Origin of the sequence: Streptomyces sp. NPDC048415 (genome assembly GCF_040651675.1) — a bacterium.
GTDB lineage: Bacteria > Actinomycetota > Actinomycetes > Streptomycetales > Streptomycetaceae > Streptomyces.
The window spans coordinates 1-43,093 of the sequence record NZ_JBEZKJ010000071.1 but is presented as its reverse complement, the minus strand read 5'-3'; the positions used below and the strand labels follow the sequence as shown (position 1 = coordinate 43,093).

At 70.9% G+C, this 43,093-nt stretch carries 42 protein-coding genes and 1 pseudogene; 22 read left to right on the top strand and 21 right to left on the bottom strand.

The features are described from left to right. Positions 1-1,189: phosphodiester glycosidase family protein (locus tag AB0D27_RS33335; RefSeq protein WP_362516148.1), on the top strand; the 1,189-nt coding region annotated here is incomplete at its 5' end. A 2-nt stretch (positions 1,190-1,191) separates the two neighbouring features. Here the strand turns inward: AB0D27_RS33335 and AB0D27_RS33330 are convergent. The 6 genes from AB0D27_RS33330 to AB0D27_RS33305 form a co-directional block, all read right to left on the bottom strand. Then, positions 1,192-1,386, bottom strand: a complete 195-nt coding sequence (locus AB0D27_RS33330; protein ID WP_362516147.1) for a hypothetical protein — start codon at positions 1,384-1,386, stop codon at positions 1,192-1,194. 103 nt (positions 1,387-1,489) lie between these two features. Beyond that, a complete protein-coding gene (locus AB0D27_RS33325) occupies positions 1,490-2,362 on the bottom strand; it encodes a phosphatidylinositol-specific phospholipase C/glycerophosphodiester phosphodiesterase family protein (protein WP_362516145.1) in 873 nt (290 codons plus the stop codon). A 218-nt stretch (positions 2,363-2,580) separates the two neighbouring features. Next, the gene (locus tag AB0D27_RS33320) at positions 2,581-3,669 is read right to left on the bottom strand and encodes an acyl-CoA dehydrogenase family protein (protein WP_362516144.1); all 1,089 of its coding nucleotides are present in this window, start codon (positions 3,667-3,669) and stop codon (positions 2,581-2,583) included. Next, positions 3,666-4,847 (bottom strand): acyl-CoA dehydrogenase family protein, encoded by a 1,182-nt coding sequence (locus AB0D27_RS33315; protein WP_362516152.1) that lies wholly within the window; start codon positions 4,845-4,847, stop codon positions 3,666-3,668. The genes AB0D27_RS33320 and AB0D27_RS33315 overlap by 4 nt, the downstream gene beginning before the upstream one ends. A 23-nt stretch (positions 4,848-4,870) precedes the next feature. Continuing rightward, a complete protein-coding gene (locus AB0D27_RS33310; RefSeq protein ID WP_362516142.1) occupies positions 4,871-5,848 on the bottom strand; it encodes an NADPH:quinone oxidoreductase family protein in 978 nt (325 codons plus the stop codon). 83 nt (positions 5,849-5,931) lie between these two features. Further along, entirely contained in the window at positions 5,932-6,528 is a 597-nt protein-coding gene (locus AB0D27_RS33305; RefSeq protein WP_362516140.1) for an XRE family transcriptional regulator, read from the bottom strand. 76 nt (positions 6,529-6,604) lie between these two features. Between AB0D27_RS33305 and AB0D27_RS33300 the strand changes: the two genes are divergently transcribed. The 5 genes from AB0D27_RS33300 (at position 6,605) to AB0D27_RS33280 (ending at position 11,356) form a co-directional block, all read left to right on the top strand. Further along, on the top strand, positions 6,605-7,567 hold the full coding sequence (locus tag AB0D27_RS33300) for an NAD(P)/FAD-dependent oxidoreductase (RefSeq protein ID WP_362516139.1): 963 nt from the start codon (positions 6,605-6,607) through the stop codon (positions 7,565-7,567). Positions 7,568-7,630: 63 nt separating this feature from the next. Next, positions 7,631-9,169, top strand: a complete 1,539-nt coding sequence (locus tag AB0D27_RS33295) for an ATP-dependent DNA ligase (RefSeq protein WP_362516137.1) — start codon at positions 7,631-7,633, stop codon at positions 9,167-9,169. Beyond that, complete coding sequence (locus AB0D27_RS33290) at positions 9,166-9,630, top strand: NUDIX domain-containing protein (protein ID WP_362516135.1); 465 nt, start codon at positions 9,166-9,168, stop codon at positions 9,628-9,630. The genes AB0D27_RS33295 and AB0D27_RS33290 overlap by 4 nt, the downstream gene beginning before the upstream one ends. A 75-nt stretch (positions 9,631-9,705) precedes the next feature. Continuing rightward, positions 9,706-11,091, top strand: coding sequence for an NADP-dependent succinic semialdehyde dehydrogenase (locus AB0D27_RS33285; protein WP_362516134.1), 1,386 nt, complete (start codon positions 9,706-9,708; stop codon positions 11,089-11,091). A 25-nt stretch (positions 11,092-11,116) separates the two neighbouring features. After that, positions 11,117-11,356: a DUF6213 family protein gene (locus AB0D27_RS33280; RefSeq protein ID WP_362516132.1), complete on the top strand. Its 240-nt coding sequence runs from the start codon at positions 11,117-11,119 to the stop codon at positions 11,354-11,356. A gap of 7 nt (positions 11,357-11,363) precedes the next feature. On the opposite strand, the gene AB0D27_RS33275 is transcribed toward AB0D27_RS33280, so the two are convergent. Next, positions 11,364-12,038 (bottom strand): transcriptional regulator, encoded by a 675-nt coding sequence (locus AB0D27_RS33275; RefSeq protein ID WP_362516130.1) that lies wholly within the window; start codon positions 12,036-12,038, stop codon positions 11,364-11,366. A gap of 173 nt (positions 12,039-12,211) precedes the next feature. Between AB0D27_RS33275 and AB0D27_RS33270 the strand changes: the two genes are divergently transcribed. From AB0D27_RS33270 to AB0D27_RS33260, 3 genes are read left to right on the top strand one after another with little or no spacing between them, the layout of a single operon-like run. Continuing rightward, on the top strand, positions 12,212-13,276 hold the full coding sequence (locus AB0D27_RS33270; protein WP_362516128.1) for a type III polyketide synthase: 1,065 nt from the start codon (positions 12,212-12,214) through the stop codon (positions 13,274-13,276). Between the two features lie 5 nt (positions 13,277-13,281). Beyond that, complete coding sequence (locus tag AB0D27_RS33265; protein WP_362516126.1) at positions 13,282-14,496, top strand: cytochrome P450; 1,215 nt, start codon at positions 13,282-13,284, stop codon at positions 14,494-14,496. Positions 14,497-14,503: 7 nt separating this feature from the next. Beyond that, positions 14,504-15,025 (top strand): cupin domain-containing protein, encoded by a 522-nt coding sequence (locus AB0D27_RS33260; protein ID WP_362516124.1) that lies wholly within the window; start codon positions 14,504-14,506, stop codon positions 15,023-15,025. Here the strand turns inward: AB0D27_RS33260 and AB0D27_RS33255 are convergent, their stop codons facing one another. Next, the gene (locus AB0D27_RS33255) at positions 15,026-16,252 is read right to left on the bottom strand and encodes an acyl-CoA dehydrogenase family protein (RefSeq protein ID WP_362516123.1); all 1,227 of its coding nucleotides are present in this window, start codon (positions 16,250-16,252) and stop codon (positions 15,026-15,028) included. Positions 16,253-16,421: 169 nt separating this feature from the next. On the opposite strand from AB0D27_RS33255, the gene AB0D27_RS33250 reads away from it, so the two are divergent. Beyond that, positions 16,422-17,066 carry a TetR family transcriptional regulator gene (locus AB0D27_RS33250; protein WP_362516121.1) on the top strand — a complete coding sequence of 215 codons (645 nt, stop codon included), beginning with the start codon at positions 16,422-16,424 and terminating at the stop codon, positions 17,064-17,066. Between the two features lie 253 nt (positions 17,067-17,319). On the opposite strand, the gene def is transcribed toward AB0D27_RS33250, so the two are convergent. Further along, positions 17,320-17,859 carry a peptide deformylase gene (gene def, locus AB0D27_RS33245; protein WP_362516119.1) on the bottom strand — a complete coding sequence of 180 codons (540 nt, stop codon included), beginning with the start codon at positions 17,857-17,859 and terminating at the stop codon, positions 17,320-17,322. A 154-nt stretch (positions 17,860-18,013) separates the two neighbouring features. On the opposite strand from def, the gene AB0D27_RS33240 reads away from it, so the two are divergent. The 7 genes from AB0D27_RS33240 (at position 18,014) to AB0D27_RS33210 (ending at position 26,390) form a co-directional block, all read left to right on the top strand. After that, positions 18,014-19,252: a MurT ligase domain-containing protein gene (locus tag AB0D27_RS33240; RefSeq protein WP_362516117.1), complete on the top strand. Its 1,239-nt coding sequence runs from the start codon at positions 18,014-18,016 to the stop codon at positions 19,250-19,252. 19 nt (positions 19,253-19,271) lie between these two features. Continuing rightward, positions 19,272-20,000, top strand: coding sequence for a glutamine amidotransferase (locus AB0D27_RS33235; RefSeq protein ID WP_362516115.1), 729 nt, complete (start codon positions 19,272-19,274; stop codon positions 19,998-20,000). 271 nt (positions 20,001-20,271) lie between these two features. Next, positions 20,272-21,297 carry a 6-phosphofructokinase gene (locus AB0D27_RS33230; RefSeq protein WP_362516113.1) on the top strand — a complete coding sequence of 342 codons (1,026 nt, stop codon included), beginning with the start codon at positions 20,272-20,274 and terminating at the stop codon, positions 21,295-21,297. A 104-nt stretch (positions 21,298-21,401) separates the two neighbouring features. Beyond that, positions 21,402-22,355, top strand: a complete 954-nt coding sequence (locus AB0D27_RS33225; RefSeq protein WP_362516111.1) for a cytochrome c oxidase assembly protein — start codon at positions 21,402-21,404, stop codon at positions 22,353-22,355. A gap of 204 nt (positions 22,356-22,559) precedes the next feature. Next, on the top strand, positions 22,560-24,026 hold the full coding sequence (locus AB0D27_RS33220; RefSeq protein ID WP_362516109.1) for a DUF6777 domain-containing protein: 1,467 nt from the start codon (positions 22,560-22,562) through the stop codon (positions 24,024-24,026). 39 nt (positions 24,027-24,065) lie between these two features. Beyond that, positions 24,066-26,141, top strand: a complete 2,076-nt coding sequence (locus tag AB0D27_RS33215) for a protein kinase (RefSeq protein ID WP_362516107.1) — start codon at positions 24,066-24,068, stop codon at positions 26,139-26,141. A 93-nt stretch (positions 26,142-26,234) separates the two neighbouring features. Then, positions 26,235-26,390 (top strand): hypothetical protein, encoded by a 156-nt coding sequence (locus AB0D27_RS33210; RefSeq protein WP_362516106.1) that lies wholly within the window; start codon positions 26,235-26,237, stop codon positions 26,388-26,390. A 3-nt stretch (positions 26,391-26,393) separates the two neighbouring features. On the opposite strand, the gene AB0D27_RS33205 is transcribed toward AB0D27_RS33210, so the two are convergent. Genes AB0D27_RS33205 through AB0D27_RS33190 form a run of 4 tightly spaced genes read right to left on the bottom strand, consistent with a single transcriptional unit; the run spans position 26,394 to position 30,473 of the window. Next, on the bottom strand, positions 26,394-27,599 hold the full coding sequence (locus tag AB0D27_RS33205) for a histidine kinase (protein ID WP_362516105.1): 1,206 nt from the start codon (positions 27,597-27,599) through the stop codon (positions 26,394-26,396). Beyond that, the gene (locus AB0D27_RS33200) at positions 27,596-29,338 is read right to left on the bottom strand and encodes a cation acetate symporter (protein WP_362516103.1); all 1,743 of its coding nucleotides are present in this window, start codon (positions 29,336-29,338) and stop codon (positions 27,596-27,598) included. Before AB0D27_RS33200 ends, AB0D27_RS33205 begins: the two co-directional genes overlap by 4 nt. A gap of 3 nt (positions 29,339-29,341) precedes the next feature. Next, positions 29,342-29,707, bottom strand: coding sequence for a hypothetical protein (locus AB0D27_RS33195; protein WP_362516101.1), 366 nt, complete (start codon positions 29,705-29,707; stop codon positions 29,342-29,344). Between the two features lie 10 nt (positions 29,708-29,717). Beyond that, a complete protein-coding gene (locus AB0D27_RS33190; RefSeq protein ID WP_362516099.1) occupies positions 29,718-30,473 on the bottom strand; it encodes a response regulator transcription factor in 756 nt (251 codons plus the stop codon). 77 nt (positions 30,474-30,550) lie between these two features. On the opposite strand from AB0D27_RS33190, the gene AB0D27_RS33185 reads away from it, so the two are divergent. The 5 genes from AB0D27_RS33185 to AB0D27_RS33165 all read left to right on the top strand — a co-directional run bounded on the left by AB0D27_RS33185 (position 30,551) and on the right by AB0D27_RS33165 (position 35,345). Beyond that, entirely contained in the window at positions 30,551-31,054 is a 504-nt protein-coding gene (locus AB0D27_RS33185; protein WP_362516097.1) for an Lrp/AsnC family transcriptional regulator, read from the top strand. Positions 31,055-31,179: 125 nt separating this feature from the next. Further along, positions 31,180-32,001 carry a dimethylargininase gene (gene ddaH / locus AB0D27_RS33180; protein ID WP_362516095.1) on the top strand — a complete coding sequence of 274 codons (822 nt, stop codon included), beginning with the start codon at positions 31,180-31,182 and terminating at the stop codon, positions 31,999-32,001. Further along, complete coding sequence (gene rocD / locus AB0D27_RS33175; RefSeq protein WP_362516094.1) at positions 31,998-33,224, top strand: ornithine--oxo-acid transaminase; 1,227 nt, start codon at positions 31,998-32,000, stop codon at positions 33,222-33,224. Before ddaH ends, rocD begins: the two co-directional genes overlap by 4 nt. 328 nt (positions 33,225-33,552) lie before the next feature. Next, positions 33,553-34,278 carry a lysophospholipid acyltransferase family protein gene (locus AB0D27_RS33170; protein ID WP_362516092.1) on the top strand — a complete coding sequence of 242 codons (726 nt, stop codon included), beginning with the start codon at positions 33,553-33,555 and terminating at the stop codon, positions 34,276-34,278. A 41-nt stretch (positions 34,279-34,319) separates the two neighbouring features. Continuing rightward, positions 34,320-35,345: an NAD-dependent epimerase/dehydratase family protein gene (locus AB0D27_RS33165; protein WP_362516090.1), complete on the top strand. Its 1,026-nt coding sequence runs from the start codon at positions 34,320-34,322 to the stop codon at positions 35,343-35,345. 46 nt (positions 35,346-35,391) lie between these two features. Here AB0D27_RS33165 and AB0D27_RS33160 read toward each other — a convergent pair whose 3' ends face one another. From AB0D27_RS33160 to AB0D27_RS33125, 8 genes and pseudogenes are all read right to left on the bottom strand, one after another. Further along, on the bottom strand, positions 35,392-36,987 hold the full coding sequence (locus AB0D27_RS33160) for an alpha/beta hydrolase (RefSeq protein ID WP_362516089.1): 1,596 nt from the start codon (positions 36,985-36,987) through the stop codon (positions 35,392-35,394). 137 nt (positions 36,988-37,124) lie between these two features. Beyond that, entirely contained in the window at positions 37,125-37,883 is a 759-nt protein-coding gene (locus AB0D27_RS33155; RefSeq protein WP_362516087.1) for an urease accessory protein UreD, read from the bottom strand. Next, entirely contained in the window at positions 37,880-38,563 is a 684-nt protein-coding gene (gene ureG, locus AB0D27_RS33150; protein WP_362516150.1) for an urease accessory protein UreG, read from the bottom strand. The genes AB0D27_RS33155 and ureG overlap by 4 nt, the downstream gene beginning before the upstream one ends. Positions 38,564-38,707: 144 nt before the next feature. Continuing rightward, positions 38,708-39,382, bottom strand: a complete 675-nt coding sequence (locus AB0D27_RS33145) for an urease accessory UreF family protein (protein WP_362516085.1) — start codon at positions 39,380-39,382, stop codon at positions 38,708-38,710. Continuing rightward, the gene (locus AB0D27_RS33140) at positions 39,382-41,103 is read right to left on the bottom strand and encodes an urease subunit alpha (protein ID WP_362516083.1); all 1,722 of its coding nucleotides are present in this window, start codon (positions 41,101-41,103) and stop codon (positions 39,382-39,384) included. Before AB0D27_RS33140 ends, AB0D27_RS33145 begins: the two co-directional genes overlap by 1 nt. Beyond that, positions 41,096-41,407: an urease subunit beta gene (locus AB0D27_RS33135; protein ID WP_362516082.1), complete on the bottom strand. Its 312-nt coding sequence runs from the start codon at positions 41,405-41,407 to the stop codon at positions 41,096-41,098. Before AB0D27_RS33135 ends, AB0D27_RS33140 begins: the two co-directional genes overlap by 8 nt. 16 nt (positions 41,408-41,423) lie before the next feature. After that, positions 41,424-41,726 carry an urease subunit gamma gene (locus tag AB0D27_RS33130; protein ID WP_121416835.1) on the bottom strand — a complete coding sequence of 101 codons (303 nt, stop codon included), beginning with the start codon at positions 41,724-41,726 and terminating at the stop codon, positions 41,424-41,426. Positions 41,727-42,473: 747 nt separating this feature from the next. Then, positions 42,474-43,093: pseudogene (locus AB0D27_RS33125) on the bottom strand (hypothetical protein); the annotation flags it as partial.

The window sequence follows — 43,093 nt, the reverse complement described above, 5'->3', positions numbered from 1 at the left end:
TTGGGTCACTGGGGGGGCGGGGGCGGGCGCGCCCCGGGTGGGGGGGGCGCCGGCCAGCGGCGCGGAGCGCAAAACCCGGATCGCGCCCGGCGTCCAATACACCGAGTTGGACATCACGGCGGCCAAGGGGGTGGCGCACGCCCACGTACTGAGCGTCGATCTGCGCAACCCCCAGGTGAGCGTCGATCTCCTCCACCCGGGAGCCGTGGCGTCCCGGGCGCCCGTCTCCCGGCTCGCCGACTCCCGGAGTGCCGTCGCCGGCGTGAACGGCGACTTCTTCAACATCACGGAAACCCAGCACCCGGGCGTCGAGGCGACGGGGGCGACCGTGGGCCCGGCGATCGCGAGCGGCCACGAGCTCAAGGCGGCGGTGCCGGACGGCCAGCGTTTCGGTCCGGCCCTGCCGCCCGGCACGACCACCGAGGACGTGTTCGGGGTGGGTGTCGACCAAAGGGCACGGCTGGACAGCCTGGCCCTCGATGGTTCGGTAAGCGGGGCCGAGGGGCAGTGGCCGCTCGGCGGGCTCAATCAGTACGCGCTGCCGGAGGGGTCCATCGGCGCGTTCACCTCGGACTGGGGCAGCGTGTCCCGGGTGCGCGCCACGTGTGGCACGGATGCCGACCGGGCCGCGCCGTGCAGTACCGACACCCATGAGGTGACGGTCGCCGGCGGACGGGTCGTGTCGGCCGCCGACAGACCCGGCAGCGGTCCCGTCCCTCCGGGCAGCACGGTGCTGGTGGGGCGCGAGACCGGCGCCCAGCGGCTGCGGAAGCTGTCCGTCGGCGAGCAGGTCACGATCCGGCACCGTCTGGTGGCCAAGGCCACCGGGATCCCGTACGGCTTCGCGATCGGCGGTTACCCGGTGCTCATCGACGGCGAGCCGCTTCCCGGTCTCGACGACAGGGCCTCGGCCGTACGGACGGCTGTGGGCTTCTCGGACAAAGGGCACCGCCTGCTGCTCCTGGCTCTGGACGGCGCCCCCGAGTTCCGCAGTGGACTGACCATCGCCGAAGTCGCACGAGCCATGCGGCAGTTGGGATCGCAGGACGCCTTCGACCTCGACGGCGGCGGGTCGACCACGATGGTGGCCCGGGAGCCGGGCGCGAGCACCGTCAGCGTCCTCAACCATCCGAGCGGCGGCGCCGAACGCCCCGTCCCGAATGGCATCGGCGTGTTCTCACGCCCGTGATGTCACGGCCTCAGGCTGCTCACGATGTCCGCCGTCGCGGTGAGCCCGCTGTGGATGGTCGGGGCCATGCTCGTGCTGGCCAGATAGAAGCCGAGCAGGACGCAGACCAGGGCGTGGGAGATCTTCAGCGCGCCGTTGCGCAGGAAGACCACCGCCAGGATCAGGAGCAGCAGCACCACAGAGATGGAAATGGCCATCGTCAACCTCCTCCGCCACGTCCGCTTCGCGGCGTTCGGCCGCAAGTGTGGCGTAGCGGAGGGTTCATCCGGGCGGCTGACGTGTCCTCCGAACGAGTGGTTCCTACGGCCGGTCGTGGGCGTCGTGGGCGTCCAGGAACGTCTCGAGGCCGGCCAGGTCGTCCGTGTTGACGTAGTCGACGTCGGCGGCGAGCAGCTCGCTCCACAGCGCGTCACGGGCCGGGCCCGCCAGATCGGGCGTCGCCCAGAACCGGACCTGCTGGCGCCGCGCGTGGGCTGCGGCGATGATCCCGCGCAGCTTCTGCCGTTCGGCGTCGGGGAACGGGCCCTCCCCCGGCCAGCTGAAGTTGAGCGTCCAGTTGTCGCTGATCAGCGGGATGAAGGAGGCAGGTGCCGTGCTGCCGAGGTCGGTGAGCCGGCCGTCGTAGAAGGCACGCCGTACGCTCTGCGCCTCCATGGGTGTACGGGCGGCGCGGTCGCCGGAGATCACGGCGGTGATCGCGCCGGGGTACACCCGGCCGTGCGCGTAGGTGGTGAACAGGTGCCGGTAGGCGCGCAGATGGCGGTCGAGTGCGAGGTACGTCGAGGAGCCCTCGGTCTTGATGTCGATGAGGAGTTGCAGGGGCGTGCGGTAACCCCGGTACACCGAGCCGTGGTTCGCCTTGACACGGGCGGTGAGGGGTTCGAGGTAGAGGGATTCGAGGGTGCGGGTCGGGTCGAGTTCGACGGGGTCGTGGGCGACGAGGAGCTGGTCGCCGACGAGGTAGATGTCGGCCTCGACGCTGCCGAAGCGGTGGTCGAGGGCGTCGGACAGGGGGCGCGGGTGCTCGTAGTCGTTGTGCGCGTGGGCGCGTCGCAGCGGGCGCGGGCCGTGTTTCCGCTCGCCCGCCATCGCTGGTGCGGCGGGCAGGGCGACCGAGCCCGCGAGGGCGGCGCCGAGGGTGGTGAGGGCTCCGCGACGGGTGGTGAGGGCCATGCTCTGCCTCCCTGGAAGTGCCGTATGGGACCCCAGCGAGTATGGGTCCGCCATGGCCTCAAGGAGCAGTGCTGTGCGGGGAGTTGGCTGGACAGCCGTCGTTCGTTCACTTCTTCGGCGCAGGGCGCAGGAGTCTCGGAGCAGGGCGCAGGAGTTTTCCGAGGAGGGCAGACGAAAAGCCCGCCCCCAGGTGGGGGCGGGCTTCTCCCGGTTGGGCGTCAGGGTGCCTGAAGGTCGACCAGTTCGGCCAGGGCCGCGCGGTGACCGCCCGCCGTGCCGAACGCGATCGAGTCGGCCTTGGCCCGCTTCAGGTACAGGTGCGCCGGGTGCTCCCACGTCATACCGATGCCGCCGTGCAGTTGCACCGCTTCCTCGGCGGCGTGCACGGCGACGCCTGCCGCGTACGCCTGGGCGACGGCGACCGCCACGTCGGTGTCCGAGCTGCCGGTCGCGAGCGCGTCGGCGGCATTGCGGGCCGCCGCACGCGTGTTGACGACCTCCAGCCACAGCTGGGCCAGCCGGTGCTTGAGCGCTTGGAATCCGCCGACGGGCCGGTTGAACTGCTTGCGCTCCTTCAGGTAGCGCACCGTTTCCGTCAATGACCAGTCGGCGACGCCGAGTTGCTCGGAGGCGAGCAGTCCGGCGCCGGCCCGCAGGGCGCGGGAGACGGCCGCCTGCGCGTCGGGGGTCACACGACGCGCCCGCGCCCCGTCGAAGGTGACCTGCGCGACCGGGCGGGTCGGGTCCAGGGACACCTGCGCGGTGATCGTGACGGCGTCCGCGTCGACCGCGTACAGCCCACCGTCCTCGGCGGGAACCAGCAGCACATCGGCGGCGGTCGCGTCCGCGATACCGGTCAACTCCCCGTGCAGGGCGCCATCTTCGAGGCGTACGGCCTTGTGGGCGCCGCCCGGTCCGACACTCAGCGCGACGGCGAGCGCGCCCACCGTCCGTCCGGATGCCAGCGCCGTCAAAAGCTCCGCGGCCTCCTCGCCCTCGCAGGCCAGCAGCGCCTCCGTCGCGACGACGGCACTCGTCAGATACGGCACGGGAGCGACCGCACGGCCCAACTCCTCGAGCACGACGGCGACTTCGCGGTGGGTGGCGCCCTGGCCGCCCAGCGACTCGGGCACCAGGAGACCCGCGAGGCCCATGCCCTCCGAGAGCGCCTTCCACAACTGACGGTCGTGCGGTGCGTCCGACCCGATACGGGCGATGACGCCCGCCGCGTCGCAGTGGTCGGCGAGGAGGTCACGGACGGCGGCGCGCAGCGCCTCTTCCTCCTCCGAGTACAGCAGATCGCTCATCGGGCGAGGTCCTTCCATGCGACGTCCTTGTCGGTGCGCGGCTCGGACGGCAGTCCCAGGACGCGTTCGGCGACGATGTTCAGCAGGACCTCGCTGGTCCCGCCCTCGATGCTGTTGCCCTTGGAACGGAGGTAGCGGTAGCCGGCGTCCCGGCCGGTGAAGTCGACCAGTTCCGGCCGGCGCATCGTCCAGTCCTCGTACAACAGGCCCTCCTCACCGAGGAGTTCCACCTCCAGGCCGCTGATCTCCTGATTGAGGCGGGCGAATCCGAGCTTCATCCCGGAGCCCTCGTGGCCGGGCTGGCCCGCGACGAGCTGCTGGCGCAGCCGCTCGCCGGAGAGCCGGGCGACCTCGGCCTCGACCCACAGCTTCAGCAGCCGCTGGTGCAGATCGTGGGTGCGCAGGTCGGGGCGCTCGCGCCAGGTCTTCGAGACCGGGCCGATCATGCCTCCCTCGCGCGGGATGCGCATACCGCCGATGGACACGCGCTCGTTCATGAGCGTGGTCTGCGCGACCCGCCAGCCGTCGCCGGTCTCGCCGAGGCGGTGGCTGTCGGGGATGCGTACGTCGGTGAGGAAGACCTCGTTGAACTCGGCCTCGCCGGTGATCTGGCGCAGCGGCCGCACCTCGACACCCGGGTCGGTCACGTCGCAGAGGAAATAGGTGATGCCGCGGTGCTTGGGCACGTCCGGGTCGGTGCGGGCGATGAGGATCGCCCACCGGGCGACGTGGGCGCTGGAGGTCCACACCTTCTGCCCGTTGACCACCCAGGTGTCGCCCTGACGGACGGCGCGCGTGCCGAGCGCGGCGAGGTCCGATCCGGCGCCGGGCTCGCTGAAGAGCTGGCACCAGACCTCCTCGCCGACCCACAGGGGCCTGAGGAAACGCCGCTTCTGCTCCTGCGTACCGAAGCCGAGAATGGTCGGCGCGGCCATGCCGAGGCCGATGCCGATGCGCCGCGGGTCGTTGTCGGGGGCGCCCGCCGCCTCCAACTCGGCGTCTACGACGGCCTGGAGGGTGCGCGGGGCGCCGAGTCCGCCGAGGCCCTCGGGGTAGTGCACCCAGGCGAGCCCCGCGTCGAAACGGGCCTTGAGGAAGTCGAGCCGGTCCGTACGCGCGGGCGGATGCGCGGCCAGCAGCTCCTGGGTGCGGCGGAGCAGTTCGGCTGCGTCGGGCACGCCCTTGTTGTGCGCTGCGTGGGTCATGCCGCGGCTCCGTTCTCCAGTGCGGGCAGCACGGCGATCCGGCCGGTGGTGACACCGTCGGCGACCCGCTGTACGGCGGCGGCGGCACCGCTCAGCGGCACCCGCTCGCTCACGAGCGGCTTGATCGCGCCGCGGGCGGCCAGCTCGGTGAGCTGGTCGTGGCAGTGCTGGACCAGCTTCGGGTTCTTGGTGTTGTACAGGCCCCAGTGCAGGCCGAGGATCGCGTAGTTCTTGACCAGGGCGTGGTTCAGCGCGGGGCTGGGGATCGCGCCGCTCGCGAAGCCCACGACGACGATCCGTCCCTCGAAGGCGACGACCTTCGCGGACTGCGTGTAGGCCTCACCGCCGACGGGGTCGTAGATCACGTCGGCGCCCCGACCGCCGGTGGCCTCCTTGACCGCGCCGACGACGTCCTCGGCGCGCCGGTCGATCACCACGTCGCAGCCCAGCTCCCGGGCGACCGCGGCCTTGCCGGCGCCGCCCACGACGCCGATGACCGTGGCGCCGGCGGCCTTCCCGAGCTGCACGGCCGCGCTGCCGACCCCTCCGGCGGCAGCGTGGACGAGCAGGGTCTCACCGGCTTCGAGACGGGCCCGGCGGTGCAGGCCGAACCATCCGGTCTGGTAGCCGATGTGCAGGGCCGCGGCCTCGGCGTCGTCCAGCGACTCGGGCGCGGGCAGGAGAGCCGCGGTGTCCGCGATCGCGTACTCCGCGAAGCCGCCGTAGGGCAGCGCGGGGTTGGCGATCACGCGCCGCCCGTCCTCGGTCTCGCCGCAGATCTCCACGCCGGGCGTGAAGGGCAGCGGCGGCCTGACCTGGTACTGGCCGCGGCACATCAGCACGTCCGGGAAGTTGATGTTCGCGGCGCGCACCTTCAGCAGGACCTGGCCGTCACCGGGCGTCGGCCGCTCCACCTCCTCGAGGCGCATCGCCTCGCCCGGCTCGCCGTTCTGGTGCACTTGCCATGCCTGCATGCGGGGCCTCCACGGGACTGCGTCGTCGGACCGGGGTCGCTCGCATACTAAGCGGTCGCTTGCCCCCCTGGGAACAGCTGATGTCAGTCGTCTTCGCCACGCCGCGTCGGCCGCGCGCGTACATGCATCCGCTCCCCCTGCGGCCCGAACAGGCTCAGGAATTCCACGGGTCCCTCCCCCGTCGACCCGAACCAGTGCGGTACGCGGGTGTCGAACTCCGCCGCCTCCCCCGCCCCGAGCACCACGTCGTGCTCGCCGAGCACCAGCCGCAGCCGCCCGGAGAGCACATACAGCCACTCGTAGCCCTCGTGCGTACGCGGGTCCGGCGCCGCCCTCCGCCGCGGCTCGAGCACCTTGTAGGCCTGGAGGCCGCCGGGCTGGCGGGTGAGCGGCCAGTGCGTGCGCCCGTGCCGCACGATCGGTTCGGCGCGTACCCGTGGATCACCGACGGGCGGGGCGCCCACCAGTTCGTCCAGCGGCACCTGGTGGGCCCGGGCGATCGGCAGCAGCAGCTCCAGGCTGGGTTTGCGCAATCCGGACTCCAGGCGCGAGAGCGTGCTCACGGAGATGCCGGTGGCCTCGGACAGGCCGGCCAGGGTCGCGCCGCGTTCCTTGCGGATCCGCCGCAGCCGTGGCCCGACCTCGGCCAGAACCTCATGCGTCTGTGCGTCCTCACTCATACCTCTATTGCAGAATCGGCAAAGACGTTTGTCAATACGGCCAGAGTCGGCGACCTTCTCGGTGGAGGTGGTCACCATGACCGAGAAGGTCACCATGACCGGGACGTACGAAGCGGTCGTCGTCGGCGGGGGCGCGGCAGGCCTGTCCGCCGCGCTGGTGCTCGGCCGGGCCCGGCGCCGCACGCTGGTCGTCGACGCGGGCGAGCCGCGCAACGCGCCCGCCGCGCATCTGCAGGGCTATCTGACACGGGACGGCATGTCACCCGCCGAGTTCCTCGCCGAGGGCCGCCGGGAGGTCGGGCGGTACGGGGTCGAGCTCGTCCGGGACCGTGCGGTGGACGTGGTCCGGGACGGCGCGGGTGAGTTCGACGTCACGCTCGCGGCCGGGCGGACCGTGCACGGACGCCGGCTGATCGTCACCACCGGCCTGGTCGACGAGCTGCCGTCGGTGCCCGGCGTCGCCGAGCGGTTCGGGCGGGACGTGTTGCACTGCCCGTACTGCCACGGCTGGGAGGTCCGCGACGAGGCCTTCGGCGTGCTGGCCGGTACCGCGATGAGTGTGCACCAGGCGCTGATGGTGTCGCAGTGGTCGAAGGACGTGACGCTGTTCCTGCACACGGTGGGCGAGGACGAGGTCTCCGACGAAGATGCGCGCCGGCTGGTGGCGGCCGGGGTGGACGTGGTGCCCGGTGAGGTCACGGAGCTGGTGGTCGACGGCGACCGGCTCACCGGGGTCCGTCTCGCGGACGGCAGCACGCACCACCGTTCGGTGCTGTTCGTCTCGCCCCGGGCCGTCCCGCGGACCGGTCTGCTGGAGCGGCTGGGCGCCGAGCTGCGCGAGACACCGTTCGGCGCGTATCCGGTGGTCGACGCGACGGGACTGACGAGCGTGCCCGGCGTCTGGGCGGCGGGCAACGCGATCGGTTTCGCGGAACAGGTCATCAACGCGGCGAGCGGCGGATACCGGGCGGCGGCCACACTCAACGGCGAACTGCTCTTCGCGGACCTGGACGCGGCCGTCGCGCGGGGGCGGGTCTAGGCCCAGGGCGCGGGCCCCTTCCGTACGGGTGTGGACCGGGCGTCCGCGTTGCACCATGGCTGCATGCTGCTGAGCAGGCTCGCCCATGTGTCCCAGGAGGTCGCCGCCACCTCGGCGCGGTCCCGGAAGATCGCTCTGCTCGCGGAGCTGTTCCGGGACGCGGAGGCGGACGACGTGCCGATCGTGATCCCGTATCTGGCGGGGCGCCTGCCGCAGGGGCGGCTCGGCATCGGCTGGAAGGTGCTCAGCCGCCGTGTCGCCCCGGCCGCGGAGCCCACCCTCACCGTGCGCGAGGTGGACGCCCGGCTCAGCGGCCTGGGGGCCGTCTCCGGCTCCGGCTCGCAGGCGGAACGCGCCCGTCTGGTGGGTGAGTTGATGGCGGCGGCCACCGAGGAGGAGCAGCGCTTCCTGCACGGGCTGATCACCGGCGAGGTACGGCAGGGCGCGCTGGATGCGGTCGCCGTGGAGGGGCTTGCCGAGGCGACGGGCTCGCCCGGCGCGGACGTACGACGGGCGGTCATGCTCGCCGGTTCGCTGCAGACGGTGGCGCGGGCGCTGCTCGCGGAGGGGCCGGCGGCCCTGGACCGCTTCCGGCTCACCGTCGGCCGCCCGGTGCTGCCGATGCTGGCGCACACGGCGGGGTCCGTGGCGGAGGCGGTCGACAAGCTGGGCGTGTGCGCCGTCGAGGAGAAGCTCGACGGCATCCGCGTACAGCTGCACCGCGACGGCGACGACGTACACGTCTACACCCGCACCCTCGACGACATCACCGACCGGCTGCCCGAACTCACCTCGGCCGCGCTGGAGTTGAAGGGCGAGCGGTTCATTCTGGACGGCGAGGTGATCGCGCTGGACGAGGGCGGACGGCCGCGTTCCTTCCAGGAGATCGCCGGACGCGTGGGTTCGCGCGTGGACGTGGTGACGGCCGCGAAGACCGTGCCCGTCTCCCCCGTCTTCTTCGACGCGCTCTCCGTCGACGGGCAGGATCTGCTCGACCTGCCGTTCGCCGAGCGGCACGCGGAGCTGGCGCGGCTGGTGCCCGAGCCGATGCGGGTGCGGCGCACACTCGCCCACGGCCCCGAGGACCTCCCCGAGGCGGAGCGGTTCCTCCTCGACACGCTGGAACGCGGCCACGAGGGTGTCGTGGTCAAGGCCCTCGACGCGCCCTACAGCGCGGGCCGGCGCGGTGCCTCGTGGCTGAAGGTCAAGCCCGTGCACACCCTTGACCTGGTGGTCCTGGCGGCCGAGTGGGGCCACGGACGGCGCACCGGCAAGCTGTCCAACCTGCACCTCGGCGCGCGCGACGCGGACGGCTCGTTCGCGATGCTCGGCAAGACGTTCAAGGGCATGACCGACGCGATGCTGACCTGGCAGACCGAACGCCTGAGGGAGCTGGCCGTCGAGGACAACGGCTATGTGGTGACCGTACGGCCCGAACTCGTCGTCGAGATCGCGTACGACGGTCTGCAGAGGTCCACCCGCTACCCGGCCGGTGTCACCCTCCGCTTCGCCCGCGTCGTGCGCTACCGCGAGGACAAGACACCGGCCGAGGCCGACACGGTCGAGACGCTGCTCGCCGCGCATCCGGAGGTGGCCCGGTGAGCGCGAAGCGCAGTGCGGGACTGCTGTTGTTCCGGCGCACCGACCACGGTCTGGAGGTTTTGCTCGGCCATATGGGCGGTCCGTTCTTCACGCGGCGCGACGCCGGGGCCTGGACCATCCCCAAGGGCGAGTACGAGCCCGACGAACCTTCCTGGGACGCGGCGCGCCGCGAGTTCCAGGAGGAGCTGGGGGTGCCGCCGCCCGACGGGGAGGCCATCCCGCTCGGCGAGGTCACCCAGACCAACGGCAAGATCGTCACGGCCTGGGCCATCGAGGCGGACCTGGACCCGGCGACCATGGTCCCCGGCACCTTCGAGATGGAGTGGCCACCGAAGTCGGGACGGCGCCAGTCCTTCCCCGAACTGGACCGCGTGGAGTGGCTCGACCTGGACCGGGCCCGGGCGCTGATCGTGAAGGCCCAGGCGGAGTTTCTCGACCGGCTGACGGAGCACTCGGGCTGAGAGCCTCCCTCACGTTGCGCCGCACCCCACCGCACGGGAGGGTCGAGGAACATCCCGCTTCTCAGGAGGTCGGCCATGCCCATCGCGACGGTGAACCCGGCGAACGGCGAGACGCTGAAGACGTACGACGCCCTGGGCGCCGAGGAGATCGAGCGCAGGCTCGCGGCCGCCGAGGCCGCGTTCCGCACCCATCGCACCACCTCCTTCGCCGAGCGGGCTCGGCTGCTGAACAAGGCAGCCGACCTGCTCGAGGAGGAGCAGGACGACATCGGCCGGGTGATGACCACGGAGATGGGCAAGCCGGTCAAGCAGGCCCGCGCGGAGGCAGCCAAGTGCGCGAAGGCGATGCGCTGGTACGCCGAACACGCGCAGGAGCTGCTCGCCGACGAGGAGCCCGCCACATCGGACGCCAAGGACTCCGGGGCCTCCCGCGTCCTGGTGCGCTACCGCCCGCTGGGCCCGGTGCTGGCCGTTATGCCCTGGAACTTCCCGCTCTGGCAGGTGGTCCGGTTCGCGGCGCCCGCGCTGATGGCGGGCAACGTGGGCCTGCTCAAGCACGCCTCGAACGTGCCGCAGACCGCTCTCTACCTCGAGGACCTGTTCCGCAGGGCGGGCTTCCCCGAGGGCTGTTTCCAGACCCTGCTGATCGGCTCGGGCGCCGTCGAGGACGTCCTGCGCGACCCGCGCGTCAAGGCGGCCACGCTCACCGGGAGTGAACCGGCCGGGCGGTCGGTCGCCTCGGTCGGCGGTGACGAGGTGAAGAAGACGGTCCTGGAGCTGGGCGGCAGCGACCCCTTCGTCGTCATGCCGTCGGCCGACATCGACCGGGCCGCGCGCACCGCCGTGACGGCGCGCGTGCAGAACAACGGGCAGTCGTGCATCGCCGCCAAGCGGTTCATCGTGCACACCGATGTGTTCGACGACTTCGCCCAGCGCTTCACGGAGGGCATGAAGGCCCTCAAGATCGGCGACCCGCTCGAGGAGGACACCGAGGTCGGACCGCTCTCCAGCAAGCAGGGCCGCGACGACCTGGAGGAACTCGTCGACGACGCGGTGGAGAACGGTGCCACGGTGCTGTGCGGCGGCGAACGCCCCGACCGGCCCGGCTGGTACTACCCGCCCACCGTCCTCGCCGATATCACCCCCGAGATGCGCATCCACCACGATGAGGCCTTCGGGCCCGTCGCCACGCTCTACCGCGCGGCCGATCTGGACGAGGCGGTGGCCATCGCCAACGACAGCCCCTTCGGGCTGAGTTCGAATGTCTGGACCCGCGAGGAGGCCGAGGTGGACCGGTTCGTGCGCGACCTGGAGGCGGGTGGCGTGTACATCAACGGGATGACGGCGTCACATCCGGCATTCCCCTTCGGCGGGGTCAAGCGCTCCGGCTACGGGCGTGAGCTGTCGGGGCACGGAATCCGCGAGTTCTGCAACATCACCACCGTATGGCACGGAGCGTGAGCGTTCCGCAGCTACGATCCCCTCTGTGAACCGCGAAGTGACCCTGCCTCTGATCGTGGACGACCGCGGCGCGTTGCAGGTGGCGGCCGCCGACGTCAGCAAGCTGCTGCGCACGGTGGGCGGCCGGTGGCTCCATCTGGTGGAGGCCGGCCAGGACGGTCTCGACGAGGACACGGTGGCCGCGCTCACGATCGAACTGGCCAAGCTCGCCGACCGGATCGACGTGGCCTGCATCGCGCACAGCAGCGGGACGACCGGGGACTGACCGCGCGTCAGGCCACCCGCTGGTCCAGTTCCCACAGGGCGTGCCAGAACTTGGCCTCATACGCCTGAAGCAGCCGACCGTAGCGATGGACCGCGTCTTGCGAGACCTGTCCTGCGTCCAGTCCCGCCTGCACGGCGGCCAGCGCCTTCTGCTCCAGCTCCGGCGCGGGCTCGGCGAAGAAGTCGAAGAAGCCGCAGGCCTCGTCGTCGAAGCCGTAGTGGCGGCGCAGGGCCTCGGCGATCGTCGCGCAGTAGCCGCCCCACGCCGTGAAGTTCGCGCTGAGCGCCAGCACGACGTCGACCGGTGCGCCGTTCAGGGCGAGCCAGGCCACGTACGCGGGATAGGTCTGGCAGTCCGCGAGCGGCTCGTAGGCGGCCGCCTGCGCCTCGTCGGCCCCTACCGCCGCGGCGTACGCGCCCAGGCGATCCTGGGCCAGGGCCTCACCCTCCGCGAGCGTGGCGAAGAACTCCGCGCCCCCGGGTTCGGTCGCCGACCGCTCGGCCAGGTGCAGGAACGCCCGGCGGTCCGCGGCGGTCACATGGCGCTGTTCGAGGGCGAGCGCGGCAAGGGTCGAGCGCCGCGCCGCGCCCCGGGCGATAAGGGGCAGAAGCCTGTTGGCGTGCGGGTCCGGGGCGAGTGTTCCCGTCGTGCTCTCCAGCAGTTCCCTGGCCGTCCGCGTCATCGCGCGCTCCTTCGGTTCAGCGGTCCCGGGGCCCTTTCCACCAGGGTCCCACACCATCACAAAGTTCCCCGGAATGGAGTAATCCGACGCGATATCCGCGCTCAGCCGGGTGATCGTAGGTGGACCACCGGGGGACGAAGAATTCCCCGGACGGCGGAAAGAAGGCGCGTTCCATGGCGACTTTGTGCAGACCCTCGGTCTCGGTTCCGGAACATGTCATCACGATGGAGGAGACGCTGGAGCTGTGCCGCTCCCATCACGCCGACCACCCACAACTGCCTCTGGCGCTCCGCCTGATCGAGAACACCGGCGTCGCCACCAGGCACATCGTGCAGCCCATCGAGGAGACGCTGAAACACCCGGGCTTCGAGGAGCGGAACAAGGTCTACGAGAGCGAGGCCAAGGCCCGCGTCCCCGCGGTGGTGCAGCGGGCGCTGGACGACGCCGAGCTGCTCACAACCGACATCGACGTGATCATCTACGTGTCGTGCACCGGGTTCATGATGCCCTCGCTCACGGCCTGGCTGATCAACTCGATGGACTTCGGCAGCGACACCCGGCAGATACCCATAGCCCAGCTGGGCTGCGCGGCCGGCGGTGCCGCGATCAACCGGGCGCACGACTTCTGTAAGGCGTACCCCGACGCCAACGCGCTCATCGTGGCCTGCGAGTTCTGCTCGCTCTGCTACCAGCCGACCGATCTCGGCGTCGGCTCCCTGCTCTCCAACGGCCTGTTCGGCGACGGCATCGCCGCCGCCGTCGTCCGCGGCAGGGGCGGCACCGGCATCAAGCTGGAGCGCAACGGCTCGTACCTGATCCCCAAGACCGAAGAGTGGATCATGTACGACGTCCGGGCCACGGGCTTCCACTTCCTGCTGGACAAGCGGGTGCCCGGGACGATGGAGCCGCTCGCCCCAGCGCTCCACGCCCTCGCACGGCAGCACGGCTGGGACGCCTCCGAACTGGACTTCTACATCATCCACGCGGGCGGACCCAGGATCCTCGACGACCTCAGCAAGTACCTCGAAGTCCCGCCGGAGGCCTTCCGTTTCAGCCGGGCCACCCTCACCGAGTACGGCAACATCGCCAGCGCCGTCGTCCTGGACGCGCTGCGCCGGCTGTTCGACGAAGGCGGCGCCGAGCACGCCGCGCGCGGACTGCTCGCGGGCTTCGGCCCCGGCATCACGGCGGAGATGGCCCTGGGCCGCTGGCACGACAACGACAACGAATCGGCGTGACCGGGATGATCGAAGAGACACTCACGGAAGCCATCCCACCCGCCCACCCATGGGCCGCCCTCGACCTGTCCGGCGTGGAGTTCGACCCGGTCCTCACCGAGCTGATGCGTGAGGGCCCGGTCACCCGGATCGGGCTGCCCAACGGTGAGGGCTGGGCGTGGCTGGTGACGCGCTACGACGACGTGCGCATGGTGACCAACGACGCCCGGTTCAGCCGCGAGGCCGTCATGGACCAGCAGGTCACCCGGCTCGCCCCGCACTTCATCCCGGCCCGGGGCGCGGTCGGCTTCCTGGACCCGCCCGACCACACCCGGCTGCGGCGCTCGGTGGCCGCCGCCTTCACCGCGCGCGGCGTGGAGCGGGTGCGCGAGAAGTCCCGCCGGATGCTCGACGAGCTGATCGACGAGCTGCTCCAGGACGGGCCGCCCGCCGACCTCACGGACACCGTCCTCAGCCCGTTCCCCATCGCCGTCGTCTGCGAGCTGATGGGCGTCCCGGCCGCCGACCGGAAGAGCTTGCACACCTGGACCCAGCTGATCCTGTCCTCCTCGCACGGCGCCGAGGTCAGCGAGAAGGCCAAGGACGAGATGGGCGCGTACTTCTCGAAGCTCATCGGCGAGCGGACCGACAGCACCGGCGAGGACGTCACCTCGCTGCTCGGTGCCGCCGTGGGCCAGGACGAGATCACGCTGGAGGAGGGCGTCGGACTCGCTGTGCTCCTCCAGATCGGCGGCGAGGCGGTCACGAACAACAGCGGGCAGCTGTTCTACATCCTCCTGACCCGCCCGGAGCTGGCACAGCGGCTGCGGGCGGAGCCGGAGATCCGCCCGCAGGCCATCGACGAGCTGCTGCGCTACATCCCGCACCGCAACGCGGTCGGGCTGTCGCGGATCGCCCTGGAGGACGTCGACATCAAGGGCGTACGGATCCGGGCGGGCGACGCGATCTATGTGTCGTACCTGGCCGCGAACCGCGACCCGGACGTCTTCCCCGACCCGGAGACCATCGACTTCTCACGCAGCCCCAATCCGCATGTGGCGTTCGGCTTCGGCCCGCACTACTGCCCGGGCGGGATGCTCGCCAGGCTGGAGTCCGAGCTGTTGGTCGACGCGCTGCTGGACCGGATGCCGGGGCTGCGGCTCGCCGTACCACCGGATCAAGTGCCCTTCAGGAAGGGCGCGTTGATCCGGGGCCCCGAGGCCCTGCCCGTGACGTGGTGAGCGGCCGATGACAGCGTCCGAGGGGCTGCTCGTTCCGCCGGGTCACGGCCGGGTGGTGCAGACGCCCGCCCAGCATGTGACGTTCAAGGTGACCGGCTCGCACTCGCGCATGGCGTCCACGTTCGAGGTGGTGGTACCGCCCGGCTTCGACGTCGGCGCCCATGTGCACACACGCAGTGAGGAGTTGTTCTACGTGCTCGAAGGCGAGGTGGACGTGCTCGCCTTCGAGCCACGCGTGCGGACTCCCGACAACTGGCAGACGTGGGAGTCCCGTTCGGGCAGCCGGGTGGTACGGGCGACACCGGGCACGGTCATCGTCGTACCACCGGGCTGCCCCCACGCCTTCTCCAACCCCACCGAATCCCCGGCGAAGATGTTCTTCCAGGCGTCACCGCCGCCGGACCACGAGCGGTATTTCGAGGAGCTGCTGGAGATCCTGGGCACGGGCGGCCCACCGGATCACGCGGCGATCGAGGAACTCCGGGCGAGATACGACATCGAGCAACTCACACCACTCAAACACCGCTGATCAGCGGATCGGCATCCCCGACAGCGTCCGGGCGATCACCAGGCGCTGGATCTCGCTCGTACCCTCGAAGATCGTGTAAATAGCGGCGTCCCGGTGCATCCGCTCGACCGGGTACTCACGGGTGTATCCATTGCCGCCCAGGATCTGGATCGCCTGCGCGGTGACCTTCTTCGCGGTCTCACTGGCGAAAAGCTTCGACATGGAGCCCTCGGCCGCGGTGAACGGCTTGCCGTTGACCGCCATCCAGGAGGCGCGCCACACGAGCAGACGCGCGGCGTCGATCGACGTACGCATGTCGGCCAGCTGGAAGGCGACACCCTGATTGTCGATGATGGGACGCCCGAACTGCTCGCGGGTCGTCGCATAGTCGAGGGCGACCTCGTACGCGGCCCGCGCGGTCCCCACCGCCATCGCGCCGACGGCCGGGCGGGACGCCTCGAACGTGGCCATCGCCGCGTTCTTCACTCGCTCACCGCCCGCCTTCGCGCGCTCGCGGGCACGGGCGAGGCGCTCGTCGAGCTTCTCCTTGCCGCCGAGGAGGCAGGAGCCGGGGATACGGACGTCCTCCAGGACGACCTCGGCGGTGTGCGAGGCACGGATGCCGTGCTTCTTGAACTTCTGGCCCTGGGAGAGGCCGGGCGTGTTCGGCGGGACGATGAAGGAGGCGTGGCCCTTGGAGCCGAGGTCGGGGTCGACGACGGCGACCACGACGTGGACGTTGGCTATGCCGCCGTTGGTCGCCCAGGTCTTGGTGCCGTTGAGGACCCACTCGTCCTTGGCCTCGTCGTAGACGGCACGCGTGCGCATGGAGGCGACGTCGGAGCCGGCGTCGGGCTCGGAGGAGCAGAAGGCCGCGACCTTGACATCGCCCGCATCGCCGTACATCTGGGGGATCCAGGTGCCGATCTGCTCCTCGGTGCCGTTGGCGAGGACGCCCACGGCGGCGAGGCCGGTGCCGACGATGGACAGGCCGATGCCCGCGTCGCCCCAGAACAGCTCCTCCATGGCCATCGGTATGCCGAGGCCGGTGGGGTCGAAGTACTGCTGGGCGTAGAAGTCCAGGGAGTAGATGCCGACCTTCGCGGCCTCCTGGATGACCGGCCAGGGAGTCTCCTCACGCTCGTCCCATTCGGCGGCCGCGGGGCGGATGACGTCGGCGGCGAAGCCGTGCAGCCAGTCCCGGACCTCCTTCTGTTCGTCGTTGAGCTCCATGGTGAACTCGGCCATGTCCCCTCCAGCGCTGCACTAAACTGTTACTTGCGGTAACTCGAGTCTGTTACTGACCAGTAGGAAAAGTCAACTCCCGAGCCTCGCTCGGTAGCCCGTTCGATACCCGTGCGCCGAAGAGTGTTAGTTTGCGCAGGCGTCACCGAATCACCACGGGTGGGGAGAGCACATGGACACCACACAGCGGACCGATCAGCAAAGGTCCGCCGACCGCCGCCGGCGCGAGCTGCTGGAGGCCGCCGACCGCGTGGTGCTGCGCGACGGCCCCGGGGCCTCGATGAATGCCATCGCCGCCGAGGCGGGCATCACGAAGCCGATCCTCTACCGCCACTTCGGCGACAAGGGTGGACTCTACGCCGCGCTCGCCAAGCGGCACACCGACGCCCTCCTCGGAGCGCTGCGGGCCGCGCTGGACGCCCCGGCCGGGCGGCGCGAGCGTGTCGAGCAGACGCTCGACACGTATTTGGCGGCCATCGAGGCACGCCCGCAGGTGTACCGGTTCCTGATGCATCCGGCGGAAGGCGGCCAGCCGGGAGACGCGGGCTTCGACGTCGGCAAGCACTCCGCGCCGTTGCTGCGCCGCATGGGCGAGGAACTGGCCGAGGTGATCGAGGAGCGGGTCGACCTCGGCCCCGGCAGCCAGCAGCTGGCGCGGGTCTGGGGCCACGGCATCGTCGGCATGATGCACGCGGCCGGCGACTGGTGGCTCGGCGAACGACCCTGCACGCGGGCCGAGTTGGTACGCAGCCTCGCGGATCTGTTGTGGGGCCGCCTGGCGGCGGCCGGAGACAAGGTCGGCGGCCCGGGCTTCTGACGCGGGCCCGTGTCAGGGGCGCGACCAGCCATCACTGACGGGCACCCAACCACAACCTCAGCGCCCCACCAGCAGCGCGAGCAACTACGCGACCAGCCGGTGCGCGACCGACCGACAAGCCCGGCCCGTCAGGAGCGCGAGGAACCGCGCGACCAGCCACAACCGGTGCGCGGCCGAGCGACAAGCCCGGCCCGTCAGGGGCGCGGGGAACTGCGCGACCAGCCGCGGCGGGACCGGCGGTCACAGGCCGGTCTCAGCTGCCCCAAGGCGCCCGACTCACCTGCCGCATGACGCGGCGCCGGCGCCACCCGGTGAGCCGGTCCACGTACACCCCACCGTCGAGGTGGTCACTCTCGTGCTGCAGGCACCGGGCGAACCACCCGGTGCCGTGCACGGTGACCGGCGAGCCGGTCACCGTGAACCCCTCGACCACCGCGTGGTCGTACCGCTCCGTGCCCGCCTCCAGCCCCGGCAGCGACAAACAACCCTCAGGACCGCGCAGCACAACACCGTCCGCCTCGACAAGGCGTGGGTTCACCACATGTCCCAGATGACGGACGTCCTCGTCGTCCGGGCAGTCGTACACAAAGACCCGTAGCGGCACGCCGACCTGGTTGGCCGCGAGCCCCACCCCCTGCGCGGCGTACATCGTCGCGAACATGTCCTCGACGAGCTGGACGAGTTGGGGGCCGAAGTCGGCGACCTCCTCGGACGGTGTGCGCAGGACGGGGTCGCCGAGCAGGGTCAGGGGCCGGACGCGCCCGTGGGTGCCCGGGATGGAGCCGTGTCGCATGGCGGCAAGGGTACGGTCCTGGGAGGCGCGCGAATGTCGCGCGGGCACCCTGGAGGTGCCGCGATTCGGGCGCGTGAGTGGATCTCGATAGGCTGAGGCCCACACGGTGCCGGGGGCAGAGGCGCGGCGCGTACGCAAGGAGGATCGAGAAACGATGTCAGGCAACTCGGACCCGCTGACGCCGCGGGCCAAGCTGGCCGTGACGGCGGGCAAGGCGGCGGCGGCCGTCTCGCGGGCCGCCGGACGCGGCAGCGGATCGGTGATCGGCGGCCGGGTGGCACTCAAGCTCGACCCCGACCTGCTGGCCCGGCTGGCCACCCACCTGGACGTGATCCTGGTCTCGGCCACCAACGGCAAGACCACGACCACCCGGCTGATCGCGGAGGCGCTGCGCGCCGCGGGCCCGGTCGTGTCCAACGCGCTCGGCGCCAACATGCCGGCCGGCATCACCTCGGCGCTCGCCGGGGGTTCCGACGCGAAGTTCGCGGTCATCGAGGTCGACGAGAAGTACCTCTCCGGTGTCGCGCGCGACACCGACCCGAAGTGCATCGCCCTGCTCAATCTCTCCCGCGATCAGCTCGACCGGGCCGCCGAGACCCGGATGATGGCCGAGCACTGGCGTGAGGGCCTGGCCGGTTCCAAGGCCGTCGTCGTCGCCAACGCCGACGACCCGCTCGTCGTATGGGCCGCCTCCTCCTCGCCGAACGTGATGTGGGTGGCCGCCGGTCAGATGTGGAAGGACGACGCCTGGTCCTGCCCGTCCTGCGGCGGTGTGATGCAGCGCCCCGGCGACGACTGGTTCTGCGGCGAGTGCGGCTTCCGCCGTCCGACGCCGACCTGGGCGCTGTCCGGCGACCACGTCCTCGACCCGCACGGTTCCGCCTGGCCGATCCACCTCCAGCTGCCGGGCCGCGCCAACAAGGCGAACGCCGCCTCCTCGGCCGCCGTCGCCGCCGTCTTCGGGGTGCCGCCGCAGGTCGCCCTGGAACGCATGTACCAGGTGCAGGCGGTGGCCGGACGCTATGACGTGGTCCAGTTCATGCAGCGCGACCTGCGTCTGCTGCTCGCGAAGAACCCCGCGGGCTGGCTGGAGACGTTCTCCCTGATCGACCCGCCGCCGACCCCGGTCATCCTCTCGGTGAACGCGCGCGGCGCCGACGGCACCGACACCTCCTGGCTGTGGGACGTCGACTACACACAGCTCAGCGGGCATCCGATCTTCGTTCTCGGCGACCGCAAGCTGGACCTCGCCGTACGCCTGGAGGTCGCGAACCAGCACTTCCAGGTCTGCGAGAACCTCGACCAGGCCGTGCAGCTGGCACCGCCCGGACGCATCGAGGTCATCGCGAACTACACCGCTTTCCAGGACCTGAGGCGTCGTGTCGGCAACTGAGCCACGGAGGACGAAGAGAATGAGCGACAACAACCTGCGTCTGGTGTGGATCTATCCGGACCTGCTGAGCACCTACGGCGACCAGGGCAACGCGCTCGTCGTGGAGCGCCGGGCCCGCCAGCGCGGCCTCGACGTGGCCCGCCTCGACGTGCGCAGCGACCAGCCGATCCCCACCTCAGGCGACATCTATCTGATCGGCGGCGGCGAGGACCGGCCGCAGCGGCTCGCGGCCGAGCGGCTGCGCCGTGACGGCGGTCTGCACCGCGCGGTCGGCAACGGAGCGATCGTCTTCTCGGTCTGCGCCGGCTACCAGATCCTCGGCCACGAGTTCATCAACGACCTCGGGCAGCGCGAGCCGGGCCTCGGCCTGCTCGACGTGGTCTCCACACGCGGCGAGGGCGAGCGGTGCGTCGGCGACGTCCTCGCGGACATCGACCCGCGCCTCGGCCTGCCGCAGCTGACCGGCTTCGAGAACCACCAGGGCGTCACCCACCTCGGTCCCACCGCGCGGCCGTTCGCGAACGTGCGGCTCGGCAAGGGCAACGGCACCGGCGACGGCACCGAGGGCGCGTACAACGACACGGTCTTCGGTACGTACATGCACGGACCCGTCCTCGCCCGCAACCCGCAGATCGCGGACCTGCTGCTGAAGCTGGCCCTCGACGTGAACGCGCTGCCGCCGATCGACGACCGGTGGTACGAAGCACTGCGAGGCGAGCGCATCGCGGCTGCGCAGCAACCTGCGTGAGGACAGCCGCGCGGCCTGTGTGAACACAGCCGCGCGGCAGCCTGCCTGAGCAGTCACCGGGCGCGCTTGAGGCAAACCTCAGGCGCGCCCCGGTCGTGTTCCGGCACCGTAGTCACGAGCCCGCCTGACGGCCCCTCCGCTCACTTGTGCGGCCACGTCCAGCAGGCGGACGCCCATTACGGCACCACCCCCTCACGCCGGTAGGGTGGCCGCGTTCCAGCCGGACAACGTGGTCCGGTCCCCGGCCCACGTTGAGAAGGTATTTCGGGCTATGCGCATTGGTGTCCTCACGTCCGGCGGCGACTGCCCCGGTCTGAACGCCGTCATCCGGTCCGTCGTGCACCGTGCCGTCGTCGACCACGGCGACGAGGTCATCGGCTTCCGGGACGGCTGGAAGGGTCTCCTGGAGTGCGACTACCTCAAACTCGACCTCGACGCGGTGAGCGGCATCCTCGCTCGCGGCGGCACCATGCTCGGCTCCTCCCGGGTCCAGCCGGCGCATCTGCGTGACGGTGTGGAGCGGGCCAAGGGGCATGTCGAGGAGCTCGGCCTCGACGCGATCATCCCGATCGGCGGGGAGGGCACGCTCAAGGCGGCCCGGCTGCTCTCGGACAGCGGCCTGCCGATCGTCGGCGTGCCGAAGACCATCGACAACGACATCGCCGTCACGGACGTCACCTTCGGCTTCGACACGGCCGTCGGCGTCGCGACCGAGGCGCTGGACCGGCTGAAGACCACCGCCGAATCCCACCAGCGCGTGCTGATCGTGGAGGTCATGGGCCGCCACACCGGCTGGATCGCGCTGCACTCCGGCATGGCGGCGGGCGCCCACGCCATCGTCGTACCGGAACGGCCCTTCGACATCGAGGAGTTGGCCGCCAAGGTCGGCGAGCGCTTCGAGGCGGGCAAGCGGTTCGCCATCGTGGTGGCCGCCGAGGGCGCCAAGCCGAAGGCCGGCACCATGGCCTTCGACGAGGGCGGCAAGGACATCTACGGGCACGAGCGGTTCGCCGGGATCGCCCGGCAGCTCTCGCTGGAGCTGGAGGAGCGCCTCGGCAAGGAGGCACGGCCGGTCATTCTCGGGCATGTGCAGCGGGGCGGCACACCGACGGCGTACGACCGCGTCCTCGCGACACGATTCGGCTGGCACGCCGTGGAGGCCGTGCACCGCGGCGAGTTCGGCAGGATGACCGCGCTGCGGGGCACCGATATCGTGATGGTCTCGCTCGCCGAGGCGGTCGAGACGCTGAAGACGGTTCCGGACGAACGGTACGCCGAGGCGGAGTGCGTTCTGTAAGTCGTACGTGAGTGGATCTGCCCCCGGTCGCAGCCGCGGCCGGGGGCAGTTCTACTCTGGTCCGGACAGACAGCGCACAACCAGTACGAAACAGGAGCCGGCGGATGGATCACAGCGGGCACGGCATGACCATGGATCTGCCGCCGTTCACGCTGGGGCGGGGGCTCGAGTGGTCCGCCGACCCGTTCTTCCTCGTCGCCTGCCTGACGGGACTTGGACTGTACGGCTGGGGAGTCGTACGGCTCGCGCGGCGCGGCGACAAGTGGTCGTCCGGAAGGACCGCCGCGTTCGTCGTCGGTGTGCTGACCGTCATGCTCGTGATGTGCACCAGGCTGAACGACTACGGCATGGTCATGTTCAGCGTGCACATGGTCCAGCACATGGTGATCAGCATGCTGTCACCGATCCTGATCCTGCTCGGCGCGCCTATCACACTGGCGCTGCGCGCACTGCCGGTCGCGGCCAAGCGCGGCAGCAAGGGGCCCCGTGAGCTGCTGCTGATGTTCCTGCACAGCCGGTACATGCGGATCATCACGCATCCCGCGTTCACCATCCCGCTGTTCATCGCGAGCCTGTACGCGCTGTACTTCTCGCCGATCTTCGACTTCCTGATGGGCTCGAAGGCGGGACACATCGCGATGATGTGTCACTTCCTCGCCGTCGGCCTGGTCTTCTTCTGGCCGATCATGGGCGTGGACCCGGGTCCACGCCGCCCCGGCTATCTGCTGCGGATGCTGGAGCTGTTCGCGGGCATGCCGTTCCACGCCTTCTTCGGCATCGCGCTGATGATGGCCTCCGCGCCGATGGTCGAGACGTACAAGAACCCGCCCGCCTCGCTCGGCATCGACGCGCTCAGCGACCAGACCGCGGCCGGCGGCATCGCCTGGGCGTTCAGCGAGATCCCCTCCGTCCTCGTGCTGCTCGCGTTGCTCTTCCAGTGGTACAGCTCCGAGCAGCGGCAGGCCAAGCGCGAGGACCGGGCCGCGGACCGCGACGGCGACAAGGAACTCGAGGCGTACAACGCCTATCTGGCCTCACTCAACGCACGCGGTCGCTGAATTAACTTTCCTATTCACCTTGCGTGAAAAGGACTTCTATTCAGTAGCATGGAGGGCGTCCAGGGGGGAACCGCAGGGGGAGCGGTCATGACATTTTGCGCTTTCATGCAAAGGGCCGGGATATCGGCGGCCCGCAGGATCACTCTACTGCTGGTTTCCGTGCTGGTAATCAGCGGGTGCAGCAAATCCGATCAATTGTTCGTCGTGCGTGCCGTGGCCGCGGGGATTTCGCAGGCCAATCCCTTCTTCAAGGAGGACGGCAAGCTCGGCAGGGACGCCCGCCTCGCCCAGGCACGGCCGAGCGGCGGGGTGCAGGCCAGCAACAGCCCAGGCCTCTACGGCGGCACGCCGGTCGGCGGCAACGGGCCGGGCGGAGACAGCTCGCCGGGCCAGAACGACACCGGTGGGGCCACCGGTGAGTTCGGTGGATCGACGAAGCCCGGTACCTGCGCCCTCGCGCAGCTGAAGAAATTCCTCACCGCTCCCGAGAACTCCGCCAAGGCGCGGGAATGGGCCCGTGTTCTGCATATCGAGCCGGACCGGATCTCCGGGTATATCGATCAACTCACACCCGTCGTGCTGCGCCACGACACCCTCGTGACGAATCACGAGTACAAGCACGCCAAGGCCGTCCCCTTCGACGCCCTGCTGCAGGCCGGGATCGCGGTTCTGGTCGATCAGCAGGGCCTCCCCGCCGTGAAGTGCTCCTGCGGTAATCCGCTGCGACCGTCCAAGGCGAACATCAAAAAGACCTCGGTGCAGTTCAAGGCCGGAAACAAGAAGTGGTCCGGATTTCAGCAGAACCACATCGTGATCGTCGAGCCGCCGCCCGGCGACCCGAAGATCGACCGGCTCCAGCTCGTCGACGTCCACGATCCGGACCACGGAATCGCCCGTGAGCTGGGTGTCAACGGTGACGACACATCCTTCAACACACACACGGAACACGCCGTACCGGCCGTCACCGGCATGACGTTCGCCCAGGCGACCCAGCACCTGGCCCAGGCGGGGCTGGCCATGGGGTACGACGGTGACTCGCTGCCCCCCGACGACGCCCAGGTCAACGCTTCCGACCCGGTCGAGGGCAGCACCCTGGAGTGGGGCGCGCCCGTGACGCTGTTCGTGCGGTCCGGCGACGGGGGCGCCGGCGAGAAGACTCCCCCGGACTCCGGTGGGATGACCACGGGCCCGGACGAGTCCAGCACTGGTCCGGGCGAGTCGAGCACCGGACCGGGTGAGTCCAGCACTGGTCCCGGTGAGTCCAGCACCGGACCGGGTGAGTCCAGCACTGGTCCCGGTGAGTCCAGCACTGGTCCCGGTGAGTCCAGCACTGGTCCCGGTGAGTCCAGCACTGGTCCCGGTGAGTCCAGCACCGGACCTGGCGGGTCCAGCAGCGGACCCGGCGGGTCGAGCACCGGATCCGACACGACGTCACCGACGACTCCGTCCGCGTCGAGCAGTACTCCCTCCGGCACGCGTACCAGCGAGTCGGCCACCCCCACGGAGTCCCTCTCGAGGGACCCGACCTCCTTCGAACCGACGGCCAGCGGCGCGCCGGCGTCGAGCGACTCCCCCTCGGTCGACCCAGGCGTCAGCGACTCCGCGCCCGGCGCCCCGTCGTCCGCGACCGACGCGATCGACTCCGGTGGGCTCACCGCGGACGCGTCCTGATCCGCGTACGCACCAGCGCAGAACCCGGGGAGCAACCGGATGGCAGCAGGATCACCGCAGTCGGGAGTGGGCCGGATCGTGGCCGGCCGGTATCTGCTCGTGGAGCAGGTCGGCTCGGGTGGGATGGGCCATGTGTGGCGTGCCCACGACCAGCGGCTCGACTGCGACGTCGCGCTCAAGGAGATCAGGTTCCGCAATCCGCAGGAGGGCGTCGAGGAGCACGAGTCGCGCATCGCGCGGGCCCGCGCCGAGGCACGGCACGCGGCGGTGCTGCGGGGACACCCGCACGTCGTGACCGTGCACGACGTCCTGGAGTTCGAGGGCCTGCCGTGGATCGTGATGGAGTACGTGGCGGGCGCTGAGGATCTGCGTGACTGGCTGGCCCGGCGCGGCCCGCTGGCCCCCGACGAGTGCGCCCGCGTCGGTCTCGCGGTGCTGGATGCCCTGACCGCCGGGCACGAGCGCGGCATCATGCACCGGGACGTGAAGCCCGCGAACATCCTGCTCGCCCCGGACCGCGCGGGCACGCCGGGCGCCCGGATCCTGCTCACCGACTACGGCATCTCCGTCCAGCCGGATTCCCTCGAGACCCGCTGGACGATGACGTCCGTCCTGGTGGGCACCGCCGGCTATCTGGCACCGGAGCGAGTCACGGGCGGGCCGCCGACCGCGGCGGCCGACCTGTTCTCACTGGGCTGCACCCTCTACTTCGGCGTGGAGGGCCACGGCCCCTTCGGCCGCGACACCGATCTCGCCGCGATCACCGCCGTGGTGCTGGAGGATCCCCCGCCGCCTCGGCGGGCCGGGGCTCTGTGGCCGGTCGTAGAAGCGCTGCTGCACAAGGATCCCGCCCATCGGATCTCGGCACAGGACACGGCGGCGGCGCTGGCCCGGATCATCACGCCGCAACCTCATCCCCCGACCCAGGTCGACCCGGGCTCCCAGCCGCCCTGGGCGGGGCTCGTCACGTCCGACGGTCCGGGTTCCGGCAGCCCGGTGGGAGACCAGGGCCTTGCCGCGCCGGGCGGCTATCCGCCCACGGCCGAGGGCAGCGCGAGCCGAGACCAGGGCTTCGCCGCACCGGGCGCTTACCCGCCGACCGCACAGGCACCGGGCGCGTACACCCCTACCGCAGGGGCACCGGGCGCGTACACCACCCCCACCGCAGGGGCACCGGATCCGTACGCGCCCACCGCCCACGCACGTGGCGCGTACACCCCGCTGCCGGGGCAGGGGTTCGGCCCGCCCGGGTACGGGGGGCCGCCCGCCTCGGCCCTCGGGCCCCCGGGCCGGCGACGGCGCAAGCGCCCGCGCCTTCTGCAGGCGCTGGCGGCGGTGCTGCTCGCCTTGGGGCTGACGGCCGGCGGGGTCTGGTACGCGATGGCGCACAAGGCCGAGCTGCCGTACGGGGACACGGTCGGGCTTTCCGAACCGCTCCGGAGGGGCGATTGCGTCGTGGGCGACCCGCACCTCTGGAAGGCCGCGACCGTGGCACATCTGCGGCTCGATCCCACGTGCGAGGAGATGCGCCCCGAGGCGCAGGTGATGGAGCTGTACAAGTTCCGCTCGTACGAGGCCGCGCGCCACGACGGCGCGCACCAGTGTCAGGAGCGGACAAAGGACACGGCGGACAGACTCGCGTGGAACGTGAAGAGTATGGCCGTCGTGCCCACGCGCGAGGGCTTCGAGGCCACCGGTGGCACCGTGGCGTGCCTGCTGGCCGGGAAGAGCAGCCCTGTGTACGGGCCGCTCGGAGACCTCCGTTCCTACGGCATGACGTTCCAGGCCGCGACCCAGATGCAGCGGGGCGACTGCCTCGGCCATGCCGGCGGTGACGCACGCGTCATCACCCACTTCGAGCTGGTCGCCTGCGACAAGCCTCATGGGGGACGGGTCGTCCAGATCACCCACCTCACGGCCTACCAGCCCGATGAGGACCCCGACGCCCAGGCGGACGACCAGTGCGAGCGGGACGCCCGGCCGGAGAAGTACCACGTCGATCCCACCACCCACTGGAGTCATGGCCTGCACAGTGAAGGTCTGTGGGCGGACCGGTATTACCTGGTGGTCTGCAGTCTTGAACAGGGACAACGTCCGCCGCAGGAAGCCCAGTAGCCGACGCGGCCCTGGCGAACCACACCCCTCCGGGTGAAAATGGCCCCAAGGCCACGGCCCGCGTCGCGGACCCGCCTGGAGGAGGGTGCTGCGATGCCCGGTACGACGAAGACGATGGGGGTGCTCACCGTGGGCGGGCTCGTCGTGGTGACGGCCTACACGGTGGCACTCGGCAGCAACGGCTGGCTGTGGTTCGGCTGGGTCGTGCTCGGCCTGATCACGCTGGGGATGGTGGCCTCGCGCACCTGACGCTCATGCTCTGGGCAGCCGTCCCGCGGAGTGCACGCCCGGCTGGTACTTGGGCAGCCGGGCGGTGATCTTCATGCCGGCGCCCACCGCGGTCTCGATCACGAGGCCGTAGTCGTCCCCGTAGACCTGGCGCAGGCGTTCGTCGACGTTGGAGAGCCCGATGCCGCCGGAGGGGCTGGCCTCCCCGGAGAGGATGCGGCGCAGCCGCTCGGGGTCCATTCCGGCGCCGTTGTCCTCGATGACGACCAGTGCCTCGGCGCCCGCGTCCTGTGCCGTGATGCTGATATGGCTCTTGTCGGTCTTGCCCTCCAGGCCGTGTTTGACGGCGTTCTCCACGAGGGGCTGGAGGCAGAGGAAGGGCAGCGCGATCGGCAGTACCTCCGGGGCGATCTGCAGGGTGACGGACAGCCGCTCCCCGAAGCGGGCCCGTACGAGCGCCAAGTAGTGGTCGATGGCGTGCAGTTCGTCGGCGAGGGTGGTGAAGTCGCCGTGCCGGCGGAACGAGTAGCGCGTGAAGTCCGCGAATTCGAGAAGCAGTTCGCGGGCCCGCTCGGGGTCGGTGCGGACGAACGAGGCGATCACCGCCAGCGAGTTGAAGATGAAGTGCGGTGATATCTGGGCGCGCAGTGCCTTGATCTCGGCCTCGATCAGACGGGTACGGGACCGGTCGAGGTCGGCGAGTTCCAGTTGCACCGAGACCCAGCGGGCGACCTCACCCGCCGCCCGTACGAGGACGGCGGACTCGCGGGGCGCGCAGGCGACGAGGGCGCCGTGCACGCGTTCGTCGACGGTGAGCGGTGCGACGACGGCCCAGCGCAGCGGGCAGTCGGGCTCGTCACACGTCAGCCGGAAGGCCTCGCCGCGGCCGGTCTCCAGCGGGCCGCCCAGCCGTTCCATGATCTCGGCGCGGTGGTGCGCCCCGATCCCGTCCCAGGCGAGCACCCTCTCCTGGTCGGTGAGGCACAGCGCGTCCGTGCCGAGCAGGGTGCGCAGCCGTCGCGCCGACCGACCGGCCGTCTCCTGCGTGAGGCCCGCGCGCAGTGGAGGCGCGGCGAGCGAGGCGGTGTGCAGGGTCTGGAAGGTGGCGTGCTCCACGGGGGTGCCGAGCCCGCCGAGGCTCTCGGGCCGCGCGGTGCGCCTGCCGAGCCAGAACCCGGCGGCGAGCAACGGGAGTACGGCGACGCAGAGCCCGGCGAGGAATCCACTCACGCCTCTGCCTCCCTCGCACTCACGGCCGCCCGCACCTGTCCGTCCGACAGCTCCTCCGGCAGGTGGAACCGCGCGAGGATCGCCGCCGTCCCGGCCGGGACGCGGCCCGGGGTTGCCAGTGACACCAGCACCATCGTCACGAAGCCGAGCGGTACGGACCACAGCGCGGGCCAGGCGAGGAGCGCGTGCAGCGAGCCCGTGCCCGGACAGCCCGCCATGGTCGCGCCGACCGCGACGAGCGCCGAGCCGCCCCCGACGAGCATCCCGGCGGCGGCACCCGGCGGGGTGAGCCGCCGCCACCAGATGCCCAGCACCAGCAGGGGGCAGAAGGAGGACGCGGACACCGCGAACGCGAGCCCCACCGCGTCGGCGACCGGCAACCCGCCCACCAGCACGCTCGCGGCGAGAGGCACGGCCATCGCGAGCACGGTGCCGAGCCGGAAGTGCCGTACGCCGCGCGAGGGCAGCACGTCCTGTGTGAGCACGCCCGCGACCGCCATGGTCAGTCCGGACGCGGTCGACAGGAACGCCGCGAAGGCCCCGCCCGCGACCAGCGCGCCCAGGAGGTCCGCGCCGAGCCCGCCGAGCATCCGGTCGGGCAACAGGAGTACGGCGGCGTCCGCGTCGCCGGTGAGGCTGAGTTCGGGGGCGTAAAGCCTTCCCAGCGCCCCATAGACGGGCGGGAGGAGGTAGAAGGCGCCGATCAGGCCGAGCACGGCGACCGTGGTGCGGCGGGCGGCCACGCCGTGCGGGCTGGTGTAGAAGCGGACGACGACGTGGGGCAGTCCCATCGTGCCGAGGAACGTGGCGAGGATCAGTCCGTACGTGGCGTACAGCGGGCGTTCCTCTCGGCCCGCCGCCAGCGACGTCGACATGCCGCCGTTGCTGCCGCGGTCGGCCACCGGCACCGGGTCGCCCTTGGTGAAGGTCAGCCGGGTACCGGCCTCGATGTGGTGGACGCCGACGGACAGACGGACGCGCTCGTCCTCGTACCGTCGGCCGTCGACGGTGCCGCTCGTGGTGACGCCGAGCGGCCGGGAGAGCTTCAGGTCGAGGGTGTCGTCGACCCGTACGACGCGCTGTTCGCGGAAGGTCGCCGGTTCGTCGAAGATGTCGCGGGGCGCGCCGTGGGCCTGCCAGGCGAGCACGAGGAAGAGTGCGGGGACCAGCAGGGCGGTGAGTTTGAGCCAGTACTGGAAGGCCTGTACGAAGGTGATGCTGCGCATGCCGCCCGCGGCGACGGTGGCGACCACGACGACGGCGACGAGCACTCCCCCGAACCAGTCGGGAGCGTCGGTCAGCACGGCCAACGTCAGCCCGGCTCCCTGCAGTTGGGGCAGCAGATACAGCCAGCCGACGCCGACGACGAAGGCACCCGCCAGGCGCCGCACCGCGTGCGAGCCGAGCCGCGCCTCGGCGAAGTCGGGCAGGGTGTACGCGCCGGAGCGGCGCAGCGGGGCCGCCACGAAGAGCAGCAGGACGAGGTAGCCCGCCGTGTAGCCGACCGGGTACCAGAGCATGTCGGGGCCCTGGACCAGCACCAGGCCCGCGATGCCCAGGAAGGAGGCGGCGGAGAGGTATTCGCCGCTGATCGCGGCGGCGTTCAGCCGGGGGCCCACGGTGCGTGAGGCGACGTAGAAGTCGGAGGTGGTCCGGGAGATACGCAGCCCGAACGCGCCGACCAGGACGGTCGCGACGACGACGAGGGCGACCGCGGGGACGGCGTAGTTCTGGTCCACGGTTCAGCGGTCCTGATCCTCGACGAGCCGTACGAAGTCGTTCTCGTTGCGCTCCGCGCGGCGGACGTACCAGCGGGCCAGCAGCACCAGCGGCGGGTACACGCAGAAGCCGAGCACGGCCCACTCCAGGGCCGCCCCGTCCGGCATCGCGGCGAAGACGAGGGGCAGCGGGCCGACGAGCAGCACCAGGACGGCGAACACCAGCAGCGCCACGCGGAGTTGACTGCGCATCAGGGAGCGGACGTAGGTGTGGCCGAGCGTGGTCTGTTCGTCGATCTCGGTCCTGGGCCGGTAGTAGCCGGACGTCCGGCGAGTGCGCCGGGGCACTCCGGTGACGACCACGCGGCGTTCGGTCGGGTCATGCGGCACGCCGCCCTCCTCAGCTCGTCGTCCGGCGCAGCAGCAGGTCGCGCAGTTCGCGTGCGTGCCGACGGCTGACCTGGAGCTCGACGGAGTCGACGAGGACACTCACCGTGCCCGCGTCCAGGCGGAGTTCGCCGATGTGGCGCAGTGCGACGAGGTGGCGCCGGTGGATGCGGACGAAGCCGCGGGAGCGCCAGCGTTCTTCGAGAGTGGACAGCGGGATGCGGACGAGATGGCTGCCCTGGGCGGTGTACAGACGGGCGTAGTCGCCGTGGGCCTCGGCATGGGTAATGTCCTCGACGGCCACGAAGCGGGTGACGCCGCCGAGTTCGACGGATATGTGGTCGGGGTCGGGCTCGTGCACCGGTATCAGCGGGGCGGTGTCCCTGAGGTGGACGGCCCGCCGGACGGCCTCGGCGAGGCGTTCCCTGCGGACCGGCTTGAGCACGTAGTCGACGGCCTTCAGGTCGAAGGCCTGCACGGCGAAGCCCTCGTGAGCGGTGACGAACACGACGAGCGGCGGCTGGGCGAACCCGGTGAGCAGCCGGGCCAGATCGAGTCCGTCGAGCCCGGGCATGTGGATGTCGAGGAAGACGACGTCGATCGCCTCGGGTCCGCCGGGCCCGGACTCGAGGGCCCGGTTGATCCGGCGCAGCGCCTCGGTCGCGTCGCTCGCCCCCTCGGCGCTGCCGACCCGTGGATCGGCGTTCAGCAGATAGAGGAGTTCCTCCAGGGACGGTTGTTCGTCGTCGACGGCGAGCGCGCGCAGCATGACAGTGGAGTGTAAGAGCGATTCGTACGCCTGGACATGTGCGGGGCGTGGACATGGCCGCTGGATACAGTGCCGCCATGAACAGCAAGCCCGCGATGTTCGACGACCTCGACCGCAAGATCATCACGGCCCTGATGGCCAATGCCAGGACGAGCTTCGCGGAGATCGGCGCGGCGATCGGCCTGTCCGCCACCGCGGTCAAGCGCCGCGTCGACCGGCTGCGCGAGACCGGTGTGATCACCGGGTTCACCGCCACGGTGAAGCCCGCGGCACTCGGCTGGCGCACGGAGGCGTACGTCGAGGTGTACTGCGAGGGCGCGGCGCCGCCCCGGCGCCTCGCGGAGGTGGTGCGCAACCACCCGGAGATCACCGCGGCGATGACCGTGACCGGGGGCGCGGACGCGCTGCTGCATGTGCGGGCGACCGATGTGGAGCACTTCGAGGAGGTCCTGGAGCGTATCCGCATCGAGCCGTTCATCCGGAAGACGATCAGCTACATGGTGCTGTCCCATCTGCTGCCGGAGGCTCCGGAAGCGGGCGCGACCCACGCCGCACCGGATGACGCATCAAACGTGCGCTGACTGGCGGAACTGCGCAGCAAAGCTGCGTACACGCGCAGCTCTCGTCGCTTGTCGCCCGTATCCCCCGTTTCCTACCGTGGAGGCACCCCCCAGCCCGACACCGCAGGAAGCGGAGGACCCTCTCTGTGCCCGACAGCCGTGTGCCGCGCCCCCGGCGCTTTCTCGTCTGCGAACCCAGACACTTCGCCGTGCAGTACGCGATCAATCCCTGGATGCATCCCGACACACCCGTGGATGTCGATCTCGCCCGGGGGCAGTGGCAGGCGCTGATCAGCGCCTACCGCGCCCACGGCCACACCGTCGACGCCGTGGAGCCGGTCGCCGGCCTCCCGGACATGGTGTTCGCGGCCAACTCGGCGCTGGTCCTCGCGGGCCGCGTCTTCGGCTCGCTCTTCCATGCCCCGCAGCGCCGTCCCGAGTCCACCGCGTACGAGACCTGGTTCAAGGCGGCCGGTTTCGACGTCTACCGTCCCGAGTCCGTGTGCGAGGGCGAGGGCGATCTGGTCCCGACCGGCCGGTATGTCCTGGCCGGCACCGGATTCCGTACGACGCCCGACGCGCATCGCGAGGTGCAGGAGTTCTTCGGCGTCCCGGTGATCAGCCTCCAACTGGTGGACCCGCGCTTCTACCACCTGGACACGGCACTGTTCGTCCTCGATGACGGGCACGAAGCAAACATCGCGTACTACCCGGAGGCGTTCTCGCCGGGCAGCCGCGAGGTGCTCGCGCGGCTCTTTCCTGACGCGGTGCTCGCCACCCGCGAGGACGCCATGACCTTCGGCCTCAACTCCGTCTCCGACGGCCGCCACGTCTTCATCGCGCCGCGCGCCGAAGCGCTCGCCGACCAGCTCGCACGCCACGGTTACGTCCCCGTCCCCGTCGACCTCTCGGAGTTCCACAAGGCCGGCGGCGGCATCAAGTGCTGCACTCAGGAGATCCGCTCATGACCGCTCCCGCCCGTACGCGCACCTCAGCCGAGCTGATCCGCGCCGAGGCGCCCGTCCTCGCGCACAACTACCACCCGCTGCCGGTGGTCGTCGCCCGTGCCGAGGGCACCTGGGTCGAGGACGTCGAGGGCCGCCGTTACCTCGACATGCTGGCGGGCTACTCGGCGCTCAACTTCGGCCACCGCAACCCGGTACTGATCGAGGCGGCGCACCGCCAGCTCGACCAGCTCACCCTCACCTCGCGCGCCTTCCACAACGACCGCCTCGCCGAATTCGCGGAATCGCTGGCGGAGTTGACGGGCCTGGACATGGTGCTGCCCATGAACACGGGCGCGGAGGCGGTGGAGAGCGCCATCAAGGTGGCCCGCAAGTGGGCGTACGAGGTGAAGGGCGTCGCGGCCGACCGGGCGACCATCGTCGTGGCCGCGGACAACTTCCACGGCCGTACGACCACGATCGTCAGCTTCTCCACCGACGAGACGGCCCGCACCGGCTTCGGCCCCTTCACGCCCGGCTTCCGTGTCGTCCCGTACAACGACCTCGCCGCGCTCGAGGCGGCCGTCGACGAGACGACCGCGGCCGTGCTGATCGAGCCCATCCAGGGGGAGGCGGGCGTCGTGATCCCGGACGACGGCTACCTCGCCGGTGTCCGGGAACTGACCCGCCGTACCGGCTGTCTGTTCATCGCGGACGAGATCCAGTCGGGCCTGGGCCGCACGGGTACCACCCTCGCCGTCGAGCACGAGGCCGTCGTCCCCGACCTGCTGCTCCTCGGCAAAGCGCTCGGCGGCGGCATCGTGCCGGTCTCCGCGGTCGTCGGACGCCGGGACGTGCTGGAGGTGCTGCGGCCCGGCGAGCACGGCTCGACGTTCGGCGGCAATCCGCTCGCCGCGGCGGTCGGCTCCGCCGTCGTCGGACTGTTGGGGACCGGTGAATACCAGTGCCGGGCGGCCGAGTTGGGCGTGGTCCTGCGGGGCGGCCTGGCAGCGCTCGTCGGCAAGGGCGTCGAGGGCTTCCGCGCCCGGGGTCTGTGGGCGGGCGTCGACATCGACCCCGCCATCGGCACGGGCCGCGAGATCAGCGAGGGCCTGATGCGGGAGGGCGTTCTCGTCAAGGACACCCACGGTTCGACGATCCGGCTGGCCCCGCCCCTGACCATCACCGGCGAGGAACTCCGGTCGGCCCTGGGGGCGTTGGAGAAGGTGCTGGCGCGAGGGGTCTGATACCCCCACGACAAACGATGAGCGGGCGCCGGACGACGGCGCCCGCTCGTTTCGTCTCCGCAGCCGGTTCCAGGGCTTGAATACAGCAGGCGGCAGCCGGGATCAAGGAGCCGCCGCCTGCCAGTCATGACCGGTGATTGCGCCACGCTGTGCCATCCGGTTGATGCGGGTCGGCCAGAGGCAGCAACCTGCATGGGGTCAGCGCGTGTCCGATCGGACCGGGTTACGCACGGCAACATCCGCCTCTACACTGGCGTCCCAGCAAAGGGCCGTTGACCTGCAAGAACGCGGCGGTTGAGCCGATCCGACAAAGTGAGGAGCGACCCCCATGTTCTATTACGTGCTCAAATACGTGCTTCTGGGTCCACTGTTGAGGCTGGTCTTCCGGCCCCGGATCGAGGGGCTTGAGCACATTCCGTCATCGGGGCCCGCCATTGTCGCCGGCAATCATCTGTCGTTCTCGGACCACTTCCTGATGCCGGCGATCCTCAAGCGGCGTATCACCTTCCTGGCGAAGGCCGAGTACTTCACGGGTCCGGGCATCAAGGGCCGGCTGACGGCCGCCTTCTTCCGCAGCGCGGGGCAGATTCCGGTGGACCGTTCGGGCAAGGATGCGGGGCAGGCCGCGATCCGCGAAGGGCTCGGCGTACTGCGCAAGAACGAGCTGCTCGGGATCTATCCGGAGGGCACCCGCTCACACGACGGCCGCCTCTACAAGGGCAAGGTCGGCGTCGCCGTGATGGCGCTCAGAGCCCAGGTCCCGGTGATCCCCTGCGCGATGATCGGCACCTTCGAGGCCCAGCCCCCCGGCAAGGTCATCCCGAACATCCATCCCGTCGTCATCCGCTTCGGCAAACCCCTCGACTTCTCCCGCTACGCCGGGATGGAGCATGAGAAGGCCATCCTGCGCGCCATCACCGACGAGATCATGTACGCCATCCTGTCCCTCTCCGAGCAGGAGTACGTCGACCGGTACGCGGCCGTCGTCAAGGCCGAGGAGGCCGCCGAGAGCGCGGCGAACGCCCGCAAGTTCCCGCGGATGCCGCTGAGTTGACCGGCCGCCCGATGATCGTACGTCCTGTACATTCCTTACGTATGAGACGTGTTGTAGTGATCGGAGCGACGGGGCAGATCGGACGCGCGGCCGTGGGCGCGCTCGCGCGGGACGGCTGGGCGGTGACGGCCGCGTCGCGCGGCGGCGGCCGGGACGACAGCTGGCCGGCGGAGGTGCGCACGGCGCGGCTCGACCGCGCGGACGACACCGCGCTGGCCGCGGTGATCGGCGACGGCTGCGACGTGCTGGTCGACATCGTCGCCTACGGGGCGGAACACGGACGCCAGTTGACGGGACTGGCCGGTCGCGTCGGCTCGGCCGTGGTGATCTCCAGCGTGGCGGTGTACGAGGACGACAAGGGACGCGGCTTCGACACACAGGCGGAGCCGGACGGCTTTCCCGAGTACCCCGTGCCGATTGCGGAGAGCCTGCGCACCGTTCGGCCGGGCGAGGCCACGTACAGCACGCGCAAGGTGGCCCTGGAGCGCGAACTCCTCGGCGCGGGCGAGCTGTTGCCGACGACCCTGCTGCGCGCGGGCGCCATCCACGGCCCCTACTGCCGCTCGCCCCGCGAACTGTATTTCGTCAAGCGCAACCTCGACGGCCGCCGCAGGCGGGTCCTCGCCTTCGACGGAGCGAGCCGCTTTCATCCGGCGAGTGTCCACACCATCGCCGAGCTGATCCGCCTGGCGGCCACCCGTCCGGGCGCACGCGTCCTCAACGCCTGCGATCCCGACGCGCCGACGGTGGCGGAGATCGGTGCGGCGATCGACGCGGTGATGGGTGTCGAGACGGAGGACGTCCTGGTGGACGGGCCTCCACCGCGTCCCACGGTGGGCGATACGCCGTGGTCGGTGCCGCTGCCCGTCATCTTCGACATGACGGCAGCGGAGCGGGAGTTGGGCTACCGCCCCGTCGTCCGCTACGCCGAAACACTCACGGAGACGGTCGCCTCGATCGAGCGCCAACTGGCCGGGCGGGACTGGCGGGAGGCCTATCCCGCCGTGCTCCGGGCGTACGGGGATCTCTTCGACTACGCGGCGGAAGACGCCTGGTTGGCGTCGTGAGCGAGGGGGCGGCCGGAAACCCGGCCGCCCCCTCGTGCACAGGGGACTACGGCTTCGGCGTGGCGTGCGGCGCGCACGTCACATCGGCCGCGTCCGTCGCGCCGGTGAGCAGGTAGGTGTCCACCCGCTCGTTGATGCACGGGTTGACCAGTCCGGTCACGCCGTGCGAGCCCGCGTCCTGTTCGGTGATCAGACGGGAGCCCTTGAAGCGGTTGTGCAGTTCGACGGCGCCGGGGTACGGGGTGGCGGCGTCACGCGTGGACTGCACGATCAGGACGGCCGGCAGCCCCTTGCCCGTCTTCACGTTCACGGGCGTCTGCTGCTTGACCGGCCAGGTGGCACAGGGCAGGTTCATCCACGCGTTGGCCCACGTCATGAACGGGTAGTCCTTGTTGAGCCGCGTGTTGTCCCTGTCCCACTTCGACCAGCTGGTGGGCCACTGGGCGTCGGTGCACTCGACGGCCGTGTAGACGGCGTTGCCGTTCTCCGAGGCGATGTTGCCCGCGGTGTCCGACAGGTCGGGGGAGGCGGCGTCGACGAGCGCCTGGGTGTCACCGGCGACGTACTTGCTGAACGCCGTCGCGACCGGCACCCACGAGGAGTCGTAGTACGGGGCGCTCTGGAAGAAGCCGATCAGCTCGGCGGGGCCGACGACGCCACCGAGCGGGTTCGCCTTGGCGGTGGCCCGGAGCTTGAGCCACTGGTCCTGCACCTTGGCGCGGGTGTCGCCGAGGTGGAAGGTCGCGTCGTTCTTGGCGACCCAGTCCTCCCAGTCCTTCCAGCGGCCCTCGAAGGCGATGTCCTGCTCCAGGTTGGCCTGGTACCAGATGTTCTTCCGCGCCGGGTTGACGACACTGTCGACGACCATGCGGCGGACGTGCCCCGGGAAGAGCGTGCCGTAGACGGCGCCGAGGTAGGTGCCGTACGAGACGCCCAGGTAGTTGAGCTTCTTCTCACCGAGGGCGGCGCGGATGACATCGAGGTCGCGGGCGGTGTTCGGCGTGGTCATCTGCGGCAGCATGTCGCCACTGCGCTCGGCGCAGCCGTCCGCGTACTCGGCGGCCAGCTTGCGCTGGGCCTGCTTGTCCGCCTCTGTGTCCGGCACCGGATCGGCCTTGGGCGCCTTCACGAACTCCTGCGGGTCAATGCAGGAGATGGGCGCCGAGTGGCCGACACCGCGCGGGTCGAAGCCCACGAAGTCGTATGCCTTGGCGGCGTTCGCCCAGATGGCGTTCTTGGTGGTCACGCGGCGCGGGAAGCGCATGCCGGAGCCGCCGGGGCCACCGGGGTTGTAGACGAGGGCGCCCTGGCGCTCCTCCTTGGTGCCGGTGTTCCCGATGCGGTCGACGGCGAGCTTGATCTGCTTGCCGTTCGGGTGGGCGTAGTTGAGCGGGACGGTGACCCAGCCGCACTGGATCGGCTTCTCGAAGCCCCAGTCCGCGGGACAGTCCTGCCAGTCGATCCCGGCCTTGGCGGCCCGCTGCGCCGCGATCGCCGCTCCGCGCTGTTCGCGGTCCTGGCCGTGGCGCGAGTCGGCGCTGGCTGACGGAGCCGCCACGGCACCGGCCAGCAGGGTCGCCGTGACGAGCGCTCCGGCCGAACCGAGCGCTGTAACCCGTCTCGTAGGTCTCTTGGACCTCAAGTGGGACCTCCCCGTACATCGTTGCGATTGGTACGGGGATCCTTTCGGCTGTGAGGGGCCTGAGAACAGACGTTAACGGTCTTCTTTACTAATCCGATAACCGGTGTGCGCTGTTCCGTTGAGCGGAGACGTTTCTCTCAGCCCAGGGTGCGCAGCGCCTCGTCCAGCACCCGCCGCAGTCGCAGCGCGTCGGACGCGAGCGCGGTCACGAGCACGGCCGGCCCGGCGAGCGGGGTCAGCGCCGCGTACTCCCCCAGTAGGCGGCCCCCGGGCGGCTCGGTGGCGAACTCAGGTCGCACGACGACCAGTTGCCCGAGCGCGCGATGGCCGGCAAGGACAGCGGGCCCGTCCCAACCGCCGGGCGCACCCTGGCCGCACGCCAACTCCTGGTCCAGCAGCGCCCGCCCGCCGAGCCGCACGGTGAGACGGTTGGTGAGCCGGCCGGGTTCCTCCCCAGCGCGCCCGAGTACCTGCTCCTCCCGGAACACGAGCCGGGCGCCTTCCTGGAGTTCGATGCGCGAGGTGACATACAGCTCACTGCCACCTGCGGAGATCAACTGCTCGGGCAGCCAGCACAGCTCGCCCCCTTCGGCGACGTCGAGCCGCACGTCGTAACGCGCCTCCCCCTTCGCCTGCCCGGGCAGCGCGATGGTGGCGGCCGCGGACCCGACGGACAGCCGTGCGCCGTCGCCCACCCGCGCCTCGACGGTGAGGTGATCGCCGCCGAGCGGACCGCTCATCGCGCCGACGAGCATGACACGCGCCTCGGAACCACTGGCCCGGGTGCGCCGCAGGGCGAGCGGCCCCTCCCCCTCCAGCACCGGCAAGGAAGTCCCGCCCCGCCCGTCGTCGCGCGCCGCGATCCGAGCGGTCGCCCGCACTCCCGCCGTCGTCATGCCGTCCACGCGGCGAGCCGTCCCCGCACCCAGTCCGCTACGGCCGCGACCCCGCCCTCGGCCCGCAGCGACTGGAAGACGACCGGCAGTTCGGCCCGCTGCGCCTTGGCATCGGCCGCCATACGTCCCAGATCGGACCCCACGTACGGCGCGAGGTCGGTCTTGTTCACGACGAGCAGATCGGCGGTCGTGACCCCGGGGCCGCCCTTGCGCGGAATATCGTCCCCACCCGCGACATCGATCACGAAGATCTGCGCGTCCACGAGCCCCTTGGAGAAGGTGGCCGTCAGATTGTCGCCCCCGGACTCCACGAGGATCAGATCCAGCGGCCCGACCTCGTCCTCCAGATCCTCGACCGCCTCGAGATTGGCGGAGATGTCGTCCCGGATGGCGGTGTGCGGGCAGGCCCCCGTCTCCACGGCGGTGATCCGCTCCGGCGGCAGCACGGCTTCCCGGAGCAGGAACTCCGCGTCCTCCCGCGTATAGATGTCATTGGTGACGACGGCGAGGGAGAGCTCCTCACGCAGAACACGGCAGAGCGCCGCCACGGTCGCGGTCTTGCCCGATCCGACGGGGCCGCCGAGCCCGATCCGCAGAGCGCGACGAGAACCGTCAGGGCGGTGGGCGTCGGCGCTGACGGCGGAGGGCCCTTCGTCAGAGTGGTCGTGGTCGAGGTGCATCATTACGGCTCCAGCGAGGTCAGTCAGCCCGTCCGGCGTTTGAGGACGAGACCGTTAGGCCGATACGGGGGCCTGGGGGCGGAGCCCCCAGGTAGGGGACGGGTGGGGCGGAGGGGACAGGTGGGGCGGAGGGACGAAAACCCCCTACGACGCGAACAGTCGTACCGGCCAGCCCGCATGCGCCTCCGCGCTGATCTCCAGCAGCGGAGCAGAGGCGGCGGGCAGCGCATCGACACCGTCCACCAGCACACGACGGGCAGCGTCGGCCGCCGCGAGGGCCACCAGATCCAGCTCGGGGGCCAGCCGAGCCAGCACCGCGGTGGCATCAAAGGGGTCAAGGCTCAGCAACCGCACGGTGGCCGTCGCCGGCCCACTGACCGCCTCGTACGCGGAGCAGTACCCGGCATCCTCGGGCCCGAGCCCGGCCCCCCGGGCGGCCACCCCGAGAACGACGGGCTGATGCGCCCCTTTCGGGAACTCCCGTGCCAGCGCGTCCAGTTCGGCCGACGGCCACGTCGCCCGCGCGGCCCGCATCAGCTGCCGCCCGAGCCGGCGCGCCGCGACCCGCAACGCCGGCGACGGCGTACGGGCGTCGGCGGCGGCGTCCAGCTCCACCGGAGAGATCCCGGCCGCTGCCGCGGCCGCCAGCGAGGCCGACACCAGCCCAGCCGTATGCAGCCGCCCCCGGCAGAACGCTTCCAGACTCGCCGCCCCGGTGATCCGCCCGGCCTTGACCGCCGCCTCCGCCCCACCGGAGTGGGCATGTCCCCCGGCGGGAAAGCGGCCGTCGGCCAGGACGAGCAGTGCCGCGCGGGACATCAGAAGAGGAAGTAACGCTGGGACATGGGCAGTTCGGCGGCCGGCGTCGCCTCGACCAGCTCCCCGTCGATGTATACGGCGAAGCTGTCCGGATCGACCCGTACGCGCGGCCGCGCGTCGTTCTCCCGCATGTCGGCCTTGGTCACCGCACGCGTCGACTCGATGGCGACGAACCTCTTGCCGAGCGAGAGCCGCTCAGGCAGCCCGTCCTCGATGGCGAGCGGCGCCACGAAGTTGAACGAGTTCGAGGCCGGGGCCCGCCCGATCGCGCCGAACATCGGCCGGGGCAGAATCGGCTGCGGGGTGGGAATCGACGCGTTGGCGTCGCCCATCTGCGCGTACGCGATCTGGCCGCCCTTGATGACGAGGTGCGGCTTGACGCCGAAGAACGCGGGCTCCCAGAGCACGAGGTCGGCGAGCTTGCCGGTCTCGACGGAGCCGATCTCGCGGGCGAGGCCCTGCGCGAGCGCGGGGTTGATCGTGTACTTGGCGACATAACGCCGCACCCGACGATTGTCCGCACGCCCGTCACCGGGCAGCGCGCCCCGCCGACGCTTCATCACGTGAGCCGTCTGCCAGGTCCGCATGATGACCTCGCCGACCCGCCCCATGGCCTGAGCGTCGGACGAGATGATCGAAATGGCGCCCAGATCATGCAGGATGTCCTCGGCCCCGATCGTGGAGGGCCGGATCCGGGACTCGGCGAAGGCCAGGTCCTCGGGCACCGCCGCGTTCAGGTGGTGGCAGACCATCAGCATGTCGAGGTGTTCCTCGGCGGTGTTGACGGTGTAGGGCCGCGTCGGATTGGTGGAGCTGGGCAGCACATGCGGCTCGGAGACCACGGTCATGATGTCCGGCGCGTGGCCGCCGCCGGCACCCTCGGTGTGGTACGCGTGGATGCCGCGTCCGGCGATCGCGGCGAGCGTGTCGCCCACGAAACCGGACTCGTTGAGGGTGTCCGTGTGGATGGCGATCTGGATGCCGGTGCGGTCGGCGACGGTCAGCGCGGCGTCGATGACGGCGGGCGTGGAACCCCAGTCCTCGTGCAGCTTGAGGCCGAGCGCGCCGCCACGGATCTGCGACAGCATCGCGTCGTGCGAGACGGTGTTGCCCTTGCCGAGCAGGCCGAAGTTGAGGGGGTACTCCTCCATCGCCTCCAGCATCCGGGCCAGATGCCAGGGGCCGGGCGTGACGGTGGTCGCCTTGGAGCCCTCGGCGGGTCCGGTGCCGCCGCCCACCAACGTAGTGATACCCGACGCGAGCGCCTCCTCGGCGATCTGCGGACAGATCAGGTGAACGTGCGCGTCGATGGCGCCCGCCGTCAGGATCCGCCCGTTGCCCGCGATGATCTCGGTCTCCGGGCCGATGACCAGAGCGGGGTGGACGCCGTCCATCGTGTCCGGGTTGCCGGCCTTGCCGATCCCGGTGATCCGGCCGTCACGGATGCCGACGTCGGCCTTGACGATGCCCCAGTGGTCGACGATCACGACGCCCGTGATGACGGTGTCGGGGGTGCCGTCTGCGCGCGTAGTACGCGCCTGACCCATGGATTCGCGGATGACCTTGCCGCCGCCGAAGACGGCCTCGTCACCGGCGAGTCCGGGGCCGCCGGAACGGTCCTCCTCGATCTCGATCAGCAGATCGGTGTCGGCGAGCCGGATACGGTCGCCGGTGGTGGGGCCGAACAGATCGGCGTACGCGGCACGCGAGATCTCAGGCATCGAGGGCACCTCCGGTCTCACCGCGCAGTCCGGGCACCACACGGGCGCCGGCCAGCGGAACGAGTTCGACGTCGACGGGGATCCCGGGCTCGAAGCGCACGGCGGTGCCGGCGGCGACGTTGAGCCGCTTGCCGCGCGCCGCGGCGCGGTCGAAGTCCAGTCCGGGGTTGGCCTCGGCGAAGTGGTAGTGGGAGCCGACCTGGACGGGCCGGTCGGCGGCGTTGAGGACGGTCAGCCGGCTGACCTCGCGGCCCTCGTTGTAGACGACGGGCTCGTCCGCGAAAAGGATCTCTCCGGGAATCATGGCTCTCGCTCCCCCGTCAGACGATCGGGTCGTGGACGGTGACGAGCTTGGTGCCGTCCGGGAAGGTCGCCTCGACCTGGACGTCGTGGATCATTTCGGGGATCCCCTCCATGACGTCATCACGGGTGAGGATCTTGCGCCCGGAGGACATCAACTCGGCGACCGTACGACCGTCGCGCGCGCCTTCGAGGATGTGCGACGTGATGAGGGCTATGGCCTCGGGGTGGTTCAGTTTCAGCCCGCGGGCCCGCCGCTTCTCGGCCACGTCGGCAGCCACGTGAATCAGCAGCCTCTCTTGCTCGTGCGGGGTCAGTTGCACGGCGTCTCACCTCACAGTCCTCGCTCCGGACCGTGCGGGGTCCAGTGGCCGCAGCCACCAAAACCCCTGGTGGCATGGATGCGCACGCTAGTTGGCCGGAGTTTCAAGGACGTTAACCAGCCTGTGATCGACGCCCGGCCGCGCGGCGGACGTCCAGCTGCCCGGCTTCATCTCCGTCAGCCGAGCAAGCACCCTGCGGGTCAGCACGTCAGTCAGGGACACCGCCTCTCCCGGGCGGCCCCGTGCCGCGGCAGGACAGCGAGGAGCGGACCGTATACGGCGGTCGCCGCCTCGGCACGGGGACCAACCCACCGACCGCCTCCGTGGGTGGTGCGGTGCCTCCGTCCGCGAGGAACGCGGTGCTGCCCTGGGCCACGAGCATGGCCACTACCCGCCCCGTTCAACACCGGGGCACGAGCCGTCGTACCCCTGCTCGTACCGCGCTGCGCGCCCGCGCCGTCGGAGCAACTGGGCGGCCCGCGGCCCTGGCGGGTGGCGTCGCGACCGCGATCGCGCAGAGCCGGCCGGGGGCTTAAGCGGCGACCGGTGGGCGGAGGCCGCGCCGCCGGGCCTTTCTGCCCTGCCGGTGAGCGCAGCCGGCGCCGGACCGGTGGGTCCAGCGGGCCATGAGTGACGCTTCCGGCACCGGGCTAGGCGCCACCCTCCGCGAGGGCGTCGTCGAGGGCGCCTTCGACAGCGGGCATCCCGAGCGGGAGGCGGCGCCGCTCATCACGCGCCGGCGCTTCCTCAGCCCCGCCGACGCGGCCCAAGCCGGTCGGCACGATCCGCAGCGGCGGCGCAGGCGAGCGCAAGGGCCACCGGAGCGTCCCAGACCAGCGAGGAACCGGTCGCCGGCTCGGGCCCACCCCCGCCGCCCTCGATCCCATCACTCGACGGCACCACCCCGACCGCCGCGACGCACGCAACCACAAGCGCCACCGGAGCCAGCCCCACCAGCAAGGAACCGGCCCCCAGCTCGGGCCCAACCCCGCCGCCCTCGATCCCATCACTCGACGGCACCACCCCGACCGCCGCGACCCAGGCAACCGCAAAGGCCATCGGAGCCAGCCCCACCAGCGAGGAACCGGCCCCCGACTCGGGCCCAGCCCCGCCGCCCTCGATCCCAACCCTCGACGACACCACCCCGACCGCCGCGACGCACGCAACCACAAGGACCACCGGAGCCTGCCAGACCGGCGAGGGAGCGGTACCGGGCTCGGGCCCAACCCCGCCGCGCTCGATCTCGTCCTTCGGCGGCGTAGCCCCCATCGGCAGGCCCGCCGCTGACCCTGCCTGGGCGCGGTCCTGCCGGGCGGCGCGCAAGCGGCACGGGACGGCGCCGGACGCGTCCGCCGCGCGGGGCCCCG

Coding starts and splice junctions, on each gene's coding strand:
- AB0D27_RS33330 (WP_362516147.1), bottom strand. CDS start 1,386: ATGGCCATTTCCATCTCTGTGGTGCTGCTGCTCCTGATCCTGGCGGTG.
- AB0D27_RS33325 (WP_362516145.1), bottom strand. CDS start 2,362: ATGGCCCTCACCACCCGTCGCGGAGCCCTCACCACCCTCGGCGCCGCC.
- AB0D27_RS33320 (WP_362516144.1), bottom strand. CDS start 3,669: ATGAGCGATCTGCTGTACTCGGAGGAGGAAGAGGCGCTGCGCGCCGCC.
- AB0D27_RS33310 (WP_362516142.1), bottom strand. CDS start 5,848: ATGCAGGCATGGCAAGTGCACCAGAACGGCGAGCCGGGCGAGGCGATG.
- AB0D27_RS33305 (WP_362516140.1), bottom strand. CDS start 6,528: ATGAGTGAGGACGCACAGACGCATGAGGTTCTGGCCGAGGTCGGGCCA.
- AB0D27_RS33300 (WP_362516139.1), top strand. CDS start 6,605: ATGACCGAGAAGGTCACCATGACCGGGACGTACGAAGCGGTCGTCGTC.
- AB0D27_RS33295 (WP_362516137.1), top strand. CDS start 7,631: ATGCTGCTGAGCAGGCTCGCCCATGTGTCCCAGGAGGTCGCCGCCACC.
- AB0D27_RS33285 (WP_362516134.1), top strand. CDS start 9,706: ATGCCCATCGCGACGGTGAACCCGGCGAACGGCGAGACGCTGAAGACG.
- AB0D27_RS33275 (WP_362516130.1), bottom strand. CDS start 12,038: ATGACGCGGACGGCCAGGGAACTGCTGGAGAGCACGACGGGAACACTC.
- AB0D27_RS33270 (WP_362516128.1), top strand. CDS start 12,212: ATGGCGACTTTGTGCAGACCCTCGGTCTCGGTTCCGGAACATGTCATC.
- AB0D27_RS33265 (WP_362516126.1), top strand. CDS start 13,282: ATGATCGAAGAGACACTCACGGAAGCCATCCCACCCGCCCACCCATGG.
- AB0D27_RS33260 (WP_362516124.1), top strand. CDS start 14,504: ATGACAGCGTCCGAGGGGCTGCTCGTTCCGCCGGGTCACGGCCGGGTG.
- AB0D27_RS33255 (WP_362516123.1), bottom strand. CDS start 16,252: ATGGCCGAGTTCACCATGGAGCTCAACGACGAACAGAAGGAGGTCCGG.
- AB0D27_RS33250 (WP_362516121.1), top strand. CDS start 16,422: ATGGACACCACACAGCGGACCGATCAGCAAAGGTCCGCCGACCGCCGC.
- def (WP_362516119.1), bottom strand. CDS start 17,859: ATGCGACACGGCTCCATCCCGGGCACCCACGGGCGCGTCCGGCCCCTG.
- AB0D27_RS33240 (WP_362516117.1), top strand. CDS start 18,014: ATGTCAGGCAACTCGGACCCGCTGACGCCGCGGGCCAAGCTGGCCGTG.
- AB0D27_RS33235 (WP_362516115.1), top strand. CDS start 19,272: ATGAGCGACAACAACCTGCGTCTGGTGTGGATCTATCCGGACCTGCTG.
- AB0D27_RS33230 (WP_362516113.1), top strand. CDS start 20,272: ATGCGCATTGGTGTCCTCACGTCCGGCGGCGACTGCCCCGGTCTGAAC.
- AB0D27_RS33225 (WP_362516111.1), top strand. CDS start 21,402: ATGGATCACAGCGGGCACGGCATGACCATGGATCTGCCGCCGTTCACG.
- AB0D27_RS33215 (WP_362516107.1), top strand. CDS start 24,066: ATGGCAGCAGGATCACCGCAGTCGGGAGTGGGCCGGATCGTGGCCGGC.
- AB0D27_RS33210 (WP_362516106.1), top strand. CDS start 26,235: ATGCCCGGTACGACGAAGACGATGGGGGTGCTCACCGTGGGCGGGCTC.
- AB0D27_RS33190 (WP_362516099.1), bottom strand. CDS start 30,473: ATGCTGCGCGCGCTCGCCGTCGACGACGAACAACCGTCCCTGGAGGAA.
- AB0D27_RS33185 (WP_362516097.1), top strand. CDS start 30,551: ATGAACAGCAAGCCCGCGATGTTCGACGACCTCGACCGCAAGATCATC.
- rocD (WP_362516094.1), top strand. CDS start 31,998: ATGACCGCTCCCGCCCGTACGCGCACCTCAGCCGAGCTGATCCGCGCC.
- AB0D27_RS33170 (WP_362516092.1), top strand. CDS start 33,553: ATGTTCTATTACGTGCTCAAATACGTGCTTCTGGGTCCACTGTTGAGG.
- AB0D27_RS33165 (WP_362516090.1), top strand. CDS start 34,320: ATGAGACGTGTTGTAGTGATCGGAGCGACGGGGCAGATCGGACGCGCG.
- AB0D27_RS33155 (WP_362516087.1), bottom strand. CDS start 37,883: ATGACGACGGCGGGAGTGCGGGCGACCGCTCGGATCGCGGCGCGCGAC.
- ureG (WP_362516150.1), bottom strand. CDS start 38,563: ATGCACCTCGACCACGACCACTCTGACGAAGGGCCCTCCGCCGTCAGC.
- AB0D27_RS33145 (WP_362516085.1), bottom strand. CDS start 39,382: ATGTCCCGCGCGGCACTGCTCGTCCTGGCCGACGGCCGCTTTCCCGCC.
- AB0D27_RS33140 (WP_362516083.1), bottom strand. CDS start 41,103: ATGCCTGAGATCTCGCGTGCCGCGTACGCCGATCTGTTCGGCCCCACC.
- AB0D27_RS33135 (WP_362516082.1), bottom strand. CDS start 41,407: ATGATTCCCGGAGAGATCCTTTTCGCGGACGAGCCCGTCGTCTACAAC.